Genomic DNA, 55643 nt, shown 5'->3' on the forward strand with positions numbered 1-55643 from the left:
CCACAGTGCACCAGGGTCACGATCCAGCAGCACTTCAGACAGGGTGACCGGCTGACCAGAAGGTACGGAAATCGGCGCCACTCCGGCCTCACCTGCCGAAGCGGCAGACGCTGCGAGCATATTCAGGAAACCAGAAACGACGGCCACAAAATATCCGCAGCCCCGACCCCAAAAACGATGGGCTCCTCCTGCCGGGGCTGCAGGCGCTGCGCACGCGGCGCGCGCTGTCCTTATGCCGATGAGCCGGATCATGGAGCCGATTCGCCCTTCGTGTCAAACGTTGTTACAAATTTGTGCAAAATGATTTGCCCAAGCGGCATTCTTTGGCGCCGCACAAACCCCGTACACGCATATGCAGAGCTGTGGGGCATTGCCTCTCCCACCACTCGCGCAGGACTACCGGAAAGGGCGCACATCAGGAAAGTCACAGATCCGCCCCCTGCCCGCGCGCCGCGTGGCGCAGCCAGCGCCCGCGGTTTGCCGGTTTTTCCAGCACAGCTTCAATCCGCTCGGCCAGCACCGGAGACACCAGCCCCAGGACGCGACCGCCAGCCGTCACCCTGACGCCCTCGGCGGTCTGCGCCACCCGAACCACCGGAGAGAACCCCCGCACGTCTTGCAACGCCCGCCACATATCCTGCCGGATCTGATGCGCCAGCCGTAACGGATCCGCCTTGGGCAGATCCGCGGCCACCGCCACATCGAACCGAGGTGGGCGCTGCCGACAGAGTGTCAGAGCCCCCTCCTCGCGCAGGATATGCCACGAACGCGCCATCAGCAGATCACAACGGGATGTTGTCGTGTTTCTTCCACGGGTTCTCGAGCTTCTTGTTACGAAGGCTCGCGAAGGCCCGGCTGACCCGCTTGCGGGTGGATTGCGGCATGATCACCTCGTCGATGAAGCCGCGTTCCGCCGCCACAAAGGGATTGGCGAAGCGGTCTTCGTAATCCTTGGTATGAGCCGCGATCTTGTCTGCGTCACCCAGATCGGCGCGGTGAATGATTTCGGTCGCGCCCTTGGCGCCCATCACAGCGATCTCGGCCGTGGGCCAAGCGTAGTTGAAATCGCCGCGCAGGTGCTTGGAGGCCATCACGTCATAGGCACCGCCATAGGCCTTGCGGGTGATGACGGTCACTTTTGGAACAGTCGCCTCACCATAGGCAAACAGCAGCTTGGCACCGTGCTTGATGACGCCGCCATATTCCTGCGTGGTGCCCGGCAGGAAGCCCGGCACGTCGACCAGCGTCAGGATCGGGATTTCGAAACAATCGCAGAAGCGCACGAAACGCGCTGCCTTGCGGCTGGAGTCGATATCGAGGCAACCGGCCAGAACCATTGGCTGGTTGGCGACAACACCCACGGTCTGCCCTTCGAGGCGAATAAACCCTGTGATGATGTTCTTGGCGAAATCTTCCTGGATCTCGTAGAAATCACCTTCGTCCGCGACCTTGGTGATGAGTTCCTTCATGTCGTAGGGCGTGTTCGGGTTTTCTGGGATCAGGGTATCAAGGCTTTCCTCGATCCGGCCCGGCTCATCAAAGAAGGGGCGCACCGGAGGCTTTTCGCGGTTGTTGAGCGGCAGGAAATCCACCAGGCGGCGCACTTCGGCCAGTGCTTCGACGTCGTTTTCAAAGGCGCCATCGGCAACCGAGGATTTCTTGGTGTGGGTCGAGGCACCGCCCAGTTCCTCGGCGGTGACGACCTCATTGGTAACGGTTTTCACCACGTCGGGGCCAGTCACGAACATGTAGGAGCTGTCTTTGACCATGAAGATGAAGTCGGTCATGGCAGGCGAATAGACCGCGCCGCCCGCGCAGGGGCCCATGATAACCGAGATCTGCGGCACCACGCCCGAAGCCATGATATTGCGCTGGAACACTTCGGCATAGCCAGCCAGCGAGGCAACGCCTTCCTGAATACGGGCCCCGCCCGAGTCGTTGATACCGATCACCGGCGCGCCGTTTTGCACGGCCATGTCCATGATCTTGCAGATTTTCTGCGCGTGGGTTTCGCTGAGCGAGCCGCCAAAGACGGTAAAGTCCTGGCTGAAAACATAGACCATACGGCCGTTGATGGTGCCCCAGCCAGTGACAACACCATCGCCGGCAGGCTTTTGTTTTTCCATACCAAAATCGGTGCAGCGGTGCGCGACGAACATGTCGAACTCTTCAAAGCTGCCTTCGTCCAGCAACAGATCAATCCGTTCGCGCGCTGTCAGCTTGCCGCGTCCATGCTGCGCATCGATCCGCTTTTGCCCACCGCCCAGCCGCGCGGTGTCGCGGCGCTCTTCCAGCTCGGAAAGGATATCTTTCATGGCACAGGTCCCCTATAGATTTCCGGGCGACAATAGCCCGGGGGCTGTCTGGGCCAAAGCCCTTTGTCGCAAATTTGCAAATCGTTTGCATACGCCATAAGCAAATTTGCATATTTAGCAAAATCCTCGGCATTATCCGGCTGCAAACCGCCGGTCTTGGCGCACCGCGGGCTAGCGCCTCTTTCCTCAACCCCGACCCGGCAGTAAGCTTTTGATCAGTAACCGTCGATCCCGGTAACCAGTGAGGAAAATGATCAGATGCTGAGCCAAGCGGAAATCATCAAGGCCCTGCAATTCGCCCGCTTTTACGACAGCGATCCGATGAACTCGACTGGCGCTCCGCGGCTCGAGATTACCTATCAATATGCCGGCACGCAGCAGCCGGGTGACCTCCCCACAGACACCACCTACAGCGGCTGGCGGGATTTCACGACCGCCGAGAAGGCCAATTTCGAGACCGCGCTGGCGCATATCGAAAGTTTTCTGAACGTCGAATTTACCGAGGTCAGCGGTGAGGACGATCCGGATATCAACGTCGGCGCAGTCACCCTGTCCGGCAACACCTCGGGCTATGGCGGTTACGGTGTCAGCTTTTTTGACACCACCATTACCGAATGGGACGGCTTCGTAGTCTTTGACGAGAGCCGCGATCTGTCCTCGGCCGATGCAATGAATCTGCTGCTGCACGAACTGGGCCACGCGATGGGCTTGCGGCACACATTCGACCCGGACGCCAACCTGCCGGAGGAATACGACAGCAACCTTTATTCCATCATGTCCTACACTACCAACCCGATCAACGGCCAGGACAGCGGTGCGATGATGCTGTTCGACGTCCTGGCGCTGCAGGACATCTGGGGCTCAGCCGACTACAACACCGGCGACACCCGCTACACCGGATCGCGCACCAATACCGTTGATGCGATCTGGGACAGCGGCGGAGAGGACACCCTTGATGCGAATGGCCGGGCGGATGGCGTTGTCTTTGACTTGCGCGCGGGCAGCTTCTCCAGCTTTGATGCCGAAAGCGACGTGGTGATCACCTTTGGCAGCGAGATCGAGAACGCCACCGGCGGGCTTGGCGATGACCGCATTACTGGCAATGGCGGCAACAACACCCTTCTGGGCGGCGGCGGCAAGGACACGATCTTTGGCCAAAGAGGCAGCGACCAGCTCGAAGGCGGCGCCAGCCGGGATCGCCTGTTTGGCCAGGGTGGGCGCGATGATCTGGAAGGCAACGCCGGACGGGACGTTCTTCGCGGCGGCAACAGCAAGGATTTCCTGAGCGGAGGCGGACACCGGGACCGGCTGTTCGGCGGCAATGGCAACGATACGCTGAAAGGCAACGGCGGCAACGACATCCTGAACGGTCAGTCCGGCAATGACAGGCTGTTCGGCGGTCGCGGAGATGACAAGTTCGTGTTCAACAACAGCTTCGGCAACGACACGATCAGAGATTTTGCCGATGATTTGGATAGCCTTGAGATCACTGGCCACGGCGATCAGGCCACCCTCCTTGCCGCGGCAAGTGACACGGACAAAGGCGTTTTGTTCGACTTTGGCGCCGACACCCTGTTGGTCAAGGGCATTACACTGGCCGATATTAGCGACGACATTCTGATCTGACGGCATCGCCATTCGGCACGGGGCACATTGATGGCCCCGCCCGCGCACAGGGGGTGTGTAATATCACCAATAGACAATTTGTCGCTGCTGCACTAACCCCTTAGCATGACAACTACTCCGCGCATGAACATCTCTCCCCGGGCGCCCCGAACGGCGCCCCATATCGGTACGCTCATCCTTCTGGCAGGCATCTCTGCCCTCGCGATGAATGTCTTTCTGCCTTCCCTGCCGGGCATGGCAGTATATTTTGAGGTCGACTACCGGCTGATGCAGCTCTCCGTCGCGCTTTATCTGGCGGTGAACGCGGTGGTGCAGATTCTGGTTGGCCCGATTTCGGACAAGATGGGCCGCAGACCGGTGATTCTTGCCAGTATCATCCTGTTCCTGATGGCCACACTCGGCTGCATCTTTGCCCCGAATGCGGAAATTTTTCTGTTCTTCCGAATGGCACAGGCTGCGATTGCCGCCACCATGGTGCTGAGCCGTGCCGCAGTGCGTGACATCTATGACACCGACAAGGCTGCCAGCATGATCGGCTATGTCACCATGGGCATGGCTGTGGTCCCGATGATCAGCCCCGCGATCGGCGGGATTCTGGACCAGATCTTTGGCTGGCAGGCCAACTTCTGGCTGCTGGTGGTGCTGGCACTGGGCACCTACGCGCTGACCTATTTCGATTTTGGGGAAACCGCGCAGAAAAGCGGCAAGACCCTGCTTGCGCAGTTCAAGGAATACCCCGAACTGTTCCGCTCGCCGCGCTTCTGGGGTTATTCGCTGGCCTCTGGACTGGCCTCCGGCGCCTTCTTTGCCTACCTCGGCGGCGCACCCTTTGTCGGCACACAGGTCTATGGCCTTGACCCGGCGACGCTCGGCATCTGTTTTGCCGCGCCCGCAGTCGGGTACTTCCTGGGGAACTTTGTTTCCGGGCGCTTTTCCATGGCCTTCGGCGTCAACCGTATGGTGCTCTGGGGCTGTATCATCAACGGGGTCGGCGTTGCTATCTCTCTAGGGATCGCGCTGGCCGGGCTGGACAGTCTTTATACCTTCTTCGGCTTCATGACTTGCGTCGGCCTCGGCAATGGTATGGCCATCCCGAATGCCACTGCGGGCGCGATTTCCGTGCGCCCGCACCTGGCCGGGTCTGCCTCGGGCCTTAGCGGTGCCATTATGATTGGCGGCGGAGCGGGCCTTAGTGCGATGGCGGGCTGGGTTCTGGTACCCGGCGCCACAGCCGTGCCGCTGCTTGCTATCATGTTTGTCACAGCCGTGCTGGGACTTCTTGCGATCATCCTTGTGATCCAGCGGGAAAAATCTCTGCAGCTCTAGCGCCTTGCCCCATCGGGTTTGCAATTATACACTGAGCGTGGAGATGATTTGCAAAGGTAGACCCGATGGCCACCCAAAAGCTTTATGCCGGAGCCAAGCTGCGCGAAATGCGGACCCGGCTTGAGCTGACGCAAAAGGATTTTGCCGCCAAGCTGGGTGTCTCCCTGCCCTATCTCAACCAGATGGAGAACAACAACCGTCCGGTGTCGACCACCGTGGTGCTGGCTCTGGCGCAGGAATTCGGCATGGATGTCACCGAGCTGAGCACCGGTGACAGCGAGCGCCTGGTCAGCGACATGCGCGAGGCGATGGCGGACCCGGTTTTTGCCGATGACCCGCCGCCCTTAGCCGATCTGCGCCTGACCGCATCGAACGCACCGGCGCTGGCGCGTGCCTTCCTGACGCTGCACCGGGCCTACCGGCAGACCCACGAACGGCTTGCCTCTCTTGATGAGGCACTGGGGCGCGAGGATGCCCGCATCCAGGCCAGCCCCTGGGAGGAAGTGCGCGATTTCTTCCATTATTGCGACAACTACATCGACGCGGTGGACCGGGCCGCAGAACGCTTTGCTGGCGCGGCAGATGTGCGCGCTGCGGCGCTATCGGCGCTGGAAAACGCCGGGATCACGGTTCAGATGACGGATATGACCGGGCTGCGCAGCTACGACGCCGAGAGCCGCACCTTAAGGCTCTCAAACCGCAGCGCCCCCTCTACTCAGGTATTTCAGCTGCTGCTGCAGGTGGCGCTGCTCAGCCAGGACAGCCTGCTGGAGGCGACGCTGGATTTTGCCCGCTTCCAGACCAGCGAAGCCCGCGCCATCGCCAAGATCGGCCTCGCCAATTATTTCGCGGGCGCCGCCCTGATGCCCTATGGCCGGTTCCTCGCCGCTGCGCAGGAGACCCGCCACGATCTGGAGCGACTGGCCACCCATTTCGGCGCCTCGATCGAACAGGTCGCACACCGGCTGTCGACCCTGCAACGGCCGGGCGCCAAGGGCATTCCCTTCTTCTTTGTGCGGGTGGATCAGGCCGGCACCATCACCAAACGCCATTCTGCCACACGGCTGCAGTTTGCCCGCTTTGGCGGCGCCTGCCCGCTGTGGAACGTACACCGGGCCTTTGAAACGCCGGGCCGATTCCTGCGTCAGCTGGCCGAAACCCCGGATGGGGTACGCTACCTGTCGCTGGCCCATGATGTCTCAAAACCCGGCGGCTCCTTCGGCTCACCGGTGCGGCGCTATGCCATTTCCCTTGGCTGCGAAGTGCGCCATGCAGATGCGCTCATCTATGCCGACAGTCTGGATGTGAATAATGCCTCCGCTTACGAGCCGATCGGCATTTCCTGCCGTATCTGCGAACGCAAGGACTGTCACCAGCGGTCTGTCCCGCCACTGGAACGCCGCCTCAGCATCAATGCGGATGCACGTGGCGTACTGCCCTACGAGGTCAGCTGACACAAAATGGGGCCCGCATTGCGGACCCCGGAACTTTTTACCAACGCTCTGTGCTTCAGGCCTTTTCGGACAGGAGGCTCCAGATTTCGTCCTTGAGTGCGGCACGTTTCTTGCGCATCTCAACCTCGGCCAGCTCCTCAACCGGCTCCACATTGGTTTCGGCACGGTGCACGGCGCGGTTCACCTCGTGATACTCATCCGCAAGCTTGGCGAAATGCGCATCGGATTGTTTCAACTGGCTGATCAGCTCCGCCTTGTCGGGGAATTCCTGGGCCAGTTCATGAGGCGTGTTGGACATCTGTTCGCTCCTTTATCTGTATTGCTTGACAGGACATTAGATGCTGGTTTGAAACCTCACTTTGACCGGGATCAAATCAAAGGCCCGCAAGCAACATTTCTGCTGCGCTTTAAACAGAGGTGCATCAGATCCAACAGGAAACCGCCCCGCTGCGTGGTGCAGGGGGCGGCCTTATCAAACAGTAATTGAGGTGCTTACCTCTGTGCGGCTTGCCAGCCCGGATGGAACCAGGGTTCGGCATTTGAAGACGGCAGGCGGCGCCCCAGAATGTGATCTGCGGCCTTTTCTCCGGTCATGATCGACGGGCCGTTGAGGTTGCCATTGGTAATGCGCGGGAAGATCGAGCTGTCCGCCACCCGCAGGCCATCGACGCCGATGACGCGGCATTCGGGATCCACAACCGCCATCGGATCATCCTCTGCTCCCATCTTGCAAGTGCCACAGGGGTGATAGGCGCTTTCGGCATGCTCGCGGATGAAACTGTCGATCTCATCGTCGCTCTGCAGTTCATTGCCGGGCTGGATCTCATGCTTGACGAAGGGTTTGAAGGCATCCTGCGAAAAGATCTCCCGTGTCAGGCGGATGCATTTGCGGAAATCCTCCCAATCCTGCTCGGTGCTCATGTAGTTGAACAGGATCTTCGGCGCCGCCTTGGGATCGGAAGAACGCAGGCTGACATTCCCGCGCGAGGGTGATCGCATGGGGCCGACATGGGCCTGGAACCCGTGCCCTTCGGCGGCGGCCTGACCGTCATAGCGCACCGCCATCGGCAGGAAGTGGTACTGGATATCCGGATATTCAACCCCCTTGTCCGAGCGGATGAAGGCCGCGCTTTCGAATTGGTTGGAGGCGCCAAGACCTGTCTTGGTGAACAGCCACTGCGCCCCGACCAAACCTTTGCCCAGAAGGTTCCAGTATTTGTAAAGGGTAATCGGCTGGCTGCAGGCCATCTGCATGTAGACCTCAAGGTGGTCCTGAAGGTTCTGCCCCACGCCCGGACGATCCGCCACTACGTCAATCCCGTGTTCGGCCAGATGGGCCGCCGGTCCGATGCCGGACAGCATCAGCAGTTTCGGCGAGTTTAGCGAGGACGCCGAGACGATCACTTCGCGGTTTGCCCGGATCACCTCGACCTTGCCGCCGCGCTCCACCTCGACCCCGGTGGCACGCCCCTCTTCGATCACGATGCGGCGCGCCAGGGCGCGGATGACATCGCAGGTGTCGCGCTTCAGGGCCGGCCTAAGATAGGCATTGGCCGCCGACCACCGCCGTCCCTTCCAGACAGTCATCTCCATCGGGCCAAAGCCTTCCTGCTGCTGGCCGTTATAGTCTCCGGTTACCGGATAACCGGCCTGGCGCCCGGCCTCGACAAAGGCATCGTGCAGGGGATTGTCGCGCGGGCCGCGGCTGATGTGCAACGGACCATCGGTGCCGCGCCAGTCAGGATCGCCGCCGTGGCCCCCATCGTGCCAGGTTTCCATCCGTTTGAAATAGGGCAGCACATCCGCATAGGACCAACCCCGGGCGCCGCTTTCGGCCCAGTGGTTGTAGTCGCCGGCATGGCCGCGCACATAAACCATCCCGTTGATCGAGGAAGAGCCCCCAATCACCTTGCCACGCGGGCAGACCAATTCGCGTCCGCCCAGATGCTGTTCCGGTTCGGATTTATAGCCCCAGTCATAAAGCGACATGTTCATCGGATAGGACAGCGCCGCAGGCATCTGGATAAAGGGGCCCATATCGGTGCCCCCGTGCTCGATCACCAACACCCGGTGCCCGGCCTCGCTCAGCCGGTAGGCCAGCGCACAACCAGCAGATCCGGCGCCCACAATCACATAATCAGCGTTCATCGCATTTCTCCGTCACCGGTCAACGACCCGTCCAAACCTGGCCTGCCCCCTGCCCCGATTGCCCTTCCGGGCGACGGGGCGGGTGGGTGGGCGTTGACCGGAAGGGCAATCAGAAGGCCGCTTCGACATCGCCCATGCGCACATAGACGGATTTGACCTGGCTGAAGTGTTTGATGGCTTCCTTGGAATTCTCGCGCCCCACACCGCTGGCCTTGACCCCTCCAAAGGGCGCCTCGACCGGCGCGTCGTTGTAGGAGTTGATAAAGCAGCTGCCCGCCTCCAGCGCCCCGATCACCCGGTGAGCCCGAGTGAAGTCACGAGTAAAGACACCTGCGGAGAGGCCGAATTCCGTGGCATTGGCGCGTTCGATCACCTCTTCCTCGGTTTCGAAATCCAGAACCGACATCACCGGACCAAAGATCTCCTCGCGCGCGATCACCATATCGTCCGTCACATCGGCAAAGACGGTCGGCGCAATGAAATAGCCGGGTCGGTCCACACGTTCGCCGCCGCAGATCAGGCGCGCGCCCTCGGCCTTACCCTTTTCGATATAACCCAGAACGATCTCCATCTGCCGTTCTGACACCATGGGGCCAAAGTTGACCGCCTCGTCCTGCGGATCTCCCAGAACCGCGCCTTTGGTCCGCTCGGCCAACCGCGCGAGGAATTTCTCCTTGATGCCCTTTTGCACAAAGACCCGGGTGCCGTTCGAGCAGACCTGCCCGGAAGAATAGAAGTTGCCGTTGATCGCACCGCCAACCGCGTTTTCAATATCGGCATCGTCGAAAATGACCAGAGGTGACTTGCCGCCCAGCTCCATTGTGACGTGCTTCATGTCGGCCGCAGCGGCAGCGTAGACCTTTTTGCCAGTCGGTACCGATCCGGTCAGCGACACCTTGTCGACGCGCGGGTCGGCAACCAAGGCTCCGCCAACTTCGCCCATGCCCTGAACCACGTTGAACACCCCTGCAGGTAGGCCTGCCTCGTGCAGGATCTCGGCAACCTTCAGGGCGCAAAGCGTCGTTGTCTCGGAAGGTTTGAACACCATGGCATTGCCACAGGCCAGCGCCGGCGCCGCCTTCCAGCAGGCGATCTGCGTGGGATAATTCCAGGCGCCGATCCCGACGCACAGCCCCAGGGGTTCGCGCACGGTATAAACCCAGTCTTCGCCCAGCGGGATATGCTCGCCAGTGAGGCTGGCGGCCAGACCGCCGAAATACTCCAGCGCATCGGCGCCAGAGGTCGCATCCGCCACCAGCGTTTCCTGCAAGGGCTTGCCGGTGTCATAGGTTTCCAGCACCGACAGCTCGTGATTGCGTTCGCGCATGATGTCGGCGGCGCGGCGCAGGATACGGCCGCGCTCGGCACCCGTCATCTTCGCCCAGGCCTTTTGCGCCGCCTGGGCCGAAGCGAGCGCCTCTTCGACGATCTCGGGCGTCGCGGCATGCACGGTGGCGATCTCTTCGCCGGTGGCCGCATAGATCACCGGAATGGCGGTCCCAGCGGTGTTTTCGACATAGGCGCCATTGATGAAATGGCTGGCCTTGGGGGCTGCGGGATGGGTCATGATAGTGGCCTGTCCAGTCTTGAAATTGGGTTATTCGCCGCGCGGGAAGCGGGCGTTTTCCTCAACCACATTGAGATCCATGTGGTTGCGCATGTAACGTTCCGAAGCCTTTTGCAGCGGCTGGTAGTCCCAGGGGTAATAGCCGCCCTGGCGCAGCGCTTCGTAGACGATCCAGCGGCGCGCCTGGCTGGCGCGCACCTCGGCGTCGAACTGTTCCAGGTTCCAGCGCGCTTCGGATTTTGCACGCAGGGTTTGCAGGGTGCCCGCATGGTCGGGGTGATCCGCCAGATTGGTCAGTTCCTTCGGGTCGGCCTCCAGATCAAACAGCTGATCAGGGTCGAGCGCGCAGCGGTTGTACTTCCACTTGCCATAGCGCAGCGACACCAGCGGCGCATAGGACGCCTCGGCTGCGTATTCGATGGTCACCGGTGCGCTGCGTTCTTCGCCCTTGGCCAGCGGCACAAGGTTCTCGCCGTCGGTCCAGGGGGCGATCTCCTCCATCGACACCCCAGCCAGAACACCCAGCGTCGGGGTGACATCCAACGTCGACACCGGCGCATCGATACGCCCGGCGGGCAGATCCGGGGCGGAGATCATCAGCGGCACGCGCGAAGAGCCTTCGAAGAAGCTCATCTTGAACCAAAGTCCGCGCTCGCCCAGCATGTCGCCGTGATCGGAAACGAACAGGATGATCGCCTCCTGGCGGGTGGTTTCCAGCACCTCAAGGATCTCACCGATCTTGTCATCCAGATATGAGATATTGGCGAAATAGGCACGGCGCGAGCGGCGGATGTCTTCTTCGGTGATGTCGAAGCTGCGCCAGTCGTTGGCGTCAAAGATGCGCTTGGAATGGGCGTCGTGGTCCTCATACTTCATCGCCGGGACCTCGGGCAGCAGATGCTCGCAATCCTCATAAAGGTCCCAGTATTTCTTGCGCGCGACATAGGGGTCGTGCGGATGGGTAAAGGACACGGTCATCGCCCAGGGCCGGTCATCCTTGCCCCGCGCCAGATCGTAAAGCTTGGCCTTGGCGTGATAGGCGACTTCGTCGTCGTATTCCATCTGGTTGGAGATTTCCGCGACGCCTGCCCCAGTCACCGAACCCATATTGTGATACCACCAGTCGATCCTCTCACCCGGCTTGCGGTAATCCGGCGTCCAGCCGAAATCGGCCGGGTAGATATCCGTGGTCAGGCGCTCCTCGAACCCGTGCAGCTGGTCAGGGCCGACAAAATGCATCTTTCCGCTGAGGCAGGTGTAATAGCCCGCACGGCGCAGGTGGTGCGCGTAGGTCGGGATATCGCTGCGGAATTCGGCGGCGTTGTCATAAACGCCAGTGCGCGAGGGCAATTGCCCGGACATAAAGCTGGCCCGCCCCGGAGCACAAAGCGGCGAAGCGGTATAGGCATTGGCAAAACGCGTCGAGCGCGCCGCCAGTTTCTTCAGGTTGGGCGCATGCAGCCAGTCCACCGGACCATCCGGAAACAACGTCCCGTTCAACTGGTCCACCATCAGGATCAGAATATTGGGTGCAGTCATGCGCCTCTCCTGTTTCATTTTGTGCTGAGCTCCGGCCAATCCGGAAAACGGCAGCTGTTGCTGCGGGTCCTGCCACGCGCGATCTGCACGGCACCCCGGTTCTGTTCTGCCCTACCACGACTTGCCGGTAAGCCAAACATTTTTTTGTACCGCCATACAAGTTATTGAAGCTACATAACATCGCTTGTATCCGGCGCGCATGTAACGCAAAACTGCGGTATGGGACGAAAACGCATCCGAGATATCCGCAACGAAGAGCTGATCGAAGCCACCATCGTTGCCGTGCACAAGCGCGGTTATGGTGTTGTGACCATGGCCGAAATCGCCGCTGAAGCCGGAGCCTCGGCGGCGTCGATCAACTATTACTTCGGCTCCAAGGAAGGGCTGATGGAAGCCACGATGCGGCATCTGTTGCGCAAGCTGCGGACCGCCATGGTCGAAGGCTACGCCACCGCGCGCACGCCGAAAGAACGGCTATACGCGGTGATGGATGCGAACTTTTCCGACAATCTGTTCACCGTGACGCAATGCAGCCTGTGGATGCAGTTCTGGGCCAATGCGCCCTACTCGCCGCGCCTGTCGCGGCTGCACCGCATCAATAGGACCCGGGTGCGCAGCCATTTTCTGGCCGAACTTCGGCATCTTCTGCCCGAGGCAGAGATTGAAACCGCGCGGCAGGCCCTGCAGTGCTATATGGACGGTGTCTGGCTGCAGACCGCGCAGTCCGAAGGTCCGGTCGATCCCGAAGCCGCACGGCGCGCGGCACACCGAGTCGTGGACCTGGCCCTGTCGTAAGACCGGCCAAACTGCCTACAGGCAGGACCTTCAGACCTTGGTCGCAGGCACCGGCGGTGTGATGGCGCGACGCTTCAGAACCGCCTCGCGCCAGGTGATGAAACTGATTGCTCCAAGGATCAGCGCGCCGCCCGAGACCACCCAGATGTCGATCGCCTCGTCAAACACCAGCGCGCCCAGAAGCGTCGCCCAGATCAGCTGCAGGAAGGTCACCGGCTGCGTCACCGCAACCGGCGCCGCCGAGAAGGCAAGCGTCATCGTGTAGTGCCCCGCCGTGGCGAAACAGGCCACCGCAAAGAGAATGCCAAGCTCGGCCAGCGTCGGCGTCACCCAGACCGCCGCCGCAAAGGGCGCCAGCCCCGCCGTCACCCACAGCGACAGCATCGCCACCACCACAACCGGATTGGTGCCGTCCACGGTGAATTTGGCCAAGAGGTAAGAGCCGCCAAAAACCACCGCTGCCGCCAGCATCGCGATATGCCCGGGGGAGATTTCCCGAAACCCCGGCCGCAGGATGATCAGCGCACCAATCAAAGCCGCGATGATCGCCGCGATCCGGCGCAGGGCCAGTTTTTCCCCCAGAAACACAGCCGCCCCGATGGTGACATAGACCGGCGCCAGGTAATTCATCGCCGTGACCTCGGCCAGCGGGATCTGTGTCATGGAAAAAAACCACAGCATCACCCCAAGCGTATGCAGAACGCCGCGTCCAGCAAACAGTCCCCACAGCTTGGGCGTCAGCTTGGCCTGACGCAGCGCGCCAATCATCGGGATCAGGAACACCAGCCCCAGAAGGTATCTGAGGAAGGCGGATTCGGCAGGGGGGATCCGACCGCCCAGGTATTTGACCAATGCGGTAACCGCGACAAAGTTCAGCCCGGTCACCAGCATCCAGAAAATGCCCATCACGGGATTGGTGTCCCGGTCTTTTGTCTGCTGCGCATCACTCATGACGCCAGACAGAACACCCAAACGGCAAAGGGTACAACCCTGAACATGGCAATTATTTTCGGCATCCACCCTTGCCCGCGAAGCGCTCTGCCTCGCCCAGCACTTGCCCTCCCTCAGATCAACAGGAGGTTCGCTGCAATGGCCCACATTGTCAGCCCGACAACTGCCTCAAGCACCTGCCAGGACCGGGGCTTGGCAAACACAGGCGCCAGCAGACCCGCGCCATATCCAAGGGAAAAGAAAAACGTGAAACTTGCCAAAACGGCCCCAAGGCCAAAGATCAGCGGCGCCGGATCCTGCGCCGAGATCGTGCCCAAGAGAACCACCGTATCGAGATAGACATGCGGGTTGAGCCAGGTCAGCGCCAGCACCGTCGCCAGAACCGGCAGCAGCGGCGCGCTTTGATTGCCTTGCCCCGCCGCCTCCAGCACGGCGCCGCCGCGCCAGGCCGCCAGCAGACTGCGCGCGCCATACCAGATCAGGAAAGCGGCCCCGCCAAAGCGCATGATGGTCTCGATCCCCGGCAGCGCCTGCGTCAGCGATCCAAACCCCAGAACCCCGGCATAGATCAGAACCGCGTCCGAACCTGCACAGGTCAGGCAAATCCAGAACACATGCTGCCGCCGCAACCCTTGCCGCAGCACAAATGCGTTCTGCGCCCCGATCGCGAGGATCAGGCTAAAGCCAAGGGCAAATCCGGAAACAAGGCTGGCTGACATGCGGGGCGTCTTTCTTCTGGAACTCTTCGCGCTTTGACTATGCGCCGCAGCCCGGATAATCCAATTAATTATGATAACCCAGATTAAGCACAGCTAATGCAACTCGACCCCAATCACCTTTCCGCGCTCCGGGCCGTTTTACACCATGGCTCGTTCGAGGCAGCGGCCCATACCCTTGGGGTGACGCCCTCGGCCATTTCACAGCGGATCAAGGCGCTGGAGGACCGTACCGGCATCGCACTGGTCCTGCGCGGCGCGCCCTGCACCGGCACGGCGGCGGGGCTGAGGATTGCCAAACATGCCGAGGATATCGGCCTTCTTGAGGCGCAGCTGGCGCGGGAGCTGGCGCTGGAAAACGGCACGGCCCCGGTACGGCTGCGCATCGCGGTCAATGCCGACAGCCTTGCCAGCTGGTTCATCGACGCGATGGCCGGAACTGACGGCGTGCTGTTCGATCTCCTGGTGGACGATCAGGATCACAGCGCCGACTGGCTGAAGCGCGGCGAGGTCTCAGCCGCGGTCACCGCCAGCACCCGGCCCGTGCCCGGGTTCGATGCCTACCCGCTCGGCACGCTGGACTATGCGGCAACCGCCAGCCCGGACTTCATGGCGCGCTGGTTTCCAGACGGCGTCACGCCAGAGGCCGCTGCCGATGCGCCCTGCATGATCTTTAACGCAAAGGACAGGCTGCAGCAGCAGTGGCTGGAGCGGAACGTGGCGCCCCGGCTGTCGCCACCCGCGCATTACCTGCCCTCCACCCAGGCTTTCATCGAAGCCGCAGCGGCCGGTCTCGGCTGGGGCATGAACCCGCTTTCCATCATCGGGGAAGAGCTGCACAGCGGGCGTCTGGTGCCACTCATTCCCGACACAATCCTGCCGGTTCCGCTCACGTGGCAGGTGGCGCGGGTGATGGCGCCTGCCCTTGCAGAGGTCACCCGGTCTGTGCAGACATCAGCGCGACGGCATTTGACCCAAGACCGTTGAGACCAATCGGAAAGACCCCTCATGTTTTCACAAGACTCTCTCAGCTATGATCCGCTGCCATTGCCCGACCGGGCCGCGTACACGGATGCGCAGATGCAGGAAAAGGCGACTGAGTTTCTCGCCCATATGCAGCGGCGCCACACGGTGCGCGATTTCACAGATCAGCCAGTGCCCCGACAGGTGATCGAGGACTGCATCCGGGCGGCGGGCACCGCACCATCGGGCGCCAACCACCAGCCCTGGTTCTTTGCGGCCGTTTCGAACCCAGAACTGAAGGCCCGGATCCGCGCCGAGGCTGAGGAAGAAGAACGCAAGTTCTATGCAGGCGGCGCTGGCGATGAATGGATCAAGGCGCTTGAGCCGATCGGCACGAATGAAGACAAACCGCATCTGACCATCGCGCCCTGGCTGATCGTGGTCTTCGCCCAGCGCTGGGGCGAGTTTGCGGACGGCACCCGTTACAAGAACTACTACGTACCCGAAAGCGTGAACATTGCCACCGGCGTTTTGCTGACGGCGCTGCATACCGCTGGTCTGGTCAGCCTGACCCACACGCCGAACCCGATGAAGTTCCTCAATGGCGCCCTGGGTCGCCCGGCCTCGGAAAAGCCTACGATGATCATCGCTGTAGGCCATCCGGCAGAAAATGCTATGGTTCCCTCAGTCGCCAAGTTCAAAAAACCTCTGGAGGAGATTTGCCAGGTCTTCGAATGACAGAAAGCCCGGCGTGACACCCGGGCCAGCCTCTCTGCGCCGCAGCCTTGGCCTGCACCTGGTGTTGCCACGGGCCGGGGTTCTGCTGGTCTGGCTGGCCCTCAATCATTTCTTCTGGCTGCCCGTATTCCTGGCTTGGGGGTTGATCGCGGCAGATGGGCTGCTGCTGGCCTGGCAAAGCCGCGATTTGCTGCGCAGCACGGACGGGCACATCCGCAGCACCGGATCGATGGCGCCAGTCTGGGGCAGCTATCTGGTTCTATTGTTTGCAGGATTTGCGACACTAACGCAGTGGTGGGGCGCCTTGCTGACCGCCGGACAGGTGGAGACCCTGCCCTATGCCAAGCAGCAGGAACAGGCGCGCCAGCAGCTCTATAGTCTGACCCTATCCGATGATGGCCGCACGCTGATCTTTACAGGCGAGATCACCCACGGGCTGACCCGGCGCATAGCAGCAACGCTGGACGCGGCGCCAGAGGTCCGCTCCCTGCATCTGACCGGCCCCGGCGGGCTGATCTACGAGGCGCGCGGCGTGGCCAAGCTGATCCGGACCCATGGCCTTGATACCGAGGCTGCCGACCTCTGTGCCTCTGCCTGCACAGTGATCTTTGCCGCCGGGCAGGAGCGCCTCCTCGCCCCCAAGGGACAGCTCGGATTTCACGGCTATGCACTGATGTTCGAAGGCGGGCTGCCGCAACTGGACCTGAAGAAAGAGCAGGAGAAGGACCTGTCCTTTTTCCTGCAGCAGGGCATCAGCGAAGGGTTTGTGCAGAGGGTCTTTGAGGTGGCTAACTCAGACCTTTGGATACCGGAGCACGCGGAACTGCGCGCGGCGGGCGTGATCACCGCCGGGGCCGACTGAAAAGCTCAAAACGCCACAATTGCGGTGCCTTTTACGGTGCTGACACGTTACAGACCAGTTTTTCTTGCGCGATGCATTCCCCGTGCCTAGCCTGAAATCGTTCAAATTCAGGATATGTTATGCGCTTTGTCACTGCCGGTTTATGCCTCGCCTTCTCTGCCGCTCCTGCCTTTGCAGGCCTTGAAATCTGCAACGATGCCGGGCGCAGCCTCAGCGTGGCGATCGGATACGCCGATGGCGATACCTGGGTATCCAAGGGCTGGTGGAACATCGATGCGGGCGATTGCAAGACGCCGCTCGGCGGGGATCTGAAGAATCGCTACTATTACTACCGTGCCAATTCTTCGGGTTCGGCCTTTGCCAGCGGTGATTTCACCTTCTGCACCACCTCACAGGCCTTCACAATATCGGGAGATTCCGAGTGTGCTGCACGGGGATATGAGAGCACTGGCTTCCGCAAACTGGACACCGGCAAGACCGCGAAACAGTTCACCCTGACGCTGGTGGACAATTCCACCAGCAAGAGCGAAACCACACCGAAGCCCGCCCCTCCGCCACCTGCACCTGCTCCAGCCACAGGCCCCGCCCCGGCCGGCACCTATGGCGAACCCTATTCCAACATGGCCAACCTGCAGGACTGCACCTATGAGGGTGCCCGCACCTGCAGCTTTCACGCCGACGGCACCAAGTTCTACGTCTCCGATGACGGGCGCACGCCACAGTTCGTCTTTGCCATCATGGAGAAACTGGACCCCGGCACGCCCATCGAGGTTCAGGGCGATCTGGAAGCCATTTACGACCGCAGCGCGGATGTTGTGCTGCGCGATATCACCATTCGTCCCTGGACCAACGCGGATTCGATCCTGAACCGGATGCAAGGCAGTTGGTACTCGGTCGATGATCCCAATTCCCAGTTTAACATTCTGGGGTCTGAGCGCGACAACACATATGACGGTGCAATCACCGGACGCGACTATATTTCCGTGTCAGACTGGTGTGACAGTTTTCAGGGCGCAGGCCCTTACCTTTATGCGCGCGAGGAAGAGACCGGCGAGAGCTACTGCTATGCCATCGACAGCATGTCCGATTTCGAAATGACCCTGATGTATCTGCCCGGCGGTAATTTCCTCAGCTACCGCAAGCTGGACTGACCTTTCGGCCCACGGGAACCCAACCGCAAAAGGCCCGCCAAATTGGCGGGCCTTTGTCTTGTACTGCGAAGGTTCTATAGCCGCGTTAGAGCTGCGCCATGACCTCGTCCGAGGCTTCGAAGTTGGTGGTGACGCGCTGCACATCGTCGTCATCTTCAAGCGCATCGACCAGCTTCATCAGCTTCTGCATGCCTTCCAGGTCCAGCTCGGTGGTGGTGGTCGGCTTCCAGATCAGCTTGGTCGATTCAGACTCGCCCAGCTCCGCTTCGAGCGCGTTGGAGACATCGTTGAGATCGGTGTCGGCGCAGTAGATGATATGACCATCTTCCGAGCTTTCGACATCCTCGGCGCCCGCTTCGATGGCGGCCATCATCACGGTGTCCGCATCGCCAACCGAAGCCGGATAGGTCACCTCACCTTTGCGGTCGAACATGAAGCCGACCGAGCCGGTCTCGCCAAGGTTGCCGCCGTTCTTGGTAAAGGTCGAGCGCACCGTCGAAGCGGTCCGGTTCTTGTTGTCGGTCATCGCCTCGACGATCACCGCCACGCCGTTCGGCCCGTAGCCTTCATAGCGGATCTCGTCATAGTTTTCCGCATCGCCGCCGATCGCCTTTTTGATCGCGCGTTCGATCACGTCCTTGGGGACCGATTGGCTCTTGGCTTCCTTCACCGCAAGACGCAGGCGCGGGTTCTTTTCAGGATCCGGGTCGCCCATCTTCGCGGCCACGGTGATTTCCTTGGCCAGCTTGGAAAAAAGCTTTGAACGCGCGGCGTCCTGACGACCCTTGCGGTGCTGAATATTCGCCCATTTTGAGTGGCCTGCCATGCGCCAGCCTCCATTTCTACCGATTGATCTTGTCGGAGCGTTTGATACAGCCCTGCATCGCGGGCCGCAAGAGATTGGTGCCACAGCCACCTCAGCAGCACGCCTCAAAGCTTCAGGCACACAAATCCGCCCCGGTTTCAGGCCAGTGCTGGCATCGGCTGCAGCTTTGCGCGACACTGCCCCCATTACCGGAATGACTGTCCCGGCGTTTGCAGGGCTTCATGCCGGATTTAACCAGGGACAGGCAGCAATGACATTTGACCAAGGCATTCTTTTCACCATCTTCGCAGCGGTCTTCGGGATGCTGCTCTGGGGGCGCTACCGCTATGATCTGGTGGCCTTTTCAGCGCTGATGGTGGCGGTGGTGATCGGCGTCGTCCCGGCCAAGGATGCCTTTGCCGGTTTCGGCCATCCCGCGACGCTGGTGGTGGCGCTGGTGCTGATCGTTTCTGCCGGGTTGGTGCGGTCTGGCGCGGTGTTCCTGATCACCCGCACGCTGTTCGACAGCAGCCGCGCCCTGGGCCTGCATATCAGCTTGATGGGAGGGATCGGCGCGGTCCTGTCGGCCTTCATGAACAATGTTGCTGCGCTCGCCCTGTTGATGCCGGTGGATATCCAGACCGCGCGCAAGGCGGGCCGCGCGCCGGGGCTGAGCCTGATGCCGCTGAGTTTTGCAACGATCCTTGGCGGTATGGTCACGCTGATCGGCACCCCGCCCAACATCATCATCGCCTCGATCCGCCAAGACACCCTTGGTGAGCCCTTCCACATGTTCGACTTCGCCCCGGTCGGCCTTGTTGCCTCGGTTGCCGGTCTCGCCTTCGTGGCCCTGATCGGCTGGCGCCTTATCCCGCAGCGCGAGAACGCCGCCGGCGCGTCAGAGGCGCAGATTGCCGATTACATCGCCGAATTGACAGTGCCCGACGAGTCCCCCCTGATCGATAGGCGCCTGGGAGAGCTGGACAGCGAGGCCGAAAAGGCGGACGTGGCGATTCTGGGCCTGATCCGGGACGGCAAACGGCTTTATGGTCGTGCCGCCGCATACAGCCTGCGGGCCGCCGACACGCTGGTGATCGAGGCCACGCCCGAAGCGCTGGACGAGTTCCGCACAGCGCTGTCGCTTGATTTTGCCGATGCCGCACGGCAGGAAAAGCTGACCGCCGCGGGCGAAGGGCTGGAACTGGTCGAGGTGGTGGTGCCGGAAACCGCGCGCGTCAACGGGCGCAGCGCCCAGGCCGTAGGCCTTGCCTGGCGGCAAAGCACGGTCCTGTTGGGCATTTCCCGGCAAGGGCGGCGCCTGACCAGCCATATCCGCCAGACCACCATCGAGCCGGGCGATATCCTGTTGCTGCTCTGCCCACGCGACCGCAGCGCCGATGTGACCGAATGGCTTGGCTGCCTGCCACTGGCCCAACGGGGCCTATCCGTCACCGCCAATGATAAAACATGGATGGCCATCGGCCTGTTTGCCGCGGCTGTAGCGGCGGCCTCGGTTGGCCTTGTCTACCTGCCAGTGGCGCTCGGGTTGGTGGCGATTGCCTATGTGCTGACCAAGATCCTGCCGGTGGCGGAGATCTATGATCACGTCGAATGGCCTGTGGTCGTTCTTCTGGGCTCGATGATCCCACTCGGCGCCGCACTCGACAGTTCCGGCGGTACCCAGCTGATCGCCAACGGCCTGATCGGCCTGACCGAGGGCCTGCCTGCCTGGGCGATCCTGACCGTACTGATGGTGGTCACAATGACGCTGTCAGATGTGCTGAACAACACGGCCACGGCCATTGTTGCGGCCCCGGTGGGTATCCAGATGGCAACGGCGCTGAATGTCTCCCCAGACCCCTTCCTGATGGCGGTCGCAGTGGCGGCCTCTGCGGCGTTTCTGACTCCCATCGGCCACAAGAACAACACGCTGGTGCTTGGTCCCGGTGGCTATCATTTCGGCGATTACTGGCGCATGGGCCTGCCGCTGGAAATCCTAGTGATCGCGGTTTCGATCCCGGCCATCCTGTTCTTCTGGCCGATGTAATCGCGCCTCAAAGAGGCCAGAACAGCGGGATAAGGGCCGAGGCCAGCAGGCCGATGCTGAGGTTCAGCGGAATGCCGACGCGCAGGAAGTCGGTGAACTTGTAGCCGCCGGGACCATAGACCAGCATATTGGTCTGATAGCCGATGGGCGTCGCAAAGGACGCCGAGGCTGCCACCATCACCGCAACAACCAGCGGACGCGGATCCAGCCCCATCGCCTGGGCAAGCCCGATTGCGATGGGGGTCACCACGACCGCCACCGCATTGTTCGACACCAGCTCGGTCAGCACCGACGTCAGCAGATAGACCGCCCAGACCAGCAGGAAGGGCGGCAGGCCGGACAGGCCCGGTGCGATGGCATTGACGATCAGCGCAACCGCGCCCGAGCTTTCCAGCGCAGCGCCAATCGCCAGCATCGAGAAAATCAGCGCCAATAGCCGCCCGTCGACAAAGGAAAACGCCTCATCCGCGTCGATGCAGCGGCTGACCAGCACCAGCGCAACCGCGACAACCGACAGCAGCAGGATCGGCGCAACGCCCAGCGCGGCCAGCAGCACGATCCCCAGGAGCGCAGCAATCGCAAGGGGTGCGTGGCTGCGGCGATAGGCCCGCTGCGTCGGCTGAGAGACATCGGCCATATCGGTGTCTGCCGCCAGACGCTGAATATCCGCTGGGGCGCCTTCCAGCAGCAGGGTATCTCCGACCCGTACCACCAGATCGTCGAGCTGCACACCGATGTTCTGATTGCGCCGGTGCACCGCCAGCACATAAACACCGTAGCGGCGACGCAGGCGCATGGCACCCAGCGAGCGCCCGACCAAACGGCAACCGGGGGTGATCAGAACCTCGACAGTCTTGGTCTCCACCGCTGACACCTGATCGACGCGCTTCAGCTCTTTATTGCTTTGCAGGCTCAGAAGTTCGGTCATCTGTGTGCGCAGCACCACCCGATCCCCGACCTGCAGTTCGACACCCTTGAGGTTCCGCCGCAGCGAGACATCGCCGCGGATGACGTCGATCAGGCGTACGCCCGGACGCTTGAACAGCTGAACGCCGGAAACCTCACGGCCGATCAGGTTGCTTTCGGGGGGAATGACAGCCTCGGTAAAGAATTTCATCTTCGAACGGTCGCTCAGCAGGTTGGCCAGGTTATCCCGGTCCGGCAGCAGTCGCGGCGCGATGAAGCGCAAGTAGACCATGCCCCAGATCACAAGAATGACCCCTAGCGGCGTGACTTCGAAAATGCTGAAAGCCGCCAAACCCTGTGCCCGGGCCACACCATCCACCAAGAGGTTGGTCGAGGTACCGATCAGCGTCAGCGTGCCACCCAGGATCGCCGCATAGCTGAGCGGGATCAGCATCTTGGAGGCCGAGACATCCAGCGTGCGGGAGATCTGGATGAACACCGGGATCATAACCACCACGACCGGCGTGTTGGAGACGATAGCAGAGGCGCCCACGACGAAGGCCATCAACATGGCAACGGCCAGCTTGGGGCTGACCTCGGCCTGTTTGCGGGCAATCGCGGTAAAGGCATCCAGCGCCCCGGTGCGCACCAAGGCCCCCATGATGATGAACATCGCCGCAATCGTCCACGGCGCCGGGTTGGAAAGCACCGGCAGCGCCGCATCATAAGGCAGAACGCCGGTGATCAGCATCAGAGACACCCCAGCGAGGGCCACCACCTCGGTCGGGTAGGTTTCCTTCAGAAAGGCCAGAAACATCAGTGCGACGATCAGAAGGGTGATCAGGGCGCTGCCGTTCTGAGCGACTTGAAAGACATGCATGTGCGGCAAATATCCCACCTGGTTTGCGATGCTGCGGTCCCGCCCATTATGCCAGACCGGCACAGAGTGTCCCCGATCCTAAATTGCGGGGCAAGCACTTCTGCACCCCGGCCACAAGCATTTGGCATCTCACGATGGTTTCAATGCACATTTGGTGGCCGGAGCGACAGGTCAGTGGATCAGACCGGCGCCGCGCCTTGCAGCAGACCACCGTCCCGGACCATGTGAATTTCCTTGGCCGCGCCGGTGCGGTCGTCTGTTACGATAAAGACACCCGACAGGGTCGCCTCCCCTTCCGCCGGGGTGAAGCGGCTTTTGGGCATGCCAGTCAGGAACCGGCGCATCGGTTCGGCCTTATCCATGCCGATGACGGAATTGTAGTCGCCGCACATACCCGCGTCGGTCAGATAACCGGTGCCTTCGGACAGGAGCTGCGCATCAGCGGTGGGGACATGAGTGTGGGTGCCGACCACCAGCGAGGCCCGGCCATTGCAGAAATGCCCCATCGCCATCTTTTCCGAGGTCGCCTCGCAATGCATGTCGACGATCACCGCCTGCGCCAGCCCGCCGCGCGGGTGCGCCTTCAGCACGCCTTCGACAGCGCCAAAGGGATCGTCATAGGCCCGTTTCATGAACACCTGACCCAGCGCCTGCGTTACCAGCACCTTGCGCCCGCCGGGCGCGTCGAACAGGCGGTGCCCCCGCCCCGGTGCGCCTTTTGCAAAATTCAGTGGCCGGATGATGCGCGGTTCCTTTTCGATGAACTGCATCATGTCCTTTTGATCAAAGGCATGATCGCCAAGGGTCAGACAATCGGCCCCGGCATCAAGCAGAAGCTTGGCGTGATCGCCGCTGAGCCCCATGCCATTCGACGCGTTCTCGCCGTTGACCACAACAAAATCCAGCCGCCACTCCTTGCGCAGTCGCGGCAGGTTTTCGGTGATGGCACGGCGCCCCGCGCGGCCCATCACATCGCCTAGAAACAGAATTCTCATGGCTCAGTCCTAGGCGGCGCTGCGGCAGGGAACAAGCCCTCTGGACGTTCATTGCGCTGTTTTTCGCGCCAAACCCCACTGAAACAACGCAGCCTAAGCCCCCTCCTTATCGGGAAAACTGGAGGATACGGCTTTCGGTCACGATCATGTCAAGCGGCTGATCGGTCGGCTCCAGCGGCAGATCTTCCGCCTCCTGCGCATCAAAGGCAAAGCCGATGGCCAGCGTCGCCCGCTTGCTGCGCAAGAGCTCCAGCGTGCGATCGTAAAAGCCGCCGCCATAGCCAAGCCGCCCGCCGGACCGATCAAAGGCCACCAGCGGCACGATCAGGATTTCGGGTTCAAAGAAGTCATCCACCGCAGGCACCATCGCGCCGAATGGTCCTTCACGCAGCGGCGCATCGGGTTGCCAGCGGCTGAACCGCAAGGGCAGACCTGCACCTTCGATCACCGGTACGCCGACCACACCATGAGCCGCGGCTTCGGCCATGGCAGGCAGCGGATCGATTTCGGTGCGGATCGGCATGTATCCGGACAATGGAACACCGCGATACCCGGCCAGCACCTCGGACAGATGTCCGGCCGCGCCGGGTTTGCCCATATCAAAGGCCTCTTTACGCCGGGCAAAGGCCGCCTTGCGCGCTTGTGCCTTGATCGCTGCCAGATCCGCCATTGCTCCCTCCTTTGCCGGGATTGAATGCCTAGAGAAGAACCAGCCCGGCCAGACCGAGGAAGGCAAAGAATCCAACGATATCGGTCACCGTCGTCACAAAAGCCCCCGAGGCAAGTGCCGGGTCCACATTCATTTTTTCCAGCATAACCGGCACCACGGTCCCGGCGAGGCCTGCCACGACCAGATTGATGACCATCGCGACGCCAATCACCGCGCCAAGCTGCGGCGAGCCGAACCACAACAGCCCGACACAGCCCATCACAACGGCAAAGATCAGACCGTTGACCAGCCCCACCAGAACCTCACGCCGGATCACCCGCCAGACGTTTGATCCTGTCAGGTCGCGTGTGGCCAGCGCACGCACCGCCACCGTCAGCGATTGGGTGCCGGCATTGCCGCCCATCGAGGCCACGATGGGCATAAGCACGGCGAGGGCCACGAACCGGGCGATGGTATCTTCGAACATTGAAATCACCATCGACGCCAGCACCGCTGTTACGAGGTTGACCGCCAGCCAGGGGAACCGCCGCTTGGTGGTGTCAATCACCCGGTCCGACAGGCTGCCTTCGCCGACACCGGCCAGGCGAAGGATGTCTTCTTCGTGCTCTTCATCCAGAACCGCCATGGCATCGTCGATGGTGATGACACCCACAAGACGCCCCTCGTCATCGACCACCGGGGCCGAAATCAGGTGATACTGGTTAAAGGCATAGGCCACGTCTTCCTCGTCCTGATCGGCGGGAATGACCTGGAAGGTTTCTTCCCTGAGATCGGTAAGCGGTACCTCGCGTCGGGCCGACATGATCCGGCCAAGGGTGACATTGCCCACCGGATGCAGGCGCGGACTGACCATGACCACGTGATAGAACTGCGCTGGAAGGTCCGACCTTTCGCGCATGAAATCAATCGCCTGCCCAACCGTCCAGTGTTCCGGCGCCATCACCACTTCGCGCTGCATCAGGCGGCCGGCGGAGTTTTCCGGGTAGCTCAGCGATTGTTCGATGGCGACCCGGTCGGAGTCCTCCAGCGCGTCGAGAATGGCTTCCTGCTGCGGCTCCTCAAGGTCCTCCAGCAGGTCGACCACATCGTCGCTGTCCAGATCCCGGACTGCTTCAGCCAAAACCTGCGGGTTGAGGATCGCGATCACTTCCTCGCGGATCGCCTCGTCCAGTTCTGACAGGATTTCGCCGTCGAATTCGCGGTCATAAAGCCGGATCAGCCGGGCCCGATCATAGGCGTTCACCTGCTCCAGAAGGTCGGCGATGTCAGCCGCGTGCAGCGGCTCCATCAGGTTCGCCAGCTCGGCCTTGTCGTTGGTATCCACAGCATAAAGGATCTGCGCCACGCGGCGGCGATCCAGCATATAGGCGTCGTCCTGGCCCTTGTCGGTCCCGATGGTCTCGTCGCCTGTGCTCATACGCTGCCCCTTCCGATGCTTGTCCCATGAATAGAAGAAGCTGCTACCGGAAAACAATGACAATGACACAATTTACCGCCGCGCGCGCCGCGCGTATCCTGCACGCGGTGAATTCGCACGAAAGGACAGCACATCATGAGCAACGCCCACATCCTGCGGGGACAGGTCCTGTCCTTTCAAGGCTCCCCCTTTGCCACCGAGGCACCGCAGGAAGCGGCAAGGCTGCGCGAGGCAGTGGCCGTGCAGGATGGGAAGATTGCCGCCGTCGGCAGCTTTGACGATCTGCGCCAGAGGTTTCCCGCAGCCGCGTTGCATGATCACGGGGAGAAGCTGATTCTTGCCGGCTTCGTCGATGCGCATGTGCACTATCCACAGACCGCCATCATTGCCAGCTGGGGCAAGCGGCTGATCGACTGGCTGAACAGCTATACTTTCCCCGAGGAGATGCGCTTTGGTGATCGTGCCTATGCCGATGAGATCTCAGCCCGCTATCTGGACCTAACCGCTGCCCATGGCACCACCACGGTCTGCAGCTATTGCACCATTCATCCCGAAAGCGTCGATGCCTTCTTCACGGCGGCGCAGGCGCGCGGGCAACGGGTTGTGGCGGGTAAAACCTGTATGGACCGCAACGCCCCAGAAGGGCTGCAGGATACGGTTCAGTCTGCCTATGACGACAGTGCCGCGCTGATCGCGCGCTGGCACGGGGTCGACCGGCTGGATTATGCGATCACGCCGCGGTTCTCCCCCACCTCTACCCCTGAACAACTGGAGGCCATCGGCGCCCTCTGGGCCGCCAACCCCAGCTGCCTGATGCAAACCCACCTCAGCGAACAGACGGATGAGATCGCCTGGGTCAAGGATCTGTTCCCGGATGCCCGCGATTATCTGGACACCTACGAGGCCTTTGGCCTGTTGGGCGCGCGTGGCCTTTATGGGCATGCCATCCATCTGGAACCGCGCGAACGTGACCGGCTGCGCGAACATGGCGCCGCGCTGGTGCATTGCCCCACCTCGAACACCTTCATTGGGTCCGGGCTGTTCGATATGGCCGGGCTGATGGCCGAAGGGCAGCGAATCGGCCTTGCCACCGACACCGGCGGCGGATCCAGCTTTTCCATGCTGCGCACCATGGCGGCAGCCTATGAGATCGGCCAGCTGCGCGGCACGCCCCTGCACGCAGCCCAGCTGTTGTGGCTGGCAACGCAAGGCTCGGCCACGGCGCTGCGGCTTGAAGACAAGATTGGCAATGTCGCCCCGGGCATGGAGGCCGATCTTGTGGTGCTCGATCTCGCCTCCACCCCCGCCATCGCCCAGCGCGCCGCCCGCGCCGATGACATCTGGGAGGCCGCCTTTGCCACCATCATGATGGGTGATGACCGGGCTGTGTCCGAAGTGTGGATCGGCGGGCGGCAGGTCTGACGACCCGCCCCGCCTGAAGCCCTTCGTTACGCCTTCTCGGCCAAGGCGCGGGCCAGCTGACCATGGCGTTCGATCAGCCGTGGCAGATCAAGGCTGGTGACCTCGCCTGCAGAGATGATCTGACGCCCTTCCACGAACAGATGCTTGACCTGTGTCGGCCCGGCCAGCAGCAAGGCCGCCGGGTCCCAGCTGCCGCTGGAAGCAACACCGGTCACATCCCAGACTGCCACGTCGGCGCATTTGCCGGGGCTGAGCCGACCGCAATCGGGACGACCCAGAATATCAGCGCCGCCACGGGTGGCGATTTCCAGCGCCTCATAGGCGCTCATGGCGTCAGCGCCCTGCGCAACCCTCTGTAGCAGCATGGCCTGCCTCGCCTCGCCGATCAAGTTGGCGATATCGTTGCTGGCCGAGCCATCAACGCCCAGCCCCACCGGCACCCCGGCATCGCGCATCGCCCGCACCGGGGCAATGCCGCTGCCAAGGCGGCAATTGGAACAGGGGCAATGCGCCACGCCGGTCCGGGTGCGCGCAAACAGATCGATCTCCTGCGCGTCCAGCTTGACGCAATGGGCGTGCCAGACGTCATCGCCGGTCCAGCCCAGTTCCTCGGCATATTGCCCGGGGCGGCAGCCGAACTGCGCTTCGGAATAGGCGATATCCTCATCGTTTTCGGCCAGATGGGTATGCAGCATCACGCCCTTGTCACGCGCCAGCAGCGCCGCATCCCGCATCAACTCGCGGCTGACGGAAAACGGCGAACAGGGCGCAAGCCCCACCCGGCACATGGAGCCCTCAGAGGCATCGTGAAAGCCATCAACCACGCGGATCATATCTTCAAGAATGGCCGTCTCTTGCTCGACCAAGCTATCCGGCGGCAATCCCCCGTCGCTTTCCCCGATGCTCATGGCGCCGCGTGTGGGGTGAAACCGCAAACCGACCTCTCGGGCGGCATGGATGGTATCCTCCAGCCGCGCGCCGTTGGGATAAAGGTACAGATGATCAGAGCTGAGCGTACAGCCGGAGAGAGCCAGTTCCACCAGCCCCAGCTGGGCAGAGACGAACATCTCCTCCGGGCCAAAGCGCGCCCAGATCGGATAGAGCCGTTGCAACCAGCCAAACAGCAGCGCGTCCTGCGCCCCGGGCACTGCGCGCGTGAGGTTCTGATAAAGATGGTGGTGCGTATTGACGAGGCCCGGCGTCACCACGCAGCCCCGGCCAGAGACGATCTGCCCTGTCGTGCGCAGCCCCTGCCCCACCTCGGCAATCTGACCGCCCCGGATCAGAACATCTGCATCGTGCAATACGCGGCCCGCATCATCCATGGTGATGACGGTGGTCGCATTTTGAATCAGGATTTCCTGCATCGGTTCACACTCCTTTGTCACCCGTTTCGGTTTTGGAAGTGTGAACTGGCCCGACAGAATACGGGTAAAGGACTCGGGCCGTGGCTGTGCTATACAGCACTGCCATGGCCGCGCTCAAGCCCCGGACGGGACCTGATCAGCTGTTTTTCAAAAGGGCCAGCGCCGCCGCGTGCAACTCGGCATTGGCGGCGGCCAGCACCCGACCGCCTTCATGAGCCGGGCCGCCCTCCCAATCAGTTACGACACCGCCTGCAGCCTGGATCACTGCGATCGGAGCTTGCACGTCATAGGCGTTGAGGCCTGCCTCGATCACCAGATCGATCTGCCCCGCCGCCAGCAGTGCATAGGCGTAGCAATCCATGCCATAGCGCGTCAGCCGGACCTTTCCGGAGACACGTTCGAACCCGGCACGTTCTTCAGGGGTGCCGACTTCGGGAAAGGTGGTGAAAAGGATCGCCTGATCCAGCGCCGTGCCGTTGCGGGTCGCCAGATCGCGTGCTCCCTGTGGCCCGGTCATCTGCGCCAGCCCGGCCGCGCCGATAAAGCGTTCGCCGGTGTAGGGCTGATCGATCACGCCCAGCACTGGGCCGTCTGCCTCGGACATGGCGATCAGCACCCCCCAGGTCGGCGTGCCGCTTATGAAACCGCGGGTGCCATCGATAGGATCCAGAACCCAGGTCCGGCCAGAGCTGCCTTCGACGGGAGCGAATTCCTCGCCCAGAATACCATCATCAGGGCGCAGCTGCGCCAGCACCGCCCGCATCGCGAGTTCCGCCTCGCGATCAGCGACGGTGACCGGATCGAACCCGTCCTCCAGCTTGTTGTCCGCTCCAAGAGTGGCGCTGCGAAAATACGGCAGGATCGCTGCGCCGGCCGCATCGGCCATCTTCTGCGCAACGTCCAAATCGGAATCAGGATTCTGTGTCATGCGATGGCGGTGCCATCTGGCCGCACGCTATTCAAGAAAAAAGACCCCGAAGGGTCTTTTCACTTTCAGGCTGCGTCGCTGAGCACACGGGCCAGCTCGAACAATCGCCTGCGCTGGTTCTCGGGGATCGCGTAATAGGAACGCACCAGATCCAGGGCCTCTTTATCGCCCATCAGATCCTCAGGCACCGACGCCTTGTCCGCCTTGTCGGCAGGGGCCTTATCCTCTTCCTGTAGACCATCAAAGAAGAAACTGACCGGGACGTCCATCGCGTCAGAAATATCCCAAAGGCGGGAGGCGCTGACCCGGTTGGCACCGGTTTCATATTTCTGAATTTGCTGGAACTTGATGCCGACTTTCTCGGCCAGTTGCTGCTGTGTCATACCAATTAGCCAGCGACGGTGACGGATCCGTTTGCCGACATGCACATCTACAGGATGAGCCATGTGCTATCTCCTAGTTATACCAAAGTGGTTCGCGCCCAAGTAGCCGCGATGATTGCTAAATCCGTCAGGATATCAACACTGGCCCGCGTTACCGGACCTTCTAAAACCGCGACAGAGGCTCAACCCCTCAGCTGAGCTTACGACCTCCACGGTTGAATTCAAGTGCGACAAAGGTCAGTCGCGGTTGAAGATATCCAAATACATGATTTCATGCATCATTTTGTCATGCTAATGCGACCAACAACATGTGAAATAATGCCTCCCCATAAATAGCGAGGTGAATTTGCGCCGTCTGTTGTCAAACAGTCACGCAACGAATCACCTTTCGCGCGGCAAAAACCAAGAGGACATCATGCAGGCTTATCAGGTCACCGCCTTCGACGCCGCCCCGGAACTGATCGAAATTGCCTGCCCGGCTCCGGCTGCAGGCCAGATCGCTGTCAGGATCGCCGCCTGCGGGCTGAATTTCGCGGATCTGCTGATGCAGAAAGGCACTTATCAGGACACCCCCACCCTGCCCTTCGTACCGGGCTTGGAGGTCTCTGGCACGGTAACCGCACTGGGAGAAACGGTAACAGAGTTCAAGATCGGTGACCGGGTTGCAGTCTTCTGCGGTCAAGGTGGCTTGGCTGAAGAAGGTGTGTTTGACGCCAGCCGCGCGGTCCGCATTCCGGACAGCATGAGTTTTGAACACGCCGCCGCGCTGCAGATCGCCTATGGCACCAGCCTGGTGGCGCTGGATCACTGCGCCCGGTTGCAACCGGGCGAAACCCTGCTTGTCACCGGCGCTGCCGGAGGCGTTGGGCTGACCGCAGTGGAGATTGGCAAGCTGATGGGCGCCCGCGTTATTGCTCATGCGCGCGGCGCCGACAAACTGGAGGTGGCCCGGGCCGCTGGAGCGGATCACGTGATCGACGACAGCGAGGATCTGCGCAGCATCGTAAAGGACCTGGGCGGCGCCGATGTTGTCTATGATGCGGTCGGGGGCCCGGTGTGGAAAGCTGCCTTTAGGGCGACCAATCCCTGCGGGCGGCTGCTACCGATCGGGTTTGCCAGCGGCGAAGTGCCCCAGATCCCGGCCAATCATCTTCTGGTCAAGAACCTGACCGTGATCGGCTTTTATATCGGCGGCTACATGAAAGCCCGGCCAGAGGTCATTCAGCAGGCCTTTGCAACTCTGTTCGACTGGCACGCGGCAGGCCGGATCAAACCGCATATCAGCCACGTCCTGCCACTGTCGCAGGTCGCGGAAGGAATGGAGCTGCTGCGCAGCCGGGCCTCGACCGGGAAGGTCGTTATTACCCCGTGACAGGTAAATAGAACCGGGAAATCGCCATCGCACGGTTATAGGGCCATGGCGATCACATCCCTTTTCGAGAGCCGTTTATTCCCTCGGCCCCTTTGATCAGCCCGCTGCGCGCAACTGCGCCGGACGCAGAGCGGCAAATCCCTGCCGAATGATATTGGCAAGATCGCCAACATACTCGGCCCGCACCCGATCCGCGCCATAGAGGTTGATCTGTTGCACCGGCAAGGCAGGCAGCACGCCACCGTGTTCTATGACCTCCTGATGAGCGGGTTGGGTACCTTCCAGCAGAACGCCAATGGCAAGGTCAGCACTTACCGTGGCCTCAACCGTGCGGTCGGATTCGCTGTCCACCGCCATATCCCACTCGATCCCAACCTCATCCAGTGCCGCGGTTGCAGAGGCCCGGAAAATACAGTTGCGGCAAAAACCAAGACGCAGCGGCTGCTGCCGCCAGGCCGAGCCGTTCACCGCCCCGATCCAGCGCAGCGGCATTTCGTGGATGGGCTCGCCGCCCTCGCCCGCAGTTCCCTCGGTTGTCAGGATCAGGTCATAGGCCCCCTTGGCGAAGCCGGCCTTCAGATCGCGGGTATTCGAGGTCACCAGATTGACGCTGACGCGGGGAAAGCTGGTGTTGAACCGCTGTAGTACGCGCGGGATGACCGGATAGACCACGTCATGCGGCACCCCCAGAACAACCTCACCTTCAAAAGCCTGATCGGTCAGCCGGGTGATCACCTCGTCATTGAGCGCGACCATGCGGCGAGCATAACCGAGCAGCTGTTCCCCCGATGGGGTCAGGGCAATGGAGCGCCCCGACCGGTCCAGCAGTTCAAGCCCCAGCAACTCCTCCAGCCGTTTCAACTGCATCGAAACCGCCGATTGAGTGAGATGCAAAAAACCTGCTGCGCGTGTCACGCCACCGTTGTCTGCCACTGCCACAAATGAGCGCAGCGTCGTCAGGTCCAAATTTCTAATCATCACGACCTCTGATGGAAGATATCAAAAACATTCGTTTCCAATATTAATCACACTCCCCCATATACATCAACAGAATTGATACTGACCCACGATACCATCACGAACGAAAGAAAGGACAAGAGACATGACCTACATCTCCACCACCTCGGTCAGCCCAAAACCCCGCCGCAGCCTCGCGGATCGCATCAAGGGCGCATTCGCTCTGACCCGCCAGCGGCGCGCGCTGGCAAAACTGGACGCTGAGGCGCTGGCAGACATCGGCATCAGCCGCAACGCCGCCAAGGAAGAGGCCCGCCGCCCGTTCTGGGACGCACCGGATTCCTGGACGCGCTGACAGAGACCTCACAGATGACAAATGACGACTGAAGGCGCACCCGCTGGAATGGTGCGCCTTTTCATGTTTTTGCGGCAAATCTTTTCATCGCAGACTTGAACCGTATGGGCTTTGCCCCGATATTTGACGGGAATGTTGCGCACGGCCTCTGAACCGGCCGTTCCGCGCGACTGGGGAGACTTTTTGTAAACGGAGACCATGATACATGGCACAGTTTGACACCATTCGCTCTACAGCAGGCGCACGCACTGCCGAGATCGATGCGGGCCTGCGCGCCCATATGAACAAAGTCTACGGCACCATGTCCGTGGGCACGTTCATCACCTTTCTGGCCGCCTGGGCCATCGCGGGCCTCGCGGTGACAACCGATCCGTCGGCCGCCTCTGCACAGCTGAGCGCCGACAAATACCTGACCAGCCTGGGCTATGCGATCTACGCGTCGCCGCTGAAGTGGGTGATCATGTTCGCGCCGCTCGCCTTCGTGTTCGGCTTTGGCGCCGCCATCAACCGCCTGTCGGCCTCGGCCGCGCAGCTGGTGTTCTACACCTTCGCAGCCGTCATGGGCCTGTCGATCAGCTCGATCTTCCTGGTTTTTACCGGTGAATCAATCGTTCAGGTATTCCTGATCACCGCCATCGCATTCGCGGGCCTTTCCCTGGTGGGTTACACCACCAAGAAAGACCTCTCTGCGATGGGTACCTTCCTGATCATGGGCCTGATCGGCCTGATCGTGGCCTCGGTGGTGAACATCTTCCTGGCGTCCTCCGCCATGGCCTTTGCCATCTCGGTGATCGGCGTTCTGATATTTGCAGGCCTCACCGCCTATGACACCCAGAACATCAAGAACACCTACCTGCAGATGGCCGAATCCGGCGACCAGGAGTGGCTGGGCAAAGCCGCGATCATGGGCGCCCTCAGCCTGTATCTGGACTTCATCAACCTCTTCATGATGCTGCTTCAGCTGCTTGGGAACCGCGAATAACGCCACCGGCCATACCAAGATTTCAGCAAGGGGCGGATCACAGCGATCCGCCCTTTCTTTATGCCTAGCCGTTTCTATTTTTTTTTTTTTGGCTGGGCCTTTTGAACGGACCACAGGATTTAGAAGATGAAGATTACCGATATCACTGCCCGTGACGCAGGGCGTATTGTTCCCTTGCTGCGGGACCTCCATGCACAGCACGCGGAAGAACAACCCCTCCGCTACCCGTCTGCCCCGGCGGACAGTGACATTGCAGACTGGCTGTCAGACTGGATGGAAAAGGACGGGATACAGGCAATCGCCGCGCAAAGCCCCGCAGGCGCCCTGATGGGCTATGCTATCTATGAGATCGAAGACCAGCCTCACCTGCCGGTGATGCGCGGCGGCAAACGGATCCAGTTGCATCATATTGCCGTGGATCCGCCATTCCGCCGTCTGGGAGTTGGTCAAGCACTGGTGACAGAAGTGAAATCCCGCTGTCAGACACTTGGCATCGACACGTTGACCACAAGCTTTGCCGTCTTTGACACGGCCTCAGCCGGGCTGATGAGCAGCATGGGATTGCAGCCGGTTACGACCGTCGCGGAATGGCGCGCCTGAGGCTCATCTCCACAAGCCCCCAGACCAGCTGAGAGGCGGCTCAGGAGCAGCTTAGACCGGTGGCAAGGGCAACCGTGCCCCGGTCGCTGCCGAGCACCTGAACCTCGCCCGAGACGCTGCAGCCGCTTTCGCGCGCCGCAATGGTCTGGAAATCCGCAGGGGTCATGTCAGGCAGGTTGCCAATCACGCTATGCGCAGGGGCGCTGAGCACCGCGAGCCCGGTCGAGCCCGCCCGTACAACGGAGAGCGACAAGGCCCGCCCCTGCACCTCGACCCGCAGGGTCTGGCTGCCCGAGCGCGGCGCTGTCGCAGGCTGCTGAGTTCGACCAGCGGTCAGGGACAGCGGCCCAGCCATCACCGGCGCCGGAACCGGCACCACGCCCGCAATCGTCGCCTCCGGAGAGGGCGCCACGGCCACGGCAAAAACCACGCTGAACAAGATACGCCTGAACATACTATCACCCACTTGTCTCATTTACCCACGTAAACAAGTTACGACCGAAATGAGGCGAAAAGGGGAACTATCCTTTCGTACAGGCGGCTAAACTATTGGGTAATTTTTTCAAATTCGAACAAGCTCTCACCTGCCCTGCGCCTGCGACGACCGCCGAAAACCCGGCTCCAAACACGAAAAAGGGCCACGCGCGCGGCGTGACCCTTTTTGAAAATCCTGTATGCCGGATGGGCTTACTTGATTTTGCCTTCTTTGTACTCGACGTGCTTGCGCGCAACCGGATCGTATTTCCGGATGACCATTTTTTCGGTCATGGTGCGTGCGTTTTTCTTGGTCACGTAGAAGTGGCCCGTGCCCGCGGTCGAGTTCAGGCGGATCTTGATGGTCGTCGGCTTCGCCATGGTGCTTCTCCTGCGTCCGAAAAGGCAGGGGGCCTCTCGGTAAATTCCTATATGAGCGTGCGCTTTTACCTGCACTGCCCCCCAAGTCAATAGGATTCGGGGGGATATTTTGCGCAGAAGGCCTGTAAGCCGGATTCTGTCCCGAGACTTGCGCCTCATGGACGGCCATTCATCTGCGATACGCATTACTGCGTACCTCTAGCTGCCAACCCGGCCCCTCTTGGCTAAAGCATGCCTAGCGGCGGTATCCCGTTGCCGGGACCTACCCGCGCGGGGGCCCTATTTGGCGTTGCTCCCGGTGGGGCTTGCCGTGCCGCCCCTGTTGCCAGGGGCGCGGTGGGCTCTTACCCCACCGTTTCACCCTTACCGCGCCCTGATCCGTTGCCGGGGGCACGGCGGTTTCATTTCTGTGGCGCTATCCGTCAGGTTGCCCTGCCCGGGCGTTACCCGGCACCGTTGCTTTAGGGAGTCCGGACTTTCCTCGCGGAGGGCGAGCCCCCAGCGCGGCCGTCCAGCCTTCTGCGCAGGGCTGCACCTAGGCCCTGGGGGCTGACAGGTCAAGGGTGGTTGCAGCCGGTCTCATTCAGACCCAGAGGTCTGCCTGGCCCAGCGGCGCGAAATCCTCCGCACAAAGCGCCCCGCGGGCCTGGGGACGATAGCGCAGCCGCACAGCTGCCAGCAGCGTCTCATCCTCCACCGGGGCGGTATATCCGATGTCGCGGGCATAGGCGCGGAAACGCGCCATATCGGCGCTCTCTGACTCCATCAGGCTCTGCCCTGCCGCCTCCGCTTGCGCTACCTGCCGGGCGAGCCCCTGACGGGCCAGCCGCGCCCAGTCGAACCGGGCACCCGGATCGCATTTGCGGCCCGGCGCCATGTCCGAATGGCCGATCACCGCCTCGGGCGCGATCTCCCAGCGGCGCAGGATATCGCCCAGCAGTTGCTCCAGCCGCGCCATCTGCGGTTCGGAGAACGGGTGATCGCCGCGATTGTCCAGCTCGATCCCGATGGACCGGGAATTGAGATCCTCCAGCCCGCACCATTCGCCCGCACCAGCGTGCCAGGCGCGCTGCGCCTCCTCGACCATCTGCCAGAGGGTGCCATCCTGTCCGATCAGGTAATGGGCCGACACCTCGGCCGCAGGATCACACAGCCGCTGCAGGGCAGCCTCAGCCGTCTCCATTGCTGTGTAGTGCAGAACCACGAAAGCCGGCGTCAGACCGTCACGACGCGGACCGAAATTGGGGCTGGGATGCCAGATCGCCCCGGCCTCATCCCCTGCCCTGTCAGTTCCGGACATCAGGAGTCTTCGCGCAGGACCAGACGATAGGGGGACGGGTCCCAGCCGCAGGCATAGCCATCCCCATCCGGGTCCAGCGCGTAGCGGTCGCGTTTGGGGCCGCCCGCCTCAAGAAACGCCACTTGGGCCAGCTCGGGCGAAGCATAGCCTGCGCAATTACGCGACGAGCGGGCCTTGAGGTTGATACCCGTGCGGCTGAAGATGCGGTTGCCCGGCGGGTTGGAAGTGCTGAGCGCGTATTGCACGATATTTGGATCCCGGTTGCCCGCAGAGACCGTGGGCAGCGCCGTCGGCTCCACCACCTGATACTGGGCGCGCTGCCGTTTCAGACGCTCGGCATCGCTTTCGATGGTCTGGCGCGACGACACCGCATCAAAGCTGTTTTCGTCCGACAGACGCGGGTTGCCACCGACAATCTGCGGCGCAGGGTTGTCCGGGCTTGCTTCAAGCGGCGCCTGACCAGAGTTGGCCCGCGCCGCACTCAGGGCTGCTGCCGTTTCGCGAGCGATATCGGCATTGCTGCCAGTGCCAACCGAGGCTCCAGCCGCAGCGACCGAGGTGGCTCCGCTCTGATCTGTCGGCATCGCCAGGGGCGCGCCGACAACCTGAGGCGAGGGGATCAGTGGATCGCCGTTGATCGTGGTGCCCTGCGCCGGACGGGCGGCGAAGGGATCGCCGTCCACGCCCACCCCGGCCGCGCTGTCCGGCACTGGCGGGCTGCAAGCTGCAAGGGCCAGAAGACTGCCAGCGGCGGCGAGGGAGACGAAGACGCGCATCGGGATCACCTGTTTATGGTCGTATGGTTCATGCTCTTGTTTGAGCCGGTTTTACCACCATTTCCCCGGCTTTGCCACAAACCCGGCGGCCTGCTCCAGCGCATAGGCGGTGTTCAGCAGATCGCCCTCTTCCCAGGGGCGGCCGATCAGCTGCAGGCCCAGCGGCAGACCCTGTGCATCGACACCCGCAGGCACAGAGATGCCCGGCAGGCCCGCAAGGTTCACAGTGACGGTAAAGACGTCATTGAGGTACATCTGTACCGGATCCGCATCGGTCATTTCACCCAGCCCAAAAGCAGCAGAGGGCGTCGCCGGTGTCAGGATCGCGTCCACGCCTGCGGCAAAGACATCTTCGAAGTCCTTCTTGATCAGGGTGCGAACGCGGCGGGCGCGGTTGTAATAGGCATCATAGAAGCCTGCCGACAGCACATAGGTGCCGACCATCACGCGGCGCTGCACCTCGTGGCCAAAGCCTTCGGCGCGGGTCTTTTCGTACATCTCGGTGATGCCATCGCCAGCCTCCAGCGTGGCGCGGTGGCCGTAGCGCACCCCGTCGTAGCGTGCCAGGTTCGACGAGGCTTCGGCCGGGGCGATCACGTAATAGGCAGGCAGCGCGTATTTGGTGTGCGGCAGCGAGATGTCGACGATCTCGGCGCCCGCGTCCTTCAGCATGGCAGTGCCATCGGCCCAGAGATTTTCGATCTCGGCAGGCATGCCGTCCATGCGGTACTCTTTCGGGATACCGATCTTCTTGCCCTTGATGTCGCCGGTCAGCATCGCCTCGAAATCCGGCACCGCCAGATCGGCGCTGGTGCTGTCTTTCGGGTCGTGCCCGGCCATGGCTTCCAGCATGATCGCCGCATCGCGCACCGATTTGGTCATCGGCCCGGCCTGATCCAGCGAGGAGGCAAAGGCCACGATGCCCCAGCGCGAACAACGCCCGTAGGTGGGTTTGATGCCGACGGTGCCGGTAAAGGCCGCAGGCTGGCGGATCGAGCCGCCGGTGTCGGTGCCGGTTGCCGCAAGGCACAGGTCCGCCGCAACAGCCGCAGCAGACCCGCCCGAGGAGCCGCCCGGTGTCAGCTTGGCCTCGCTGCTGTCGCGCCGCCAGGGGCTGACCACATCGCCATAGGCCGAAGTTTCGTTCGAGGAGCCCATGGCGAATTCGTCCATGTTCAGCTTGCCCAGCATCACGGAACCCGCATCGACCAGTTTCTGCGAAACGGTCGACTCATACTCGGGCTTGAAGCCTTTAAGGATGTTGGAGGCCGCCTGGCTGTCCACGCCCTTGGTGCAGAACAGATCCTTGATCCCGACCGGCAGGCCGCACATGGCAGGCGCATCGCCTTCCTTGATGCGGGCATCGGCTGCCTTTGCGCGCTCCAGCGCGATCTCGGGCGTCTTGTGCACGAAGGCGTTCAGCGCATCGGCGCCTTCGATTGCCTTCAGGCACGCTTCGGTCAGCTCGACTGAGGTGGTGTCGCCTTTGCGCAGGGCATCGCGGGCCTCGGCCAGGCCCAGTTTGTTCAGATCGCTCATGTCTTACTCCACCACCTTGGGGACCGCAAAGAAGCCCTCGCGGGCGTCGGGGGCATTGGCCAGGATCTTGTCCTGCTGATTGCCATCGTTCACCACGTCCTCGCGCCGCTTCAGACGCTGCGGCGTGACCGAGGTCATCGGCTCGACCCCGTCCACATCCACTTCGTTCAACTGTTCGATGAACCCAAGGATGGTGTTGAACTCGTCTGCCAGCGCAGGCAGCGCGTCCTCTTCGACCTTGATCCGGGCCAGTTTGGCCACTTTGGCGGCAGTGCTTTGGTCAATCGACATGGAAACCCTCATCTCGTGTTACAGACGCGTTTACCGCCGCACCGTCCGCGCCGCAAGCGGGTCTGCACCGAAAACGGGTGTCTAATCCCTCCCCAGCCACAGGCTGGGGAGCGCAGGAGCGCTCATTCGCAGTTATTGTGCATCTGCCACATCGCGGGATCATGCCCCTCCGGCACCGCGTCGCAAGGATCAGCCGCGTAGCCGCGCAAGCGATTATAGGCGGCAATCTGTTCGCCCGAAAGAAACTGCACCGTCTGCAAATGCCGGGACAGGTGGACATACCGCAGATCCGCCCGCGCCGCGCCTGCTTCGGAGACCAGGCGCCGCAACTCATCGGCGTCGGGGTTGCCTGAGGCAAAGGCCTGATCAAGACGTTCTTCGGCGGCAATGAAGACCTCGGCGGCCTGCTGCGCCTCGGTGGCCATTTCGCGATGGATCTGGCGCACCTGCCCGATCTGCGTCTCGCTCAGCCCGATCTGCGGCGCCAGTTCCAGAAGATGCGCAGGGCCAGGCCAGCCGTTCAGTTCCGCCGGAAGGGCAAAGCCCCAGCCTTTTCCCGCGCGCAACTCTGCGATGTCCGCATCCGAAAGGCTTTTGATTCGCCGGGTTTGCTGCCCGGCATAGGGTTGCGCGTCATCACCCTGATGCTGCTGGTGCCCCTGGTGCCCTCCCGCGCCCTCGGCATGGCCGGGCGCAGCGGATATCGGCGCAAGTGCCAGCAGGCTCAGAAGAACGGTGGCCTTCGACCCGATCATTGTCACAGCACTGCCTCCCATCATGTTCTGACGCCCATGAGGGCACATTCACCGCTAGAGCACAAGTTTGCTGCGAAACACTGCGGACCGGGTGCCCCTGACCGCGCCTGCAGGACAGCAAACCAATGGAAACAGGCATTCGGCGTGCTAGGGTGAGAGCAGACAAATCAAGGAATTGGGAGAAACACCATGAAGATCATCTGGCTGGGCCACGGCAGTTTCCGTTTTGAAACCGAGGGAAAGGTGCTGCTGCTGGACCCCTGGCTGACCGGCAACCCCAGCCTGCCCGAGGACCAGCATGATGCCGCCATCGAAGGCGCCACCCATATCATCCTGACCCACGTGCATTTCGACCATGTGGTCGATGTGCTGCCGCTGGCGAAGAAGCTTAACATTCCCGTGGTTGGCCAATATGACATCATGGGCTTCTGGGGCGAAACCGAAGGGGTCGAAACCGTCGGCTTCAACAAGGGTGGAACCGTCGATCTGGGCGGGCCGAAACTGTCGATGGTGCCTGCTTCGCACAGCTCGACCTTTGCCACCCCCGAAGGTCCGCGCACGGGTGGGTCGGAAGTCGGCTATGTGCTGCAGGCCGAGGGCAAGACGATCTATATTTCCGGCGACACCGCGATCATGGCGGACATGGATTGGATCGGGGATTACTTCAAACCCGATATCGGCATTCTCTGTGCTGGCGGTCACTTCACCATGGACATGAAGCAAGCGGCCTATGCGGCCAAGCGCTACTTCGACTTCAAGACGGTAATCCCCTGCCACTACAAGACCTTCCCCCTGCTGGAGCAATCCGCAGAGGATCTGAGTGCAGGCCTGCCCGGTGTCGAGGTGATCGAACCTGAGGTAATGACCGCACTTGAGGTCTAAACCGGCTTTGCGAACGCCGCCCGCGCGCGGGCGGCCTTTTCTCTGCAGCAGCAGCCCAGCGCGTGGTCATTGATCAGCCCCATCGCCTGCATGAAGGCAAAGACGGTGGTGGGGCCGACAAACTTCCAGCCACGTTTCTTCAGCGCCTTTGATAGCGCCACGGAGTCCGGGCTGGTCGACCTGGTCTGCGGCTCGGGCAGGCTGTCCGGGTCCGGCTCAAAGCTCCAGAAAAACGCGGCGAGCGATCCGGCCTCCTTAACCAACTCCTGCGCGCGCTTTGCATTATTGATCACCGCTTCGATCTTGCCCCGGTGGCGGATAATCCCGGCATCCTGCAACAGGCGCTCCACATCCGTATCCGTGAAGGCCGCGACCTTGTTCCAGTCGAACCCGCAAAAGGCCGCGCGGAAGTTTTCCCGTTTGGCCAGAATGGTGCGCCAGCTGAGACCGGACTGGAAGCTTTCCAGACAGATCTTTTCGAACAGCCGGATATCGTCACCCACCGGATAGCCCCATTCCGCATCGTGATAGGCATCAAATTCAGGTGCGCTGGCGCTCCAGCCGCAGCGTGGTTGCCCATCTTCTCCCACGACAATATTGGCCATCGCCTGCTTCCTCGCCCTTCAACCAAAACAAAAAGAGAACGTGCCACAGGGCGCATGGGCCGTCCAGTGCCTAAACGCGCGCGCCACCCTGCCCCGTCGCGCAGGACAGCAGCGCCGCCAGCAGGTCCAGTTCACCATCCTGCGCCAAGGCCCCCTTACTGCGCCAGGCAATGGAGAGCGCACATTTGACCGCTGCCCATTGCAAAAGACGCTGACGATCCACCGCAAATCCTACTGACCAGAGATCGGCCAGCATCCCGATCCGACGCGGATCGCGGATCAAATCGGGGTTCCCATAAGGATGGCGAAAGGCATTGGCCAACTCAAAGGCACGCTCCCCGACGATCCCCTTGGCATCAAAGGCGCAATACCCGCGCGGCGCCTTAATCACGTTGCCATGATGCAGATCCCCGTGCAGCGGGCGCACATCTACCTGCGTGTTGAGAAGATCGCGGGCCAGGGTCTGACACGCGGCAATCGCCGCCGTATCCCCCGCCGCACAACTCGGCGCAGGTTTCAGACGGAACAGCGCATCAAAACGGTCTTCCAGTCGTGGGTAACCCTCCGGCGCCTGCCCCGCGCCGGGATGCAGGCCAGAGGCGACCCTCACCAGTTCGCGTGCGGCCATTTCGTCCTCACCAGCGATTGCGAGCTCGGCGAGTGATGGCCCCTCCAGCCATTCGATCAAGGCCGCGTCCGGACGCAAGCCATAGACCTGGGCCGCGCAACTCTCGGGCGCAGCGTGCAGAAACCGAAAACCGCTGGCCTCGCTGCCCATGCCCCGGGCGCCATAGTATTTCAGCACTGCGGCACCGCCCCCGGCGCGGGTGACTTTCCACAGGCTGGCAATGGCAGTGGTCGCGATCCACTCCGGCGCCGCCACCCTGAACGCGACAAGAACCTCTTCCGGCGGTTTCACATGCCCTTCCATTCCGGCCCCCTATCGTTTTGCGGTAAAGAACTCTTTCAGAATGGCAGCACAGTCCGCTTCGGCAATCCCTTCGTAGACCTCGGGCACATGGTGTGCCTGCGGGTGTGAAAACACGCAGGCCCCATGGGCAACGCCGCCGGATTTGGGATCAGAGGCGCCGTAGTAGACCCGGGCGATACGCGCCGCTGCGATGGCCGCCGCACACATGGCGCAGGGCTCCAGCGTCACATAGAGATCAAATCCCGTCAGTCGCTCCCCTCCCGCTGCGGCGCAGGCGGCGCGGATCGCCAGGATCTCGGCGTGGGCGGTGGGATCGTTCAGCTCCCGGGTGCGGTTTCCGGCCCGCGCCGCGACCGTTCCGTCCGGCGCGATCAGAACCGCGCCCACCGGCACCTCGCCGCGCGCGGCGGCAGCACGGGCCTCTTCCAGGGCCAGGGTCATGTGAGAACGGAAAACCATGGCCTTCCCTGCCGCAAAATGCCCGCTTTCGCAAGACGCCGGAATGCTCTATGGCGAGGGGATGAGCAAAACACCCGCATCCCCCAAGCGCCCGCACCGCCCCAAAGGCCCGGCGGGCAAAGCTGCGAAACCGTCGCGGCCCGACGCCACTGCCGGCGACAAGAGCACGGGCACGCCCGAAGGTGACCGGATCGCCAAGGTTCTGTCGCGCGCAGGCGTTGCCTCGCGGCGCGAAGCCGAGCGGATGATCGCCGAGGGGCGGGTTGCGGTGAATGGCAAGGTGATCGACAGCCCCGCGCTGAACGTCACGGCGCGGGACCGGATCCTAATCGACGGCCAGCCCCTTCCCGAGCCAGAAGCGCCGCGCCTGTGGCTTTATCACAAACCCGCCGGACTGGTGACCACCACCAGCGACGAGATGGGCCGCACGACCATCTTTGACGAACTTCCCGAGGATCTGCCGCGGGTGATGACCGTCGGGCGGCTTGACCTCAATTCCGAAGGGCTGCTGCTGCTGACCAATGATGGCGGCATCAAGCGCAAGCTGGAACTGCCCTCGACCGGCTGGCTGCGCCGCTACCGGGTGCGTATCAAGGGCCGCCCGCAAGAAACGGATTTCGAGCCGCTCCGCAAAGGGCTGGTGATCGACGGCGAGACGTTCCAGCCCATGACCGTGGCGCTGGACCGCCAGCAGGGGGCAAACGCCTGGCTGACCGTGGGGCTGCGCGAAGGCAAGAACCGCGAAATCCGCCGCGCCATGGAGGATATAGGGTTCTCCGTCAACCGCCTGCTGCGCCTGTCCTACGGCCCGTTCCAGCTGGGAAATCTGAAACCCGGTGAAGTCGAAGAACTGCGCCCCCGGGTGATCCGCGATCAGCTAGGCCTGGAAGACGACACCGAAGAGACGCCACAGACCGACCGCCCCCAGCGGCGCAAACCGATGCGCGGCAAGCGCCCCGGCGGCCGCAAACCCGCGGCAGACGCCCCTGCTCCCTATAGCGGCGGTGGCGCTGGCAAACCGCGTGGCAAATCGCAGGCCAAGCCACAAGGAGCCCCGACGGGCAAATCCGGCCATACTGGCGGCGGCAAGCCGGGCCAGCCCGGCAAACCGGATATCCCAGGCAAGGGACGCGGCGCTGGCGGCGCAAAGCCCGGCAATCGTCCAATCGGCAAGAATCCCCGCCGTTGAGGCGTTTGCCGGACACTTCCCCCTAGCAAGGCGGCCCACGATCCCTTAGATTTCAGGCATGTAAATCGTGTCATGGGGGAACCCGCGTGCAGAAAGTCGCCTTCGCCGCCCTGCTTGTTCTGATGTTCGGACTGAGCACCGGATGGATTGTGGGAGGCTGATCCATGGCACAGAGGTATGGCGGCAAATACAGCCCCGATGGCGCCGGTGATCCGGCCGCCTTGGGTGACACATCCCCGCCGACGGGCAAAACCAACTCCTTTCGCAGCGCGCAGGTCGACCCGGTCGGAGCTCGCGCCAACACCATGTTCGTGCCCGGGGGCGTGCTGCTGATCCTGTCGCTGAACGACGGGGCAACAGGTCTGGCGCTTGGCGGGGTTGCTGCTGCCCTCTGGACCGGGGCCGCCTTTCTTCTGCGCGAAGGGTTGCGGGCCGAAACCGCCTTTGCCGCGCGCCGTGTCGCGCGCAAACCGGCCTTGCCGCGCAAGATCCTCGCCTCGGTTTTGACCGGCGCCGGGGCCGCGCTGGCCGCCTGGAAGGCAGAACCGGGGATCATGATCGCCGCCATCTACGGGCTGGCAGCCACCGGCCTGCATCTTGCCGCCTTTGGCCTTGACCCCCTGCAGGACAAGGGCGTGGAGGGCGTGGACGATTTCCAGCAAAGCCGCGTTGCCCGCGCCGTGGATGAGGCCGAAGCCTACCTTGACGCCATGCGGGACGCCGCGCTTAGGGCGCGTGACCGGCAGCTGGAGGCGCGTGTGGATCAGTTTCAGGCCATCGCCCGGGACATGTTCCGCACCATAGAAGAAGACCCGCGCGACCTGACCGGTGCGCGCAAGTATCTGACCGTCTATCTGCAGGGCGCGCGCGATGCGACGATCAAATTCGCCGATATCTATGCCCGCAGCCAGGATCCGCAGGCCCGTAGTGACTACCTTGCCCTGCTGGAAGATCTGGAACAGAATTTTGCAGCCCGTACGCAAAAGATGCTGCTCGAAGACCGCAGTGATCTGACCATCGAAATCGACGTGCTGCGCGACCGCCTGCAGCGCGAAGGGGTCCGCCTGGACCGCAATTGACACTTTGACCCGAGGAACGCCACCGATGTCCGAGACCGTTCAGAAGAAAGCAATCGAAGCCGAGGCCATGGTCACGGAGGTGACGGGCGTCGCGCTTGCGGATCCCACGGGGGACATCCAGCCGCTGGAGCAGGCGGATGAAGTCACCAGCGAAGCGATCCGTCGCCGCATGGGCGAAATCGACATGAGCGACAGCAACTCGATCATCGGCTTCGGATCCGGCGCGCAGGCCGAATTGCAGACCATCAGTCAGGCGATGCTGGCCGATGTGCGCAACAAGGACGTCGGACCCGCCGGGGATTCCTTGCGGGATATCGTCACCACGATCCGCGGCTTTTCCGTCTCGGAACTGGACGTGCGCCGCAAGCCCACCTTCTGGGAGCGCCTGCTGGGCCGCGCTGCGCCCTTTGCCAAATTTACCGCGCGCTATGAAACAATCCAGGCGCAGATCGACAAGATCACCGATGATCTTCTTGGCCATGAACACGGGCTGCTGAAGGACATCAAATCGCTCGACATGCTGTATGAAAAGACGCTGGCCTTTTACGACGAGCTGGCGCTCTATATCGCGGCAGGCGAGGCCAAGCTCGGAGAGCTGGACAGCAGCGAAATTCCCGCGCTGGAAGAAGCCGTCGCAGCAGCCGCCGAAGCCGATCAGGTGATCCGCGCGCAGGAACTGCGCGATCTGCGCGCCGCCCGGGACGATCTGGAACGCCGGGTGCACGACCTGAAGCTGACCCGGCAGGTCACCATGCAGTCGCTGCCCTCGATCCGCCTGGTGCAGGAGAACGACAAATCGCTCGTGACCAAAATCAACTCGACGCTGGTCAATACCGTGCCGCTCTGGGAAACCCAGCTGGCGCAGGCGGTCACCATCCAGCGCTCGGCCGAGGCTGCTGCAGCGGTGCGCGATGCCAATGATCTGACCAACGAGCTGCTGACCTCCAACGCGGCCAACCTGCGCGAAAGCAACAAGGCGATCCGGCAGGAAATGGAACGCGGTGTGTTCGATATCGAAGCGGTGAAACAGGCCAATGCTGATCTGATCGGCACCATTCAGGAAAGCCTGCAGATCGCCGATGAGGGCAAGGCCAAACGCGCCGCTGCCGAGGGCGAGTTGAAGAAGATGGAAGCCGAGCTGCGCGATACACTGGCCGCCGCCAAGGCGCGCCGCGATGGCATCGGAGACAATGCCGGCACAGCGGTTCCGTCCTGACCTGATGATCTGGCAAAAACGTCATAGGTCGGCGGCGATTTGTGCCGAAGGCAGCGCCGGGCGGGCAATATCCGCGCCTGTACGCCTTGCCGCGCTTTTGGGGTTGGGCCTGCTGTCGGCCTGCATGCCCATGGGCCGCAGCGAGTCCGTCGTGCCAAAACCACGTCCGGCTGCCATGGTCGCGCCCGCTGCGCCCTCGGCCGCCAGCGCAGAGTTGCGGCAATATTACCGTGTCCTGCAGCAGGACCTGCTGACGCGCGGCCTTTTGCGCACCGATGGCGGCGGACCCGATACGCCTTATGATGCCGAGGATCTGGCGGAAAACTTCGAAGCGATTTCCTTTTTCAACGAATACGCCGGGCGCGGTGGCGGCGCCACAGGCGGCCTGAGCCGCTGGTCCGGGCCGGTGCGCTTGCAAGCTGAATTCGGCCCCTCGATCCCTGAAAGCCAGCGCCGCGCCGACGGCGCGCGGGTTGCCGAATACGCCATGCGGCTCGGGCGGATCACCAACCATCCCGTTGCGGCGGTGGCGAAGCGCGGCAATTTCCACGTCATCTTTGCCAGCAAGGACGACAGCGCCTTTGTGGCCAAACGGGTCCGTGAACTGCTGCCCAATATCAGCCAGAACGATTTCCAGCTCTTCGTGAACCCGCCACGGACGCATTACTGCTTTGTTCTGGCCGGCGGCGCCCAGGGCAGCCCCTTCGACTATATCCGCGGCGTCGCGCTGATCCGGGCGGAGCATCCCGATCTGGTCCGGCAAAGCTGCATCCACGAGGAAATCGCACAAGGCCTGGGCCTGCTCAACGACAGCCCCCGGGCGCGCCCGTCGATTTTCAACGACGATGACGAATTCGCCTTTCTGACCAGCCATGACGAAAAGCTGTTGCAGATGCTGTATGATCCAAGACTGAAAACCGGGATGAGCGCCGAAGAAGCCCGCCCAATCACCCGCATTATCGCCCGCGAAATCATGGGACAGCCCCTGTAAGGTGGCCCATGCGCCCACCGATGAGGCTTCCCGCAGGCACATCGTAGGAAGAGGACCTGAGATATGGGTATTTTCGACTTTCTCACCGGAGAGTTCATCGACGTCATTCACTGGGTCGATGACACCCGCGACACCATGGTCTGGCGGTTTGAACGCGAAGGCCATGAGATCAAATATGGCGCCAAGCTGACGGTACGTGAAGGACAGGCAGCCGTGTTCGTGCACGAAGGCCAGCTAGCGGATGTCTTCACCCCCGGTCTCTACATGCTTGAGACCAACAACATGCCGGTGATGACGACGCTGCAGCACTGGGACCACGGGTTTCAGTCGCCCTTCAAATCCGAGGTCTATTTCGTCAGCACCACCCGGTTCAACGACCTGAAGTGGGGCACCAAGAATCCGATCATCTGTCGCGATCCGGAGTTCGGCCCGGTGCGTCTGCGCGCTTTTGGCAGCTACTCGGTGCGGGTGGTGGATCCGGCGCGCTTCCTGACCGAGATCGTCGGCACCGATGGCGAATTCACTATGGATGAAATCAGCTTCCAGATCCGCAACATCATCGTGCAGGAGTTCAGCCGCGTCGTTGCCAGCTCGGGCATTCCGGTGCTGGACATGGCCGCGAACACCGCCGATCTGGGAAAACTGGTTGCGGCCGAGATTTCCGCCACCGTGGCCGAATATGGCCTGGCGATCCCGGAGCTCTATATCGAGAACATCTCGCTGCCGCCTGCGGTGGAACAGGCCATGGACCGGCGCACCCAGATGGGGATCGTGGGCGATCTTGGCCAATACACCCAGTTCGCCGCTGCCGAGGCGATGGACGCCGCAGCCCGCACCCCGAACAGCGGCATGGGCGCCGGTTTGGGAATGGGGATGGGCATGGCGATGGCCCAGCAGATGGGCAATGCCATGTCGCAGGGTGCAGCGGGTCAGCCGTCAGGTCCCTGGGGCGCCCGCCCCGCGCCCGCTGCGGCGCCGATGGCCCCGCCCCCGCCCCCGGTCGAACACGTCTGGCATATCGCAGAAAACGGTCAGACTTCGGGTCCCTATTCCAAGGCGCGACTGGGACGCATGGCGCAGGAAGGGCAGCTGAAGCGCGACACCCACGTCTGGACGCCCGGCCAGGATGGCTGGCAACGGGCCGGTGATGTGGCCGAACTGGCGCAGCTTTTCACCATTCTGCCGCCTCCGCCCCCACCGCCTCCCGCGGGCTGACTCCGGGGCGCCAACCGCGCGCTCCGAGTCTTGACTGTCGGCCTGACGTAACTGAGCCGGGCCGACATGTCGTCACTATTGCAGGCTCTTCCGCCAGATCATCATGTGTTTGGTCAGTTCTTTAGTCTTCTCGTCAAACGGCTTGCCCAGATCCAGATCGTGTTTGGCCGCATCCAGATCGCCACGTTCGATCTTTTGTGCGATGGCGCCGGCAAATTTGTGGAACTCGGAATGCAGTTTCTTCGCACGCACATAGTTGGCATCCCCTGCCATACCGGCTTCCGTACTAGGCGAATGCAGCCACTGACCGAATTTGCACTTGTCATCACAGCAGATGTCACGCGAAGGCGTTTCCAGTCTGCCACTGATGGTGCCCGTGCGAAGGTGAAGTTTCCATGTGCTATGGGCCTTGATGGCTTCGGAAATCTCATCCTGGATAGCCGCTACAGACATACTCATACTCCTTGTTACTGAACACTTCTGCCGTAGCCCTTCACAGGTTAATCAAACATTAAGCTCACATCTCAACCCTCACCGTGAATTCCCCTTGATCGACTCGGTTCCGCCGGGAAACATAAATAAAAATCAATTAAATAAACAACGACCGGAAAAATCGTTACAATTTGAGAGAGCGCCGTGCCATCTTCCCCTCCTCCCCCTCCGCCCGCCACCGAAAACACTGATTCTGCCGCTGTGCCGGATGAAACCCATCGTTTTCCCTGCGAGCAATGTGGCGCCGATTACCGGTTCGACCCGCAATCCGGAACCCTGACCTGCAGCCATTGCGGCCATACCGAGGAGATCAACGGGGGCCCCTGGCGCGGCGGCGCCCTGCGCGAGCTGGACTTTCGCGCCGCGCTGGATCGTCAGCTACCAGAGGCAGACATGGAAACCACCCGGGTTTCCAAATGCCCCAACTGCGCGGCAGAGGTAGAATTCGATCCCACCACCCACGCCCGCGAATGCCCATTCTGCGCAACGCCCGTGGTCACCGACACCGGCGAAAGCCGCCACATAAAACCCAAGGGCGTATTGCCTTTCTCCATCGACGAACGCGCGGGCCACAAAGCCATGACAGACTGGCTTGGCCGCCTGTGGTTCGCGCCAAACGGGTTGAAGGAATACGCCCGCAAGGGGCGCCGGATGGAGGGGATCTATGTCCCCTACTGGACCTATGACGCCGACACCCGCAGTTCCTACTCAGGCCAGCGCGGCACGGTCTACTACGTGACCGAAACCGTCATGGTCGATGGCAAACCGCAGGCCAAACAGGTCGCAAAGGTGCGCTGGCGACCGGTGTCAGGTCGGGTCAAACGCTTCTTTGACGATGTGCTGGTGCTGGCGTCGAAAAGCCTGCCCAAACGCTATACCGATGCGCTGGAACCCTGGGATCTGTCGGCGCTGGAGCCGTATCAACCGCAATATCTAGCCGGGTTCCGGGCCGAAGCCTATGCGATCTCTTTGCAGGACGGTTTTGAGGAGGCCCGCGCCCATATGGACCGGGTGATCGAACGGGATGTGCGGTTTGATATCGGCGGCGACCGTCAGCGAATCTCGCATATCGACACGCAAGTCTCAGACGTTACCTTCAAACACATTCTGCTACCAGTGTGGCTGGCGGCCTATAAATACCGGGGCAAGACCTATCGTTTTGTGGTCAACGGACAATCCGGGCGGGTTCAGGGCGAACGCCCCTACTCCGCCTGGAAAATCGCAGGCGCCGCTGCCGTCCTGGCTGTCCTGATCGCCGCAGCAATCTATTTCGGGAACCAGCAGTAAACCTGCGACGTTCAAGCCCCCCGGACATGCCGATGCGCACAGCCCCAATCCGGGGCTATGCGCTGCGTGTCGCCGGACTGCCCGGCAATCTGTCCAAGGCCGATAAGCCTCAGGATTTGGCGATCTTGATCTTCTTCGCGGTCTCTGGCTGTTCCAACGCCTTCTTGGGCACGGTGATATGAAGCACACCATCCTCCATATGCGCCGCTGCCGCAGCGCCATCAGCATCTTCCGGCAGGCGGAAGGCACGGCGGAATGCACCATACTGGCGCTCGCTGAAGTACCAGGTATCGCCTTTCTTCTCGGTCGAGGTCTTCTTTTCGCCGCTGATGGTTAGAACGCCATTGTCCACCGTCAGTTCTACATCCTCATCGGTGACACCCGGTAGTTCCATGGTGATGTCATAGGCTGCATCCCCCGAAGAGGCCTCGGTCGCCGGGCTCAGCCAATCTGCAACCCGGGCACCAAATGCACGAAAGGGATCATAAAGCGATGGCCAGAAACCGCTTTGTTCGGTCTTTTCTACCATTGATCTTCCTCCTGTTTCGAACGCGGGCAGCGTATCTCAACCGGTGAGGTCTCGATTTGATCCATCTCAATTCTGGCCTTGAACCCCGTGGCACCGCTGGCCATTGTGGCGCCGCACCACAGCAGGAGAGTTGCAGATGACCACGAAGTCAGCCGATCTGACCGAACTGGACGCCCTGATGAAGGACCGTCACAGCTGCCGGGCCTTCCGCCCGGATCCGGTTGACCGGGAGGTGATCGAGCAGATCCTGCGCTGCGCCCAGAAAGTCCCGTCCTGGTGCAATGCCCAGCCGTGGAAAGTGACCATCACCAGCGGCGCCGAAACCGACCGTCTGCGCAACGCGCTGACAGAGGCTGCCATGGCGGGCGGACACGCACCGGACCTGAGTTTTCCGGACGGCTATTCAGATGAATATCAGGCGCGGCGCCGGGAATGTGGCTGGGCGCTGTACGAAGCGGTCGGAGTGACCAAGGGCGACCGCGCCGGATCTGCCCGGCAGATGATGGAGAACTTCAACCTTTTCGGCGCGCCCCATTGTGCGATCCTGTCCTCACCTGCCGAACTTGGCCCCTATGGCGCAATGGACAGTGGGGGTTTCGTTGCCGCCTTTACCCTGGCAGCGCAAGCCGCAGGGGTCGCCAGCGTCGCGCAGGCCGCGGTCGCCTCCTTTGCGCCGATGCTGCACGAGATGCTGGAGATCCCGCAGGATCGGCTGATCCTCTGCGCGATTAGCTTTGGCTATGCCGACCCGGATCATCCGGCAAACAGATTCAGAACCACCCGGGCCCCCCTGCCCGAATTCACCGACTGGCGCGGCTAAGTCATCGACAGAAAAGGACGACAATCCCCATGCGAGCCCTCATTCAGCGCGTCAGCGAAGCCTCAGTCACCGTCGATTCCGAAGTGACCGGCGAGATCGGGGCCGGGCTGTTGGTTTTGGTCTGCGCGATGGAGGGCGACACCGAAGCCGAAGCCGATCATCTGGCGGCGAAGATTTCCAAGCTGCGTATCTTTCAGGACGACGCGGGCAAGATGAACCGCTCGGTCCGCGACATCGGCGGCGCGGTTCTGGCGGTGAGCCAATTCACCCTGGCGGCAGATACCAGACGCGGCAACCGGCCCGGGTTTTCCGATGCCGCCGATCCTGAAACCGGCGCGCGGCTTTATGCCTATTTCTGCGAGGCGCTGACCGGTCTTGGCCTGCCGGTGGCCACCGGGCGGTTCGGCGCCGACATGAAGGTGCGCCTGCTGAATGACGGCCCCGTTACGATTTGGATGGACACCACCGCGTAAGAACCTTTCCGACCAGACCGGTCCTTTGCCCATGTGTTGTCTGGGGCGATTCTCTCTTCTGCCGCCGCGATTTGGCCAGATCTGCACGTAATCCCGGCATCGCACTACGAATGCGCAAAACCGGCATACGCATGTCGTTTTTGGTGAATTTTTGCCTTCCCCCGGTTTTCATTCACAAAAATGCGGCATACCACTGGCAAAACGCGACCTGTCGCTGGCATGTGTCCCGCCGCTTTGGCCCCGGACGCCGCTGCGGAACAGGTATTAATGCTTGCTAGGCCGCCGCAAATGCGCAAATCTTGAATAGCCAATCAAGAAAAAGCTGTTTGAAGCGGCAAATTCAACTGGGAGACTTCAATGAAAGATCAACTGTATTTCCTCGCGCGTCAGGCTGCCACGGGCATGATGAGCCGCCGCGAATTCATGGGCCGCGCCGCTGCGCTGGGTCTCACCGCTGCTGCAGCCAACTCGCTGCTGTCCACCGAAGTCATGGCCGCAGGCCCCCAAAAAGGCGGCACCATCCGCGTCGGCCTGCAGGGCGGCAGCACCACCGACAGCCTGGACCCGGCGCTGGCCACCAATCAGGTTGCCCTGTCGCTGATCCGTCTTTGGGGTGAATCCCTGGTCGAGCTGGCCGACGACGGCGGCATCCAGGGCAAGGTCGCGGAAAGCTACTCTGCCTCCGCAGACGCACGTGTCTGGACCTTCAAGATCCGCCAGGGCATCACCTTCTCCAACGGCAAACCCGTGACCGCCGAAGACGTGGCGCAGACCCTCGACCGTCACTCCGGCGAAGACACCAAATCCGGCGCACTGGGCATCATGCGCAGCATCACCAACATCTCGACCGAAGGTGACAGCGTCATCATCGAGCTGGACAGCCCCAACGCCGACCTTCCCTACCTAATGACCGACTACCACCTGGCCATCCAGCCCGGCGGCGGCAAGGACGATCCGGCAGCCGCAATCGGCACCGGCCCCTATATCCTGAAAGAAGTCGATATGGGCGTGCGTTTCGTTGCCGAGAAGAACCCTAACTACTGGGGTGATCTGGGCAATGCTGAAACCATCGAATACGTGGTGATCAACGACAACACCGCCCGCGTTGCCGCGCTGCAATCGGGTCAGGTCGACATGATCGACCGGGTGCCCCCGCGCACCGCGAAACTGGTTGACCGCGCGCCGAACATCAACGTGCATTCCACCAGCGGCCCCGGCCACTACGTGTTCATCATGCACTGCAACACTGCACCGTTTGACAACAACGACGTGCGGATGGCGCTGAAATACGGCATCAACCGTCAGGAAATGGTCGACAAGATCCTCAATGGCTACGGCACGGTCGGCAACGACTCCCCGATCAACTCGTCCTATCCGCTTTATACCGAGTTCGAGCAGCGCGAGTTCGATCCGGACAAGGCGATGCACCACCTGAAGAAATCGGGTTACGACGGTGAGATCCTGCTGCGGACTTCGGACAACTCCTTCCCGGGCGCACCGGATGCGGCGGCCCTGTTCCAGCAGTCCTGTGCAACCGCAGGCATCAACGTCAACGTCAAGCGTGAGCCTAACGATGGCTACTGGTCCGAGGTCTGGAACAAGCAGCCCTTCTGCACCAGCTACTGGGGCGGTCGTCCGACCCAGGACCAGATGTACACCACCGCTTATCTGTCGACGGCGGACTGGAACGACACCCGGTTCAACAACGAAAAGTTCGACCAGCTGCTGCTGGCGGCTCGCGCCGAGCTGGACACCGCCAAGCGGACCCAGATGTATGCCGACATGGGCGCCATCCAGCGCGACGAAGGCGGCCTGATCTGCCCGATGTTCAACGACTTCGTCGATGCGACCTCGGATAAGCTGGCAGGCTGGGTCGACGGTGCAAAAGGCTTTGCCCTGATGAACAGCTACGCACCGCACAAAATGTGGGTGAAGGCATAACATGCCCCTCCTGTTAAAACTTTTGGCCCAGCGCATTGCGCTGGGTCTTCTCCTGCTGTTTCTGGTTTCTGCCCTGATTTTTGCCGGGACAATGATCCTGCCCGGTGACGTTGCGCAATCGATCCTGGGACAGTCCGCCACGCCCGAGGCGCTGGCCAACCTGCGTGCCGAGCTTGGCCTGAACGAGCCCGCGCTGCAGAGATATTTTGACTGGCTCGGCGGTATCATGACCGGCGATCTGGGAACCGCCCTGACAAGCGGCAGTGACATCGCAGAAAGCATCGGCAAGCGCCTGTCGAATACGCTTTTCCTCGCTTTCTGGGCTGCCGTCATCGCGGTGCCTCTGGCAATCTTCCTTGGCCTGCTGGCCGTGCGGTTCAAGGACCGTTGGCCCGACAAGCTGATCTCGGCTGTCACGCTGGCCTCGATCTCGATCCCGGAATTCCTGATCGGCTATGTGCTGATGTACCTGATCGCGGTCAAACTGCGCTGGTTCCCGTCGGTTGCGATGATCAACGACAACATGTCGCTGGGTGAAAAGCTGAGCTCCATTGCCCTGCCCGTTGCGGTTCTGACCCTCGTCGTTCTGGCGCATATGATGCGCATGACCCGGGCTGCGATCCTCAATGTGATGCAATCGGCCTATATCGAAACCGCCGAGCTGAAGGGCCTCAACGGCTTTCAGGTGATCTTCCGCCACGCCTTCCCGAACGCGATCGCGCCAATCGTCAACGTTGTGATGCTGAACCTTGCCTATCTGGTGGTTGGTGTCGTCGTGATCGAAGTCGTCTTCGTCTATCCCGGCATGGGCCAGTATCTGGTCGATCACGTGTCGAAACGGGACGTTCCTGTGGTGCAGGCCTGCGGTCTGATCTTTGCCGCCGTCTACATCGGTCTCAACATGGTTGCAGATATCGTTGCCATCCTGTCGAACCCGCGTCTGAGGCATCCGAAATGAAAAATATCCCCATTTCTGCCCTCATCGGGCTGTTCTTTACAGCGCTCTACTTCCTGATGGCCATCCTGGCGCCGCTGATTGCCCCCTATGGCATGGCCGAGGTCGTCGGTGACGTCTGGGAGCCGTCCTCGTCCGAATTCTTGCTCGGCACCGACAACATCGGCCGCGATCTGCTGACCCGCATGATCTACGGCGGGCGCACCACCATCTTCATCGCAACCATGGCCACGGTGGTTTCCTTCACACTTGGTTCGGTTCTTGGCTTTTTTGCCGCCGTCACCGGTGGCTGGGTTGATCAGGCACTGTCGCGCTTTGTCGATCTGGTGATGTCGATCCCGACGCTGATCTTTGCCCTTGTGGTTCTGTCGGTGACACCGGTCACCGTGCCGATGTTGATCATCGTGATGGGCCTCTTGGATTCCACCCGTGTCTACCGTCTGGCCCGCGCCGTTGCGGTGGATATCGAGGTCATGGACTATGTCGAAGCCGCCCGTTTGCGCGGCGAAGGCACCGTCTGGATCATCTTCCGCGAAATCCTGCCCAACGCACTGTCACCGCTGGTGGCTGAGATGGGCCTGCGCTTCATCTTCATGGTTCTGTTCGTCTCCACCCTGTCGTTCCTGGGTCTGGGCGTGCAGCCCCCCGAAGCGGACTGGGGCGGTATCGTGAAAGAGAACAAGGACGGTATCGTCTACGGCATTCCTGCCGCACTGATCCCGGCCTTTGCCATCGCCACGCTGGCGATCTCGGTCAATCTGGTTGCCGACTGGGTGCTGAACCGAACCACCTCGCTGAAAGGAGGCCGCGGATGAGCGATCCACTG

General features: G+C 61.8%; 57 protein-coding genes and 1 other RNA gene (2 of these 58 only partly in view). 27 read left to right on the forward strand and 31 right to left on the reverse strand.

The window, feature by feature from the left end; translation table 11 throughout:
- The 3 genes from SM763_RS03425 to SM763_RS03435 form a co-directional block, all read right to left on the reverse strand.
- Nucleotides 1-120, reverse strand: the 5' portion of a protein-coding gene (locus SM763_RS03425; protein ID WP_347509914.1) for a DUF6497 family protein. Its footprint begins 258 nt before the window's first position; 120 of the gene's 378 nt are visible here — the first part of the coding sequence; it begins with the start codon at nt 118-120; its stop codon lies beyond the left edge, outside the window.
- Nucleotides 121-424: 304 nt separating this feature from the next.
- Nucleotides 425-775 (reverse strand): hypothetical protein, encoded by a 351-nt coding sequence (locus SM763_RS03430; RefSeq protein ID WP_274832506.1) that lies wholly within the window; start codon nt 773-775, stop codon nt 425-427.
- Nucleotides 776-782: 7 nt separating this feature from the next.
- Nucleotides 783-2315, reverse strand: coding sequence for an acyl-CoA carboxylase subunit beta (locus SM763_RS03435; protein ID WP_274828364.1), 1533 nt, complete (start codon nt 2313-2315; stop codon nt 783-785).
- Between the two features lie 258 nt (nt 2316-2573).
- Between SM763_RS03435 and SM763_RS03440 the strand changes: the two genes are divergently transcribed.
- The 3 genes from SM763_RS03440 (at nt 2574) to SM763_RS03450 (ending at nt 6721) form a co-directional block, all read left to right on the forward strand.
- The gene (locus SM763_RS03440) at nt 2574-3941 is read left to right on the forward strand and encodes a M10 family metallopeptidase C-terminal domain-containing protein (RefSeq protein ID WP_368997569.1); all 1368 of its coding nucleotides are present in this window, start codon (nt 2574-2576) and stop codon (nt 3939-3941) included.
- A gap of 105 nt (nt 3942-4046) precedes the next feature.
- A complete protein-coding gene (locus SM763_RS03445) occupies nt 4047-5267 on the forward strand; it encodes a multidrug effflux MFS transporter (protein ID WP_347509912.1) in 1221 nt (406 codons plus the stop codon).
- Between the two features lie 65 nt (nt 5268-5332).
- Nucleotides 5333-6721, forward strand: coding sequence for a helix-turn-helix domain-containing protein (locus SM763_RS03450; RefSeq protein ID WP_347509911.1), 1389 nt, complete (start codon nt 5333-5335; stop codon nt 6719-6721).
- A gap of 55 nt (nt 6722-6776) precedes the next feature.
- Here the strand turns inward: SM763_RS03450 and SM763_RS03455 are convergent, their stop codons facing one another.
- The 4 genes from SM763_RS03455 to betC form a co-directional block, all read right to left on the reverse strand.
- A complete protein-coding gene (locus SM763_RS03455; protein WP_274828360.1) occupies nt 6777-7019 on the reverse strand; it encodes an HP1242/YdcH family protein in 243 nt (80 codons plus the stop codon).
- Between the two features lie 194 nt (nt 7020-7213).
- Nucleotides 7214-8869 (reverse strand): choline dehydrogenase, encoded by a 1656-nt coding sequence (gene betA, locus SM763_RS03460; RefSeq protein ID WP_065270762.1) that lies wholly within the window; start codon nt 8867-8869, stop codon nt 7214-7216.
- Between the two features lie 109 nt (nt 8870-8978).
- A complete protein-coding gene (gene betB, locus SM763_RS03465; protein ID WP_347509910.1) occupies nt 8979-10436 on the reverse strand; it encodes a betaine-aldehyde dehydrogenase in 1458 nt (485 codons plus the stop codon).
- A 30-nt stretch (nt 10437-10466) separates the two neighbouring features.
- Nucleotides 10467-11975, reverse strand: coding sequence for a choline-sulfatase (betC, locus tag SM763_RS03470; RefSeq protein WP_274828357.1), 1509 nt, complete (start codon nt 11973-11975; stop codon nt 10467-10469).
- Nucleotides 11976-12194: 219 nt separating this feature from the next.
- On the opposite strand from betC, the gene betI reads away from it, so the two are divergent.
- The gene (betI, locus tag SM763_RS03475; protein WP_065270764.1) at nt 12195-12770 is read left to right on the forward strand and encodes a choline-binding transcriptional repressor BetI; all 576 of its coding nucleotides are present in this window, start codon (nt 12195-12197) and stop codon (nt 12768-12770) included.
- A gap of 30 nt (nt 12771-12800) precedes the next feature.
- On the opposite strand, the gene SM763_RS03480 is transcribed toward betI, so the two are convergent.
- Both SM763_RS03480 and SM763_RS03485 read right to left on the reverse strand, forming a co-directional pair.
- The gene (locus SM763_RS03480) at nt 12801-13721 is read right to left on the reverse strand and encodes a DMT family transporter (RefSeq protein WP_274828356.1); all 921 of its coding nucleotides are present in this window, start codon (nt 13719-13721) and stop codon (nt 12801-12803) included.
- Nucleotides 13722-13834: 113 nt separating this feature from the next.
- On the reverse strand, nt 13835-14440 hold the full coding sequence (locus SM763_RS03485) for a LysE/ArgO family amino acid transporter (RefSeq protein ID WP_347509909.1): 606 nt from the start codon (nt 14438-14440) through the stop codon (nt 13835-13837).
- A 96-nt stretch (nt 14441-14536) separates the two neighbouring features.
- Between SM763_RS03485 and SM763_RS03490 the strand changes: the two genes are divergently transcribed.
- From SM763_RS03490 to SM763_RS03505, 4 genes are all read left to right on the forward strand, one after another.
- Complete coding sequence (locus SM763_RS03490; protein WP_347509908.1) at nt 14537-15424, forward strand: LysR family transcriptional regulator ArgP; 888 nt, start codon at nt 14537-14539, stop codon at nt 15422-15424.
- A gap of 21 nt (nt 15425-15445) precedes the next feature.
- The gene (locus SM763_RS03495; RefSeq protein ID WP_274832497.1) at nt 15446-16138 is read left to right on the forward strand and encodes a nitroreductase family protein; all 693 of its coding nucleotides are present in this window, start codon (nt 15446-15448) and stop codon (nt 16136-16138) included.
- Nucleotides 16139-16151: 13 nt separating this feature from the next.
- Nucleotides 16152-17000, forward strand: a complete 849-nt coding sequence (locus tag SM763_RS03500) for a COG3904 family protein (RefSeq protein ID WP_368997574.1) — start codon at nt 16152-16154, stop codon at nt 16998-17000.
- A 119-nt stretch (nt 17001-17119) separates the two neighbouring features.
- Complete coding sequence (locus SM763_RS03505) at nt 17120-18151, forward strand: DUF1036 domain-containing protein (RefSeq protein WP_065270770.1); 1032 nt, start codon at nt 17120-17122, stop codon at nt 18149-18151.
- Nucleotides 18152-18236: 85 nt separating this feature from the next.
- Here the strand turns inward: SM763_RS03505 and SM763_RS03510 are convergent, their stop codons facing one another.
- Complete coding sequence (locus tag SM763_RS03510; protein ID WP_065270771.1) at nt 18237-18977, reverse strand: YebC/PmpR family DNA-binding transcriptional regulator; 741 nt, start codon at nt 18975-18977, stop codon at nt 18237-18239.
- Between the two features lie 250 nt (nt 18978-19227).
- On the opposite strand from SM763_RS03510, the gene SM763_RS03515 reads away from it, so the two are divergent.
- Complete coding sequence (locus tag SM763_RS03515; RefSeq protein ID WP_347509906.1) at nt 19228-21003, forward strand: SLC13 family permease; 1776 nt, start codon at nt 19228-19230, stop codon at nt 21001-21003.
- A gap of 7 nt (nt 21004-21010) precedes the next feature.
- Here the strand turns inward: SM763_RS03515 and SM763_RS03520 are convergent, their stop codons facing one another.
- The 4 genes from SM763_RS03520 to mgtE form a co-directional block, all read right to left on the reverse strand.
- Entirely contained in the window at nt 21011-22789 is a 1779-nt protein-coding gene (locus tag SM763_RS03520; RefSeq protein WP_347509905.1) for an SLC13 family permease, read from the reverse strand.
- Nucleotides 22790-22968: 179 nt separating this feature from the next.
- Nucleotides 22969-23784 (reverse strand): TIGR00282 family metallophosphoesterase, encoded by an 816-nt coding sequence (locus tag SM763_RS03525; protein ID WP_347509904.1) that lies wholly within the window; start codon nt 23782-23784, stop codon nt 22969-22971.
- 106 nt (nt 23785-23890) lie between these two features.
- Nucleotides 23891-24454: a 5-formyltetrahydrofolate cyclo-ligase gene (locus tag SM763_RS03530; protein WP_347509903.1), complete on the reverse strand. Its 564-nt coding sequence runs from the start codon at nt 24452-24454 to the stop codon at nt 23891-23893.
- A 28-nt stretch (nt 24455-24482) separates the two neighbouring features.
- Nucleotides 24483-25871 (reverse strand): magnesium transporter, encoded by a 1389-nt coding sequence (gene mgtE / locus SM763_RS03535; RefSeq protein WP_065270774.1) that lies wholly within the window; start codon nt 25869-25871, stop codon nt 24483-24485.
- Nucleotides 25872-26006: 135 nt separating this feature from the next.
- Here mgtE and guaD point away from each other — a divergent pair, with 135 nt between their 5' ends.
- Nucleotides 26007-27293, forward strand: coding sequence for a guanine deaminase (gene guaD / locus SM763_RS03540; RefSeq protein WP_274839544.1), 1287 nt, complete (start codon nt 26007-26009; stop codon nt 27291-27293).
- Between the two features lie 26 nt (nt 27294-27319).
- On the opposite strand, the gene SM763_RS03545 is transcribed toward guaD, so the two are convergent.
- The 3 genes from SM763_RS03545 to SM763_RS03555 all read right to left on the reverse strand — a co-directional run bounded on the left by SM763_RS03545 (nt 27320) and on the right by SM763_RS03555 (nt 30034).
- Nucleotides 27320-28660 carry an 8-oxoguanine deaminase gene (locus SM763_RS03545; protein WP_274835737.1) on the reverse strand — a complete coding sequence of 447 codons (1341 nt, stop codon included), beginning with the start codon at nt 28658-28660 and terminating at the stop codon, nt 27320-27322.
- Nucleotides 28661-28796: 136 nt separating this feature from the next.
- A complete protein-coding gene (hisN, locus tag SM763_RS03550; RefSeq protein ID WP_274828344.1) occupies nt 28797-29588 on the reverse strand; it encodes a histidinol-phosphatase in 792 nt (263 codons plus the stop codon).
- A 65-nt stretch (nt 29589-29653) separates the two neighbouring features.
- Nucleotides 29654-30034: a helix-turn-helix domain-containing protein gene (locus tag SM763_RS03555; protein ID WP_065270778.1), complete on the reverse strand. Its 381-nt coding sequence runs from the start codon at nt 30032-30034 to the stop codon at nt 29654-29656.
- Nucleotides 30035-30386: 352 nt separating this feature from the next.
- Here SM763_RS03555 and SM763_RS03560 point away from each other — a divergent pair, with 352 nt between their 5' ends.
- On the forward strand, nt 30387-31343 hold the full coding sequence (locus SM763_RS03560) for an NADPH:quinone oxidoreductase family protein (protein WP_274832489.1): 957 nt from the start codon (nt 30387-30389) through the stop codon (nt 31341-31343).
- 96 nt (nt 31344-31439) lie between these two features.
- Here the strand turns inward: SM763_RS03560 and SM763_RS03565 are convergent, their stop codons facing one another.
- Nucleotides 31440-32321, reverse strand: coding sequence for a LysR family transcriptional regulator (locus tag SM763_RS03565; protein WP_065270780.1), 882 nt, complete (start codon nt 32319-32321; stop codon nt 31440-31442).
- 124 nt (nt 32322-32445) lie between these two features.
- On the opposite strand from SM763_RS03565, the gene SM763_RS03570 reads away from it, so the two are divergent.
- From SM763_RS03570 to SM763_RS03580, 3 genes are all read left to right on the forward strand, one after another.
- Nucleotides 32446-32655 (forward strand): DUF1127 domain-containing protein, encoded by a 210-nt coding sequence (locus SM763_RS03570; RefSeq protein ID WP_347508375.1) that lies wholly within the window; start codon nt 32446-32448, stop codon nt 32653-32655.
- A 205-nt stretch (nt 32656-32860) separates the two neighbouring features.
- Nucleotides 32861-33637, forward strand: a complete 777-nt coding sequence (locus SM763_RS03575; protein ID WP_065270782.1) for a Bax inhibitor-1/YccA family protein — start codon at nt 32861-32863, stop codon at nt 33635-33637.
- 126 nt (nt 33638-33763) lie between these two features.
- Entirely contained in the window at nt 33764-34237 is a 474-nt protein-coding gene (locus SM763_RS03580) for a GNAT family N-acetyltransferase (protein WP_065270783.1), read from the forward strand.
- Between the two features lie 40 nt (nt 34238-34277).
- Here SM763_RS03580 and SM763_RS03585 read toward each other — a convergent pair whose 3' ends face one another.
- The 8 genes from SM763_RS03585 to SM763_RS03620 all read right to left on the reverse strand — a co-directional run bounded on the left by SM763_RS03585 (nt 34278) and on the right by SM763_RS03620 (nt 39753).
- Nucleotides 34278-34691 carry a hypothetical protein gene (locus tag SM763_RS03585; RefSeq protein WP_065270784.1) on the reverse strand — a complete coding sequence of 138 codons (414 nt, stop codon included), beginning with the start codon at nt 34689-34691 and terminating at the stop codon, nt 34278-34280.
- Nucleotides 34692-34924: 233 nt separating this feature from the next.
- Nucleotides 34925-35092: a 50S ribosomal protein L33 gene (gene rpmG / locus SM763_RS03590; protein WP_065270785.1), complete on the reverse strand. Its 168-nt coding sequence runs from the start codon at nt 35090-35092 to the stop codon at nt 34925-34927.
- Nucleotides 35093-35201: 109 nt separating this feature from the next.
- An RNA gene (rnpB, locus tag SM763_RS03595) (RNase P RNA component class A) lies at nt 35202-35615 on the reverse strand.
- Nucleotides 35616-35675: 60 nt separating this feature from the next.
- Nucleotides 35676-36392 carry an N-acetylmuramoyl-L-alanine amidase gene (locus SM763_RS03600; RefSeq protein ID WP_368997577.1) on the reverse strand — a complete coding sequence of 239 codons (717 nt, stop codon included), beginning with the start codon at nt 36390-36392 and terminating at the stop codon, nt 35676-35678.
- On the reverse strand, nt 36392-37168 hold the full coding sequence (locus SM763_RS03605; protein WP_274838626.1) for a hypothetical protein: 777 nt from the start codon (nt 37166-37168) through the stop codon (nt 36392-36394). Before SM763_RS03605 ends, SM763_RS03600 begins: the two co-directional genes overlap by 1 nt.
- A 51-nt stretch (nt 37169-37219) precedes the next feature.
- Entirely contained in the window at nt 37220-38707 is a 1488-nt protein-coding gene (gene gatA, locus SM763_RS03610; protein ID WP_274835744.1) for an Asp-tRNA(Asn)/Glu-tRNA(Gln) amidotransferase subunit GatA, read from the reverse strand.
- 3 nt (nt 38708-38710) lie between these two features.
- Entirely contained in the window at nt 38711-38998 is a 288-nt protein-coding gene (gene gatC / locus SM763_RS03615) for an Asp-tRNA(Asn)/Glu-tRNA(Gln) amidotransferase subunit GatC (protein WP_274828335.1), read from the reverse strand.
- Nucleotides 38999-39120: 122 nt separating this feature from the next.
- Complete coding sequence (locus SM763_RS03620) at nt 39121-39753, reverse strand: Spy/CpxP family protein refolding chaperone (RefSeq protein WP_368997579.1); 633 nt, start codon at nt 39751-39753, stop codon at nt 39121-39123.
- A gap of 189 nt (nt 39754-39942) precedes the next feature.
- On the opposite strand from SM763_RS03620, the gene SM763_RS03625 reads away from it, so the two are divergent.
- Nucleotides 39943-40635 carry a metal-dependent hydrolase gene (locus tag SM763_RS03625; protein ID WP_274835746.1) on the forward strand — a complete coding sequence of 231 codons (693 nt, stop codon included), beginning with the start codon at nt 39943-39945 and terminating at the stop codon, nt 40633-40635.
- Here SM763_RS03625 and SM763_RS03630 read toward each other — a convergent pair.
- From SM763_RS03630 to SM763_RS03640, 3 genes are all read right to left on the reverse strand, one after another.
- Complete coding sequence (locus SM763_RS03630) at nt 40632-41240, reverse strand: DNA-3-methyladenine glycosylase I (RefSeq protein WP_368997581.1); 609 nt, start codon at nt 41238-41240, stop codon at nt 40632-40634. The two genes, SM763_RS03625 and SM763_RS03630, sit on opposite strands and share 4 nt — an antisense overlap.
- A gap of 70 nt (nt 41241-41310) precedes the next feature.
- Nucleotides 41311-42171 (reverse strand): aminoglycoside phosphotransferase family protein, encoded by an 861-nt coding sequence (locus tag SM763_RS03635; RefSeq protein WP_368997583.1) that lies wholly within the window; start codon nt 42169-42171, stop codon nt 41311-41313.
- A 9-nt stretch (nt 42172-42180) separates the two neighbouring features.
- On the reverse strand, nt 42181-42630 hold the full coding sequence (locus tag SM763_RS03640) for a nucleoside deaminase (RefSeq protein WP_368997585.1): 450 nt from the start codon (nt 42628-42630) through the stop codon (nt 42181-42183).
- Nucleotides 42631-42691: 61 nt separating this feature from the next.
- On the opposite strand from SM763_RS03640, the gene SM763_RS03645 reads away from it, so the two are divergent.
- From SM763_RS03645 to SM763_RS03665, 5 genes are all read left to right on the forward strand, one after another.
- Nucleotides 42692-43819 carry a pseudouridine synthase gene (locus tag SM763_RS03645; protein WP_368997587.1) on the forward strand — a complete coding sequence of 376 codons (1128 nt, stop codon included), beginning with the start codon at nt 42692-42694 and terminating at the stop codon, nt 43817-43819.
- A gap of 164 nt (nt 43820-43983) precedes the next feature.
- Complete coding sequence (locus tag SM763_RS03650; RefSeq protein ID WP_368997589.1) at nt 43984-44898, forward strand: 5-bromo-4-chloroindolyl phosphate hydrolysis family protein; 915 nt, start codon at nt 43984-43986, stop codon at nt 44896-44898.
- Between the two features lie 25 nt (nt 44899-44923).
- Complete coding sequence (locus SM763_RS03655) at nt 44924-46114, forward strand: toxic anion resistance protein (protein WP_274828328.1); 1191 nt, start codon at nt 44924-44926, stop codon at nt 46112-46114.
- 124 nt (nt 46115-46238) lie between these two features.
- Complete coding sequence (locus SM763_RS03660) at nt 46239-47105, forward strand: DUF2927 domain-containing protein (RefSeq protein ID WP_274835765.1); 867 nt, start codon at nt 46239-46241, stop codon at nt 47103-47105.
- A gap of 63 nt (nt 47106-47168) precedes the next feature.
- The gene (locus SM763_RS03665; protein WP_065270797.1) at nt 47169-48320 is read left to right on the forward strand and encodes an SPFH domain-containing protein; all 1152 of its coding nucleotides are present in this window, start codon (nt 47169-47171) and stop codon (nt 48318-48320) included.
- 75 nt (nt 48321-48395) lie between these two features.
- Here the strand turns inward: SM763_RS03665 and SM763_RS03670 are convergent, their stop codons facing one another.
- Entirely contained in the window at nt 48396-48773 is a 378-nt protein-coding gene (locus SM763_RS03670; RefSeq protein ID WP_368997590.1) for a CZB domain-containing protein, read from the reverse strand.
- A gap of 183 nt (nt 48774-48956) precedes the next feature.
- On the opposite strand from SM763_RS03670, the gene SM763_RS03675 reads away from it, so the two are divergent.
- Complete coding sequence (locus SM763_RS03675; protein ID WP_490363262.1) at nt 48957-50099, forward strand: TFIIB-type zinc finger domain-containing protein; 1143 nt, start codon at nt 48957-48959, stop codon at nt 50097-50099.
- A 109-nt stretch (nt 50100-50208) separates the two neighbouring features.
- On the opposite strand, the gene SM763_RS03680 is transcribed toward SM763_RS03675, so the two are convergent.
- Nucleotides 50209-50628, reverse strand: a complete 420-nt coding sequence (locus tag SM763_RS03680; RefSeq protein ID WP_368997594.1) for an Hsp20/alpha crystallin family protein — start codon at nt 50626-50628, stop codon at nt 50209-50211.
- 136 nt (nt 50629-50764) lie between these two features.
- Here SM763_RS03680 and SM763_RS03685 point away from each other — a divergent pair, with 136 nt between their 5' ends.
- The 6 genes from SM763_RS03685 to SM763_RS03710 all read left to right on the forward strand — a co-directional run.
- Entirely contained in the window at nt 50765-51448 is a 684-nt protein-coding gene (locus SM763_RS03685; protein ID WP_274839555.1) for a nitroreductase family protein, read from the forward strand.
- Between the two features lie 29 nt (nt 51449-51477).
- Complete coding sequence (gene dtd, locus SM763_RS03690) at nt 51478-51921, forward strand: D-aminoacyl-tRNA deacylase (protein WP_368997596.1); 444 nt, start codon at nt 51478-51480, stop codon at nt 51919-51921.
- A 357-nt stretch (nt 51922-52278) separates the two neighbouring features.
- Nucleotides 52279-53862 carry an ABC transporter substrate-binding protein gene (locus SM763_RS03695; protein ID WP_065270802.1) on the forward strand — a complete coding sequence of 528 codons (1584 nt, stop codon included), beginning with the start codon at nt 52279-52281 and terminating at the stop codon, nt 53860-53862.
- Between the two features lies 1 nt (nt 53863).
- Entirely contained in the window at nt 53864-54820 is a 957-nt protein-coding gene (locus tag SM763_RS03700) for an ABC transporter permease (protein ID WP_065270803.1), read from the forward strand.
- Nucleotides 54817-55632, forward strand: a complete 816-nt coding sequence (locus tag SM763_RS03705) for an ABC transporter permease (RefSeq protein WP_065270804.1) — start codon at nt 54817-54819, stop codon at nt 55630-55632. Before SM763_RS03700 ends, SM763_RS03705 begins: the two co-directional genes overlap by 4 nt.
- A protein-coding gene (locus SM763_RS03710) for an ABC transporter ATP-binding protein (RefSeq protein WP_368997598.1) crosses the window boundary here: on the forward strand, nt 55629-55643 show its 5' portion. The gene runs 1623 nt beyond the window's last position; 15 of the gene's 1638 nt are visible here — the first part of the coding sequence; the start codon lies at nt 55629-55631; its stop codon lies beyond the right edge, outside the window. Before SM763_RS03705 ends, SM763_RS03710 begins: the two co-directional genes overlap by 4 nt.

Source organism: Pseudophaeobacter sp. C1-32P7 (assembly GCF_041008775.1).
Classification (GTDB): domain Bacteria; phylum Pseudomonadota; class Alphaproteobacteria; order Rhodobacterales; family Rhodobacteraceae; genus Phycobacter; species Phycobacter gallaeciensis_A.

What these genes read in the sequence shown, in the direction of transcription:
- SM763_RS03510 (WP_065270771.1), bottom strand. Translation starts at nt 18,977, where the DNA reads ATGGCAGGCCACTCAAAATGGGCGAATATTCAGCACCGCAAGGGTCGT.
- SM763_RS03645 (WP_368997587.1), top strand. Translation starts at nt 42,692, where the DNA reads ATGAGCAAAACACCCGCATCCCCCAAGCGCCCGCACCGCCCCAAAGGC.
- SM763_RS03580 (WP_065270783.1), top strand. Translation starts at nt 33,764, where the DNA reads ATGAAGATTACCGATATCACTGCCCGTGACGCAGGGCGTATTGTTCCC.
- SM763_RS03655 (WP_274828328.1), top strand. Translation starts at nt 44,924, where the DNA reads ATGTCCGAGACCGTTCAGAAGAAAGCAATCGAAGCCGAGGCCATGGTC.
- SM763_RS03555 (WP_065270778.1), bottom strand. Translation starts at nt 30,034, where the DNA reads ATGGCTCATCCTGTAGATGTGCATGTCGGCAAACGGATCCGTCACCGT.
- SM763_RS03450 (WP_347509911.1), top strand. Translation starts at nt 5,333, where the DNA reads ATGGCCACCCAAAAGCTTTATGCCGGAGCCAAGCTGCGCGAAATGCGG.
- hisN (WP_274828344.1), bottom strand. Translation starts at nt 29,588, where the DNA reads ATGACACAGAATCCTGATTCCGATTTGGACGTTGCGCAGAAGATGGCC.
- SM763_RS03650 (WP_368997589.1), top strand. Translation starts at nt 43,984, where the DNA reads ATGGCACAGAGGTATGGCGGCAAATACAGCCCCGATGGCGCCGGTGAT.
- SM763_RS03665 (WP_065270797.1), top strand. Translation starts at nt 47,169, where the DNA reads ATGGGTATTTTCGACTTTCTCACCGGAGAGTTCATCGACGTCATTCAC.
- SM763_RS03430 (WP_274832506.1), bottom strand. Translation starts at nt 775, where the DNA reads ATGGCGCGTTCGTGGCATATCCTGCGCGAGGAGGGGGCTCTGACACTC.
- gatA (WP_274835744.1), bottom strand. Translation starts at nt 38,707, where the DNA reads ATGAGCGATCTGAACAAACTGGGCCTGGCCGAGGCCCGCGATGCCCTG.
- SM763_RS03445 (WP_347509912.1), top strand. Translation starts at nt 4,047, where the DNA reads ATGACAACTACTCCGCGCATGAACATCTCTCCCCGGGCGCCCCGAACG.
- SM763_RS03575 (WP_065270782.1), top strand. Translation starts at nt 32,861, where the DNA reads ATGGCACAGTTTGACACCATTCGCTCTACAGCAGGCGCACGCACTGCC.
- SM763_RS03705 (WP_065270804.1), top strand. Translation starts at nt 54,817, where the DNA reads ATGAAAAATATCCCCATTTCTGCCCTCATCGGGCTGTTCTTTACAGCG.
- gatC (WP_274828335.1), bottom strand. Translation starts at nt 38,998, where the DNA reads ATGTCGATTGACCAAAGCACTGCCGCCAAAGTGGCCAAACTGGCCCGG.
- SM763_RS03605 (WP_274838626.1), bottom strand. Translation starts at nt 37,168, where the DNA reads ATGCGCGTCTTCGTCTCCCTCGCCGCCGCTGGCAGTCTTCTGGCCCTT.
- SM763_RS03695 (WP_065270802.1), top strand. Translation starts at nt 52,279, where the DNA reads ATGAAAGATCAACTGTATTTCCTCGCGCGTCAGGCTGCCACGGGCATG.
- SM763_RS03640 (WP_368997585.1), bottom strand. Translation starts at nt 42,630, where the DNA reads ATGGTTTTCCGTTCTCACATGACCCTGGCCCTGGAAGAGGCCCGTGCT.
- SM763_RS03545 (WP_274835737.1), bottom strand. Translation starts at nt 28,660, where the DNA reads ATGCAGGAAATCCTGATTCAAAATGCGACCACCGTCATCACCATGGAT.
- betA (WP_065270762.1), bottom strand. Translation starts at nt 8,869, where the DNA reads ATGAACGCTGATTATGTGATTGTGGGCGCCGGATCTGCTGGTTGTGCG.
- SM763_RS03455 (WP_274828360.1), bottom strand. Translation starts at nt 7,019, where the DNA reads ATGTCCAACACGCCTCATGAACTGGCCCAGGAATTCCCCGACAAGGCG.
- SM763_RS03495 (WP_274832497.1), top strand. Translation starts at nt 15,446, where the DNA reads ATGTTTTCACAAGACTCTCTCAGCTATGATCCGCTGCCATTGCCCGAC.
- SM763_RS03515 (WP_347509906.1), top strand. Translation starts at nt 19,228, where the DNA reads ATGACATTTGACCAAGGCATTCTTTTCACCATCTTCGCAGCGGTCTTC.
- dtd (WP_368997596.1), top strand. Translation starts at nt 51,478, where the DNA reads ATGCGAGCCCTCATTCAGCGCGTCAGCGAAGCCTCAGTCACCGTCGAT.
- SM763_RS03520 (WP_347509905.1), bottom strand. Translation starts at nt 22,789, where the DNA reads ATGCATGTCTTTCAAGTCGCTCAGAACGGCAGCGCCCTGATCACCCTT.
- SM763_RS03660 (WP_274835765.1), top strand. Translation starts at nt 46,239, where the DNA reads ATGCCCATGGGCCGCAGCGAGTCCGTCGTGCCAAAACCACGTCCGGCT.
- SM763_RS03485 (WP_347509909.1), bottom strand. Translation starts at nt 14,440, where the DNA reads ATGTCAGCCAGCCTTGTTTCCGGATTTGCCCTTGGCTTTAGCCTGATC.
- betI (WP_065270764.1), top strand. Translation starts at nt 12,195, where the DNA reads ATGGGACGAAAACGCATCCGAGATATCCGCAACGAAGAGCTGATCGAA.
- SM763_RS03435 (WP_274828364.1), bottom strand. Translation starts at nt 2,315, where the DNA reads ATGAAAGATATCCTTTCCGAGCTGGAAGAGCGCCGCGACACCGCGCGG.
- betC (WP_274828357.1), bottom strand. Translation starts at nt 11,975, where the DNA reads ATGACTGCACCCAATATTCTGATCCTGATGGTGGACCAGTTGAACGGG.
- SM763_RS03635 (WP_368997583.1), bottom strand. Translation starts at nt 42,171, where the DNA reads ATGGAAGGGCATGTGAAACCGCCGGAAGAGGTTCTTGTCGCGTTCAGG.
- SM763_RS03490 (WP_347509908.1), top strand. Translation starts at nt 14,537, where the DNA reads ATGCAACTCGACCCCAATCACCTTTCCGCGCTCCGGGCCGTTTTACAC.
- SM763_RS03585 (WP_065270784.1), bottom strand. Translation starts at nt 34,691, where the DNA reads ATGTTCAGGCGTATCTTGTTCAGCGTGGTTTTTGCCGTGGCCGTGGCG.
- SM763_RS03630 (WP_368997581.1), bottom strand. Translation starts at nt 41,240, where the DNA reads ATGGCCAATATTGTCGTGGGAGAAGATGGGCAACCACGCTGCGGCTGG.
- SM763_RS03480 (WP_274828356.1), bottom strand. Translation starts at nt 13,721, where the DNA reads ATGAGTGATGCGCAGCAGACAAAAGACCGGGACACCAATCCCGTGATG.
- betB (WP_347509910.1), bottom strand. Translation starts at nt 10,436, where the DNA reads ATGACCCATCCCGCAGCCCCCAAGGCCAGCCATTTCATCAATGGCGCC.
- SM763_RS03600 (WP_368997577.1), bottom strand. Translation starts at nt 36,392, where the DNA reads ATGTCCGGAACTGACAGGGCAGGGGATGAGGCCGGGGCGATCTGGCAT.
- SM763_RS03685 (WP_274839555.1), top strand. Translation starts at nt 50,765, where the DNA reads ATGACCACGAAGTCAGCCGATCTGACCGAACTGGACGCCCTGATGAAG.
- SM763_RS03530 (WP_347509903.1), bottom strand. Translation starts at nt 24,454, where the DNA reads ATGGCGGATCTGGCAGCGATCAAGGCACAAGCGCGCAAGGCGGCCTTT.
- SM763_RS03625 (WP_274835746.1), top strand. Translation starts at nt 39,943, where the DNA reads ATGAAGATCATCTGGCTGGGCCACGGCAGTTTCCGTTTTGAAACCGAG.
- SM763_RS03560 (WP_274832489.1), top strand. Translation starts at nt 30,387, where the DNA reads ATGCAGGCTTATCAGGTCACCGCCTTCGACGCCGCCCCGGAACTGATC.
- SM763_RS03440 (WP_368997569.1), top strand. Translation starts at nt 2,574, where the DNA reads ATGCTGAGCCAAGCGGAAATCATCAAGGCCCTGCAATTCGCCCGCTTT.
- mgtE (WP_065270774.1), bottom strand. Translation starts at nt 25,871, where the DNA reads ATGAGCACAGGCGACGAGACCATCGGGACCGACAAGGGCCAGGACGAC.
- SM763_RS03565 (WP_065270780.1), bottom strand. Translation starts at nt 32,321, where the DNA reads ATGATTAGAAATTTGGACCTGACGACGCTGCGCTCATTTGTGGCAGTG.
- SM763_RS03570 (WP_347508375.1), top strand. Translation starts at nt 32,446, where the DNA reads ATGACCTACATCTCCACCACCTCGGTCAGCCCAAAACCCCGCCGCAGC.
- SM763_RS03680 (WP_368997594.1), bottom strand. Translation starts at nt 50,628, where the DNA reads ATGGTAGAAAAGACCGAACAAAGCGGTTTCTGGCCATCGCTTTATGAT.
- guaD (WP_274839544.1), top strand. Translation starts at nt 26,007, where the DNA reads ATGAGCAACGCCCACATCCTGCGGGGACAGGTCCTGTCCTTTCAAGGC.
- SM763_RS03525 (WP_347509904.1), bottom strand. Translation starts at nt 23,784, where the DNA reads ATGAGAATTCTGTTTCTAGGCGATGTGATGGGCCGCGCGGGGCGCCGT.
- rpmG (WP_065270785.1), bottom strand. Translation starts at nt 35,092, where the DNA reads ATGGCGAAGCCGACGACCATCAAGATCCGCCTGAACTCGACCGCGGGC.
- SM763_RS03700 (WP_065270803.1), top strand. Translation starts at nt 53,864, where the DNA reads ATGCCCCTCCTGTTAAAACTTTTGGCCCAGCGCATTGCGCTGGGTCTT.
- SM763_RS03620 (WP_368997579.1), bottom strand. Translation starts at nt 39,753, where the DNA reads ATGATCGGGTCGAAGGCCACCGTTCTTCTGAGCCTGCTGGCACTTGCG.
- SM763_RS03505 (WP_065270770.1), top strand. Translation starts at nt 17,120, where the DNA reads ATGCGCTTTGTCACTGCCGGTTTATGCCTCGCCTTCTCTGCCGCTCCT.
- SM763_RS03670 (WP_368997590.1), bottom strand. Translation starts at nt 48,773, where the DNA reads ATGTCTGTAGCGGCTATCCAGGATGAGATTTCCGAAGCCATCAAGGCC.